General features: G+C 68.0%; 51 protein-coding genes and 3 tRNA genes (1 of these 54 only partly in view). 28 read left to right on the top strand and 26 right to left on the bottom strand.

Going from position 1 to position 57,671, the window contains the following annotated elements; genetic code table 11:
* From ACIBGM_RS14435 to ACIBGM_RS14410, 6 genes are all read right to left on the bottom strand, one after another.
* Window positions 1-202, bottom strand: the 5' end (the start) of a protein-coding gene (locus ACIBGM_RS14435; protein ID WP_360524859.1) for an SWIM zinc finger family protein. 1,088 nt of this gene lie to the left of the window's left edge; the window shows 202 of its 1,290 coding nt (coding positions 1-202); its start codon is at window positions 200-202; its stop codon lies off the left edge, out of view.
* A gap of 353 nt (window positions 203-555) precedes the next feature.
* Window positions 556-1,461 carry an amidohydrolase family protein gene (locus ACIBGM_RS14430; protein ID WP_396385709.1) on the bottom strand — a complete coding sequence of 302 codons (906 nt, stop codon included), beginning with the start codon at window positions 1,459-1,461 and terminating at the stop codon, window positions 556-558.
* Window positions 1,458-2,348 carry an SDR family oxidoreductase gene (locus tag ACIBGM_RS14425; RefSeq protein WP_360524853.1) on the bottom strand — a complete coding sequence of 297 codons (891 nt, stop codon included), beginning with the start codon at window positions 2,346-2,348 and terminating at the stop codon, window positions 1,458-1,460. The genes ACIBGM_RS14430 and ACIBGM_RS14425 overlap by 4 nt, the downstream gene beginning before the upstream one ends.
* Before the next feature lie 37 nt (window positions 2,349-2,385).
* On the bottom strand, window positions 2,386-3,129 hold the full coding sequence (locus ACIBGM_RS14420) for an SDR family oxidoreductase (protein WP_360524850.1): 744 nt from the start codon (window positions 3,127-3,129) through the stop codon (window positions 2,386-2,388).
* A gap of 142 nt (window positions 3,130-3,271) precedes the next feature.
* The gene (locus ACIBGM_RS14415; protein WP_360524847.1) at window positions 3,272-4,204 is read right to left on the bottom strand and encodes a LysR family transcriptional regulator; all 933 of its coding nucleotides are present in this window, start codon (window positions 4,202-4,204) and stop codon (window positions 3,272-3,274) included.
* 12 nt (window positions 4,205-4,216) lie between these two features.
* On the bottom strand, window positions 4,217-6,181 hold the full coding sequence (locus tag ACIBGM_RS14410) for an amino acid transporter (protein WP_360524844.1): 1,965 nt from the start codon (window positions 6,179-6,181) through the stop codon (window positions 4,217-4,219).
* A 129-nt stretch (window positions 6,182-6,310) separates the two neighbouring features.
* On the opposite strand from ACIBGM_RS14410, the gene ACIBGM_RS14405 reads away from it, so the two are divergent.
* On the top strand, window positions 6,311-7,384 hold the full coding sequence (locus ACIBGM_RS14405) for a serine hydrolase domain-containing protein (protein ID WP_396385708.1): 1,074 nt from the start codon (window positions 6,311-6,313) through the stop codon (window positions 7,382-7,384).
* A 30-nt stretch (window positions 7,385-7,414) separates the two neighbouring features.
* Here ACIBGM_RS14405 and ACIBGM_RS14400 read toward each other — a convergent pair whose 3' ends face one another.
* Window positions 7,415-7,591, bottom strand: a complete 177-nt coding sequence (locus tag ACIBGM_RS14400) for a hypothetical protein (RefSeq protein WP_360524838.1) — start codon at window positions 7,589-7,591, stop codon at window positions 7,415-7,417.
* 198 nt (window positions 7,592-7,789) lie between these two features.
* Here ACIBGM_RS14400 and ACIBGM_RS14395 point away from each other — a divergent pair, with 198 nt between their 5' ends.
* Window positions 7,790-8,011 (top strand): hypothetical protein, encoded by a 222-nt coding sequence (locus ACIBGM_RS14395; RefSeq protein ID WP_360524835.1) that lies wholly within the window; start codon window positions 7,790-7,792, stop codon window positions 8,009-8,011.
* Here ACIBGM_RS14395 and ACIBGM_RS14390 read toward each other — a convergent pair whose 3' ends face one another.
* The gene (locus tag ACIBGM_RS14390; protein ID WP_360524832.1) at window positions 8,012-8,383 is read right to left on the bottom strand and encodes a VOC family protein; all 372 of its coding nucleotides are present in this window, start codon (window positions 8,381-8,383) and stop codon (window positions 8,012-8,014) included.
* Window positions 8,384-8,551: 168 nt separating this feature from the next.
* On the opposite strand from ACIBGM_RS14390, the gene ACIBGM_RS14385 reads away from it, so the two are divergent.
* From ACIBGM_RS14385 to ACIBGM_RS14370, 4 genes are all read left to right on the top strand, one after another.
* Window positions 8,552-9,376, top strand: a complete 825-nt coding sequence (locus tag ACIBGM_RS14385) for a SigB/SigF/SigG family RNA polymerase sigma factor (RefSeq protein ID WP_360524829.1) — start codon at window positions 8,552-8,554, stop codon at window positions 9,374-9,376.
* Window positions 9,373-9,867 (top strand): DNA polymerase ligase N-terminal domain-containing protein, encoded by a 495-nt coding sequence (locus ACIBGM_RS14380; protein WP_396385707.1) that lies wholly within the window; start codon window positions 9,373-9,375, stop codon window positions 9,865-9,867. Before ACIBGM_RS14385 ends, ACIBGM_RS14380 begins: the two co-directional genes overlap by 4 nt.
* A gap of 109 nt (window positions 9,868-9,976) precedes the next feature.
* Window positions 9,977-10,348 (top strand): hypothetical protein, encoded by a 372-nt coding sequence (locus ACIBGM_RS14375; RefSeq protein ID WP_396385706.1) that lies wholly within the window; start codon window positions 9,977-9,979, stop codon window positions 10,346-10,348.
* Window positions 10,349-10,377: 29 nt separating this feature from the next.
* A complete protein-coding gene (locus ACIBGM_RS14370) occupies window positions 10,378-12,543 on the top strand; it encodes a glycoside hydrolase domain-containing protein (RefSeq protein WP_396385705.1) in 2,166 nt (721 codons plus the stop codon).
* On the opposite strand, the gene ACIBGM_RS14365 is transcribed toward ACIBGM_RS14370, so the two are convergent.
* From ACIBGM_RS14365 to ACIBGM_RS14345, 5 genes are all read right to left on the bottom strand, one after another.
* Window positions 12,544-13,191, bottom strand: coding sequence for a nitroreductase family protein (locus ACIBGM_RS14365; protein WP_360524820.1), 648 nt, complete (start codon window positions 13,189-13,191; stop codon window positions 12,544-12,546). It lies immediately after the preceding gene.
* Window positions 13,192-13,208: 17 nt separating this feature from the next.
* On the bottom strand, window positions 13,209-14,171 hold the full coding sequence (locus ACIBGM_RS14360) for a penicillin-insensitive murein endopeptidase (protein ID WP_396385704.1): 963 nt from the start codon (window positions 14,169-14,171) through the stop codon (window positions 13,209-13,211).
* An 87-nt stretch (window positions 14,172-14,258) separates the two neighbouring features.
* Window positions 14,259-14,876: an L-threonylcarbamoyladenylate synthase gene (locus ACIBGM_RS14355; protein WP_360524814.1), complete on the bottom strand. Its 618-nt coding sequence runs from the start codon at window positions 14,874-14,876 to the stop codon at window positions 14,259-14,261.
* A gap of 23 nt (window positions 14,877-14,899) precedes the next feature.
* Complete coding sequence (locus ACIBGM_RS14350; protein WP_396385703.1) at window positions 14,900-15,523, bottom strand: class F sortase; 624 nt, start codon at window positions 15,521-15,523, stop codon at window positions 14,900-14,902.
* A 71-nt stretch (window positions 15,524-15,594) separates the two neighbouring features.
* Window positions 15,595-16,401, bottom strand: coding sequence for a DUF4397 domain-containing protein (locus ACIBGM_RS14345; protein WP_360524808.1), 807 nt, complete (start codon window positions 16,399-16,401; stop codon window positions 15,595-15,597).
* A 213-nt stretch (window positions 16,402-16,614) separates the two neighbouring features.
* Here ACIBGM_RS14345 and ACIBGM_RS14340 point away from each other — a divergent pair, with 213 nt between their 5' ends.
* Window positions 16,615-17,424 (top strand): hypothetical protein, encoded by an 810-nt coding sequence (locus tag ACIBGM_RS14340; RefSeq protein WP_360524805.1) that lies wholly within the window; start codon window positions 16,615-16,617, stop codon window positions 17,422-17,424.
* A 20-nt stretch (window positions 17,425-17,444) separates the two neighbouring features.
* Entirely contained in the window at window positions 17,445-18,917 is a 1,473-nt protein-coding gene (locus ACIBGM_RS14335; RefSeq protein WP_360524802.1) for a DHA2 family efflux MFS transporter permease subunit, read from the top strand.
* A gap of 45 nt (window positions 18,918-18,962) precedes the next feature.
* Here ACIBGM_RS14335 and ACIBGM_RS14330 read toward each other — a convergent pair whose 3' ends face one another.
* From ACIBGM_RS14330 to ACIBGM_RS14320, 3 genes are all read right to left on the bottom strand, one after another.
* Window positions 18,963-19,766: a M23 family metallopeptidase gene (locus ACIBGM_RS14330; RefSeq protein ID WP_360524799.1), complete on the bottom strand. Its 804-nt coding sequence runs from the start codon at window positions 19,764-19,766 to the stop codon at window positions 18,963-18,965.
* Window positions 19,767-19,852: 86 nt separating this feature from the next.
* The gene (locus tag ACIBGM_RS14325) at window positions 19,853-20,566 is read right to left on the bottom strand and encodes a DNA alkylation repair protein (protein WP_360524877.1); all 714 of its coding nucleotides are present in this window, start codon (window positions 20,564-20,566) and stop codon (window positions 19,853-19,855) included.
* Between the two features lie 11 nt (window positions 20,567-20,577).
* Window positions 20,578-21,321, bottom strand: coding sequence for an SDR family oxidoreductase (locus tag ACIBGM_RS14320; protein WP_360524796.1), 744 nt, complete (start codon window positions 21,319-21,321; stop codon window positions 20,578-20,580).
* Between the two features lie 392 nt (window positions 21,322-21,713).
* On the opposite strand from ACIBGM_RS14320, the gene ACIBGM_RS14315 reads away from it, so the two are divergent.
* From ACIBGM_RS14315 to ACIBGM_RS14265, 11 genes are all read left to right on the top strand, one after another.
* Entirely contained in the window at window positions 21,714-22,064 is a 351-nt protein-coding gene (locus ACIBGM_RS14315) for an STAS domain-containing protein (RefSeq protein WP_360524793.1), read from the top strand.
* Between the two features lie 51 nt (window positions 22,065-22,115).
* A complete protein-coding gene (locus ACIBGM_RS14310) occupies window positions 22,116-23,849 on the top strand; it encodes an MBL fold metallo-hydrolase (protein ID WP_360524790.1) in 1,734 nt (577 codons plus the stop codon).
* Window positions 23,846-25,516, top strand: coding sequence for a hypothetical protein (locus tag ACIBGM_RS14305; protein ID WP_396385700.1), 1,671 nt, complete (start codon window positions 23,846-23,848; stop codon window positions 25,514-25,516). The genes ACIBGM_RS14310 and ACIBGM_RS14305 overlap by 4 nt, the downstream gene beginning before the upstream one ends.
* 10 nt (window positions 25,517-25,526) lie before the next feature.
* Window positions 25,527-26,600, top strand: coding sequence for a LacI family DNA-binding transcriptional regulator (locus ACIBGM_RS14300; RefSeq protein WP_396385699.1), 1,074 nt, complete (start codon window positions 25,527-25,529; stop codon window positions 26,598-26,600).
* A 141-nt stretch (window positions 26,601-26,741) separates the two neighbouring features.
* The gene (locus tag ACIBGM_RS14295; RefSeq protein ID WP_396385698.1) at window positions 26,742-28,109 is read left to right on the top strand and encodes an extracellular solute-binding protein; all 1,368 of its coding nucleotides are present in this window, start codon (window positions 26,742-26,744) and stop codon (window positions 28,107-28,109) included.
* Between the two features lie 4 nt (window positions 28,110-28,113).
* Window positions 28,114-29,085 (top strand): sugar ABC transporter permease, encoded by a 972-nt coding sequence (locus ACIBGM_RS14290; RefSeq protein WP_360524778.1) that lies wholly within the window; start codon window positions 28,114-28,116, stop codon window positions 29,083-29,085.
* The gene (locus ACIBGM_RS14285; RefSeq protein WP_396385697.1) at window positions 29,085-29,915 is read left to right on the top strand and encodes a carbohydrate ABC transporter permease; all 831 of its coding nucleotides are present in this window, start codon (window positions 29,085-29,087) and stop codon (window positions 29,913-29,915) included. Before ACIBGM_RS14290 ends, ACIBGM_RS14285 begins: the two co-directional genes overlap by 1 nt.
* Window positions 29,916-29,917: 2 nt before the next feature.
* The gene (locus ACIBGM_RS14280) at window positions 29,918-30,949 is read left to right on the top strand and encodes an ROK family protein (RefSeq protein WP_360524772.1); all 1,032 of its coding nucleotides are present in this window, start codon (window positions 29,918-29,920) and stop codon (window positions 30,947-30,949) included.
* A complete protein-coding gene (locus tag ACIBGM_RS14275) occupies window positions 30,946-31,548 on the top strand; it encodes an SIS domain-containing protein (protein ID WP_396385696.1) in 603 nt (200 codons plus the stop codon). The genes ACIBGM_RS14280 and ACIBGM_RS14275 overlap by 4 nt, the downstream gene beginning before the upstream one ends.
* Window positions 31,545-34,004: an alpha-mannosidase gene (locus tag ACIBGM_RS14270; protein WP_396385694.1), complete on the top strand. Its 2,460-nt coding sequence runs from the start codon at window positions 31,545-31,547 to the stop codon at window positions 34,002-34,004. Before ACIBGM_RS14275 ends, ACIBGM_RS14270 begins: the two co-directional genes overlap by 4 nt.
* Window positions 34,005-34,008: 4 nt before the next feature.
* Window positions 34,009-35,874: a hypothetical protein gene (locus tag ACIBGM_RS14265; protein WP_396385693.1), complete on the top strand. Its 1,866-nt coding sequence runs from the start codon at window positions 34,009-34,011 to the stop codon at window positions 35,872-35,874.
* 10 nt (window positions 35,875-35,884) lie between these two features.
* Here ACIBGM_RS14265 and ACIBGM_RS14260 read toward each other — a convergent pair whose 3' ends face one another.
* Window positions 35,885-36,742 (bottom strand): aldolase, encoded by an 858-nt coding sequence (locus tag ACIBGM_RS14260; RefSeq protein ID WP_396385692.1) that lies wholly within the window; start codon window positions 36,740-36,742, stop codon window positions 35,885-35,887.
* Entirely contained in the window at window positions 36,739-38,085 is a 1,347-nt protein-coding gene (locus tag ACIBGM_RS14255; RefSeq protein ID WP_396385691.1) for an L-fuculokinase, read from the bottom strand. Before ACIBGM_RS14255 ends, ACIBGM_RS14260 begins: the two co-directional genes overlap by 4 nt.
* A 60-nt stretch (window positions 38,086-38,145) precedes the next feature.
* Between ACIBGM_RS14255 and ACIBGM_RS14250 the strand changes: the two genes are divergently transcribed.
* A complete protein-coding gene (locus ACIBGM_RS14250; RefSeq protein WP_360524754.1) occupies window positions 38,146-38,877 on the top strand; it encodes a polyprenol monophosphomannose synthase in 732 nt (243 codons plus the stop codon).
* A 3-nt stretch (window positions 38,878-38,880) separates the two neighbouring features.
* On the opposite strand, the gene ACIBGM_RS14245 is transcribed toward ACIBGM_RS14250, so the two are convergent.
* The 3 genes from ACIBGM_RS14245 to ACIBGM_RS14235 all read right to left on the bottom strand — a co-directional run bounded on the left by ACIBGM_RS14245 (window position 38,881) and on the right by ACIBGM_RS14235 (window position 41,299).
* Window positions 38,881-39,855 carry a hypothetical protein gene (locus tag ACIBGM_RS14245; RefSeq protein ID WP_360524751.1) on the bottom strand — a complete coding sequence of 325 codons (975 nt, stop codon included), beginning with the start codon at window positions 39,853-39,855 and terminating at the stop codon, window positions 38,881-38,883.
* Between the two features lie 125 nt (window positions 39,856-39,980).
* Window positions 39,981-40,331, bottom strand: a complete 351-nt coding sequence (locus ACIBGM_RS14240) for a metallopeptidase family protein (RefSeq protein ID WP_360524748.1) — start codon at window positions 40,329-40,331, stop codon at window positions 39,981-39,983.
* Window positions 40,332-40,348: 17 nt separating this feature from the next.
* Window positions 40,349-41,299: a LuxR C-terminal-related transcriptional regulator gene (locus ACIBGM_RS14235; protein WP_396385690.1), complete on the bottom strand. Its 951-nt coding sequence runs from the start codon at window positions 41,297-41,299 to the stop codon at window positions 40,349-40,351.
* A gap of 141 nt (window positions 41,300-41,440) precedes the next feature.
* Here ACIBGM_RS14235 and ACIBGM_RS14230 point away from each other — a divergent pair, with 141 nt between their 5' ends.
* The 7 genes from ACIBGM_RS14230 to ACIBGM_RS14200 all read left to right on the top strand — a co-directional run bounded on the left by ACIBGM_RS14230 (window position 41,441) and on the right by ACIBGM_RS14200 (window position 47,993).
* Complete coding sequence (locus ACIBGM_RS14230; RefSeq protein ID WP_396385689.1) at window positions 41,441-42,616, top strand: hypothetical protein; 1,176 nt, start codon at window positions 41,441-41,443, stop codon at window positions 42,614-42,616.
* 169 nt (window positions 42,617-42,785) lie between these two features.
* Window positions 42,786-42,858 (top strand) — tRNA-Glu (locus ACIBGM_RS14225).
* 59 nt (window positions 42,859-42,917) lie between these two features.
* Window positions 42,918-42,994 (top strand) — tRNA-Asp (locus tag ACIBGM_RS14220).
* A gap of 43 nt (window positions 42,995-43,037) precedes the next feature.
* Window positions 43,038-43,110: transfer RNA gene (locus ACIBGM_RS14215), tRNA-Phe, on the top strand.
* A gap of 119 nt (window positions 43,111-43,229) precedes the next feature.
* Window positions 43,230-43,790, top strand: coding sequence for a hypothetical protein (locus ACIBGM_RS14210; protein WP_360524736.1), 561 nt, complete (start codon window positions 43,230-43,232; stop codon window positions 43,788-43,790).
* Between the two features lie 184 nt (window positions 43,791-43,974).
* Window positions 43,975-44,676 (top strand): hypothetical protein, encoded by a 702-nt coding sequence (locus ACIBGM_RS14205; protein WP_396385688.1) that lies wholly within the window; start codon window positions 43,975-43,977, stop codon window positions 44,674-44,676.
* Between the two features lie 431 nt (window positions 44,677-45,107).
* Entirely contained in the window at window positions 45,108-47,993 is a 2,886-nt protein-coding gene (locus ACIBGM_RS14200; protein WP_396385686.1) for a hypothetical protein, read from the top strand.
* 71 nt (window positions 47,994-48,064) lie between these two features.
* On the opposite strand, the gene ACIBGM_RS14195 is transcribed toward ACIBGM_RS14200, so the two are convergent.
* The gene (locus ACIBGM_RS14195) at window positions 48,065-48,229 is read right to left on the bottom strand and encodes a PDZ domain-containing protein (RefSeq protein ID WP_360524727.1); all 165 of its coding nucleotides are present in this window, start codon (window positions 48,227-48,229) and stop codon (window positions 48,065-48,067) included.
* 36 nt (window positions 48,230-48,265) lie between these two features.
* Here ACIBGM_RS14195 and ACIBGM_RS14190 point away from each other — a divergent pair, with 36 nt between their 5' ends.
* Window positions 48,266-48,604: a hypothetical protein gene (locus ACIBGM_RS14190; protein ID WP_396385685.1), complete on the top strand. Its 339-nt coding sequence runs from the start codon at window positions 48,266-48,268 to the stop codon at window positions 48,602-48,604.
* Window positions 48,605-49,518: 914 nt separating this feature from the next.
* Here ACIBGM_RS14190 and nhaC read toward each other — a convergent pair.
* The 4 genes from nhaC to ACIBGM_RS14170 form a co-directional block, all read right to left on the bottom strand.
* A complete protein-coding gene (gene nhaC, locus ACIBGM_RS14185; protein ID WP_396385684.1) occupies window positions 49,519-51,045 on the bottom strand; it encodes a Na+/H+ antiporter NhaC in 1,527 nt (508 codons plus the stop codon).
* 16 nt (window positions 51,046-51,061) lie between these two features.
* Window positions 51,062-52,519, bottom strand: a complete 1,458-nt coding sequence (locus ACIBGM_RS14180) for a basic amino acid/polyamine antiporter (protein WP_360524719.1) — start codon at window positions 52,517-52,519, stop codon at window positions 51,062-51,064.
* A 33-nt stretch (window positions 52,520-52,552) separates the two neighbouring features.
* Window positions 52,553-53,812 carry an arginine deiminase gene (locus tag ACIBGM_RS14175; RefSeq protein ID WP_396385683.1) on the bottom strand — a complete coding sequence of 420 codons (1,260 nt, stop codon included), beginning with the start codon at window positions 53,810-53,812 and terminating at the stop codon, window positions 52,553-52,555.
* A gap of 542 nt (window positions 53,813-54,354) precedes the next feature.
* The gene (locus ACIBGM_RS14170; RefSeq protein ID WP_396385682.1) at window positions 54,355-57,438 is read right to left on the bottom strand and encodes a choice-of-anchor D domain-containing protein; all 3,084 of its coding nucleotides are present in this window, start codon (window positions 57,436-57,438) and stop codon (window positions 54,355-54,357) included.
* Window positions 57,439-57,671 lie beyond the last annotated feature (233 nt).

The following is a 57,671-nucleotide window of genomic DNA, read 5'->3' as shown; positions in this document are numbered from 1 at the left end:
GGCTCGGGCAGGAGCACTTGTACGCCGGACCACTCAGATCAACCGTGGTCCGGTACGGCTGCTTGCCGCTCCCCTGACACTCTCCCCAGACTGCTCGGTCCGACGCACCGGTCGTCGGCCACCTCGTCGTACGCGCCAGGGCCTGGGCTGCCTTCGCCGATGCAGGATCGGGCGCCAACCCCAGCACCTGATCCACGTCCATGCCGAGAGCATGCCATCCAGCCCCGACAGGCCGATCATCACCCGAACGCTCGACGCGCCTCGACCTCCACCTCCGGGTACCCATTGCCCGCCGGACGCGGGCGCGGGGTGCCCGACAGGCCGTCCCGGATGATCGCGAGCTGGACGAGCAGCCTCTTGCTGACCAGGTCGGACCCAGCCGGTATTTGGTTGCAGGACCCAACGATAGTCCCGCTCCGTCAGCGACCGGTCACCGCCTGCTGATCTTTTCCTGGGACGAACTCTCCTCAGGACAGGGCTTACCGCGTACGATCCGGTGGCTGTTGAGAGATCAACAGCCACCCCGGCGGAGCTGTCAGGGCCCGCCGGGGTCTCTCACGTCGCGACCTTGGCGCCGACCAGGCGTCCTGCGTTGGCGTGAATACGCTCTCGCCAGTCGCCGGATCGAGCGTCGAGCGCCGCGAACTGGCGCCCGACCGCATCGGCAGGAGTGAAGCAGTAGTCGCTGCCGTAGAGGGCGCGATCGCCGGTGGCCGCGGTCGGGGTCCCGGCGACGTCGTACCAGAGGTTTTCCAGCTGCGGCGTGACGCTGGGCTGGCTGTCGGGGTCATAGGTACGACGGAAGTGGTCGATGCGATCGCCGAGCAGGGGCAGTACGCCGCCGTGCGCGACGATGAAGTTGATCGCCGGGTAGCGCGTGAAGATGCCGGTCAAGGCCAGGTCGGTGACGGCGCGGGCGCTGTCGAAGAGGAACTCGATCATCGGGCGTGGGCGATCCAGCGCCACCTGACGCCACTGCGGCGGGGATGTCGGATGCAGCAGCACCACAGCCGATCTGGCGTTCAGCGCGCGCCAGAGTGGGTCCCACGACGGCTCCCCCGGATACAGTCCGCCCGCGTTGCTCATCAGTACGACGCCATCCGCGTGCAGGACGTCGTACGCGTACTCCAGCTCGACCAGCGCGCCCTCGACATCCGGCAGCGGCAGGCTGGCGAAGAACCCGAACCGCCCGGGGTGGTCCCGGCCCAGCTCGGCCGCGCTCTCGTTGACCCGCCGCGCGAGCACCTGCGCCCGGAAGTCGTCGCCGAAGTGCACGCCGGGCGACGAGACGGACAGCAGGGCGGTGTCGATCCCGTTCCGGTCCATCACCTCGAGGTGGCGGCGGACAGACCACTCCGGCCAGCCGGGCATCCCGTCTGGCCGAAGGTGTCCAGCCCGTTCCGCCGCGGCGACGTACTCCGGCAGCAGGAAGTGAGCGTGGAAGTCGATCAACCTCCTCACCCGACCGGGTGGAGCAGGTCCTCGAGGCCGATCCGGCGGAGTAGCTCGGTGCGGACCCGGTCGGCGACCGCGTTGACCACGGCCGCGCCGTCGTCGGACGGGTCGATGTGCACCCGGAACGGGCGCCGGCCCTTCTCGGTGCCGACCACGGTGACGATCGCCTTCGCGACCTCGGCGACGTCGGCCCACTCGGGCTCCAGCTCGGCGAGCTTCTGGCCGACCTGTTCCATCAGGCCGGCGTACTTCGTCTCGTACGCCGTGACCACGTCGGCGTCGGCCGGCGACCCGCTGTGCGCGAAGTGGTTGGTCCCGTGGGTGAACGCGCCCGGCACGACGATCGTGGTCTCGATCCCGAACCGCGACACCTCCAGCGCGTAGCTCTGCGCGAGCGCGTCCATCGCCGCCTTCGCCGCGAAGTACGGCGCCAGGTACGGCGGGGTGCCGCCGCGTGTGCTGGAGCTGCCGACCCACAGCAGCAACCCGTCCTGCTGCTCCCGGAGCTTCGGCAGCGCAGCCCGGTTCAGCCGCTGGGTGCCGAGCACGTTGGTGTCGTACAGCTCGGCCAGCTGCTCCGGCGTGAACGCCTCGGTCGGTCCGGTGACCATGTGCCCGGCGTTGTGGATCAGTACGTCGAGACGCCCCTGCTCGCTGATGACGGTGTTGACGGCCTGCTGGGCGGAGGCGTCGGAGCTGATGTCGAGCTCGACCGGGCGGAGGTCGACGTTGTGCTCGGTCGCGTACTGCTTGGCGTCCGCTGCCGCGGTCACGTTCCGGCCGCCGAGGTCGCGCATCCCGGCGTACACGATGTGTCCGGCGTCGGCGAGAGCGCGGGCGGTGAGGGCGCCGAAGCCGCTGGAGGCGCCGCTGATCAGAACTGTCTTGCTCATGATCGGTGTCCTTTCAGTACGAAGAGGTGGGTGGTGGTCAGGCGGCCGAGCCGCCGTTGGCGTAGATGACCTGGCCGTTGATCCAGCGCGCCGGGCCGGCCAGGAAGGCGATGATCTCGGCGATGTCGGACGGCTCACCGAGGCGCTCGAGCGGCGGCTCGGCGGCGATCCGGTCGATCAGCTCCTGCGGCTTGCCCTCGAAGAACAGCGGGGTCGCGGTCGGGCCGGGGGCGACGGTGTTGACGGTGACGTCGCGACCGCGGAGCTCGCGGGCCAGGATCAGCGTGATCGCCTCGACGCCGCCCTTGGTCGCGGAGTACGCCGAGTAGCCCGGGCGGGCCAGCTTGGTCAGCGAACTGGACACGTTGATCAGCGCGCCGCCCGAGCGCAGCCGCCGTACGGCCTGCTGGTCGACGACGATGGTGCCGCGCAGGTTGGTCCGTACGACGCGGTCGAAGACGTCCAGGTCGAGGTCGGCCAGCGGGGACAGCGGCATGATCCCGGCCGCGTTCACGACCACGTCGACACCGCCGTACTCCTGCTCGGTCCGGTCGAAGAGCGCTGCCACCGCGGTCTCGTCGGCGACGTCGGCCTGGATCGCGATCGCCCGCCCGCCGGCCTGCTCGACGTCCTTGACGGCTTCCTCGGCCGCGGCCTGGTTACCGGCGTACCCGATCACCACCGCGTAGCCGTCCTTGCCCAGCCGGGCCGCGGCCTCGCGCCCGATGCCACTCGATCCGCCGGTCACGATCGCGACTCGCTCGGTGGTGGTGTTGTTCATCGTCCCGCTCCTTCAAGTCTTCGGTTTCTTGCTGACACCAAAGATCTTGCTGCCGTTCGATGCATCACGTCCAACGAATCAACTCGATGGGTGAATCAGTTTCATTGATTCAAAAGCACGGCCTTCGGGCGGGTTGGATGGATCAGTCTTGTTGATCCACGTCCGCGCCCAGTTCGGTGCCGGGTGGGTGTTGGAGGTGGGCGCCGACGAGGCCGAGAAGTGCGCGGAGGGCGGCGGAGGGTTTGCGCTTCTTCAGCGTGGCCAGGTACAGCGTCCAGCGGAACGACTCGTCCGCGACCGAGATCGCGCGGATCGAGTCGATCTCGGCGACGGCGTACCCGGGCAGGATCCCCAGCCCCACGCCGTGCGCGACGAACTGGACCCCGCCCTCGATCCCGAGCGCCTCGACCACGACCTTCCGCTCGATCCCGGCCGCCTCGAACTTCTGGTCGATCAGCGTCCGCGTCCCGGACCCGGGCGGGAAGTCGACGAACGCCTCGTCGGCCAGGTCCGCCAGCGTCACCGACCGCAGCCGCGCCAGCCGATGACCGACCGGAACCGCGAGCACCTGCGGCACCCGCAGCAACTCCCATGTGGTCAGGTCGCGCGGCGCGCTCCCGGCCGCGACCCCGAGGAACCCGCAGTCGATGTCGCCGTTCCGCAGCCCCGCGATCACCCCCGCCGACCCCTCGGCCTCGGCCCGCAACTGCAACTCGACGTTCGGATACCGCCGCCGGAACTCACCGGCCGCCGCCGGCAGGTTGATCAGCCCGAGCCCCGGCAGCAGCCCGACCCGCACCGACCCGCGCATCCCCGCACCGAGCTCGTCGACGACATCACGAGCCCCCTGTACGGCGTCCATCACGGCCAGCGCCTCCGGCAACAGCGCCGTACCCGCCTCCGTCAGCACCACCCGCTGGGCACTGCGCTCGAACAACGTGACCTTCAGATCGCGCTCCAGCGCAGCGATCGCAGCACTGACCGCGCTCTGGACCACATGCAGCCGCCGAGCCGCCAGCGTGAAGCTGCGCTCATGCGCAACCGCCACGAAGTACTCCAACTGCCGCAAGTCCACGAGGGCAGTGTGTCAGCCCACGTGCACCCAGGGCCGTTTCGACCGGACCGGCTCGGCGCGCCGCAGCACCTCACGGGTCACGGGCGGGACGTCGCCCTCACCGGAGATCAGGTAGCGGAACAGGAAGTAGAACGGGTTGCCCTCGGCCCACGCGAAGTAGATGTGCGGCATCACGTCCCACTCGTCGCGGATCCGCAGCGACAGCGCCGCGATCGCGTTCGCCACACTCGGGCTGTCCACCTTGAGGACCGAGTACCCGTGCAGCTCCTCGCCGGTCACGTCCAGCTCGGTCTCGAACTGCGACGCGTCGGTCAGCGTGACCTCGAGGAACACGATCGGCAGGCCCTCCGGCAGGTTCCGCACCTCGCGCTGCTCGGCCTCCTTCTCCTGGTACTCGGTCGCGTCCCGCTCGTTCGGCTCGTTCGCGATGATCCGGAGCTCGCCGTCGACCGCGGCCGCCTCGATGATCCGGCGCGCCTCGTCGTCGAACCGGACCTCGGTCGCCCGCAGCTCCAGCGACCGGGTGGCCCGGGAGATCAGCGAGGTCAGGATGATCGCGACGATGAAGAAGGACGCGATCTGGACGCCGTCCGGGCGCTCGATGATGTTCGCGATCGTGGTGTAGAGGAAGACCAGGCTGATCACGCCGAAGCCGACCGTCTTCGCGCGCTGGCCCTTCCGCCGCGCGGACAGCGTCACCGCCACCGACGCAGACAGGATCAGCACCAGTACGCCGGTCGCGTAAGCGCCACCCTGGGCGTCCACGTCGGCCTTGAACAGCAGCGTGATCACGAAGGCGATCACCGCGAAGACGAGCACCAGCGGCCGGGTCGCCCGGGCCCAGTCCGGGACCATGCCGTAGCGGGGCAGGTAGCGCGGGACGATGTTGAGCAGGCCGGCCATCGCCGACGCTCCGGCGAACCACAGGATCAGGATCGTGCTGACGTCGTACACGGTCCCGAAGACGTTGCCGAGGTTCTCGTGCGCCAGGTACGCCAGCGCCCGCCCGGACGCCTCGCCGCCGTCCTCGAACTCGTGCTCCGGGATCAGCACGATCGTGGTGAAGCTGCTGGTGATCAGGAAGCCGCTCATGATCAGCGCGGCGGTGGTGAGCAGCTTCCGGGTGTTGCGGATCCGCTCGGCCGGATGCGCCGGGTCGTCGTCGGCTGCGCCCTTGACCTGTGGCATCACCGCGACGCCGGTCTCGAACCCCGACAGGCCGAGGGCGAGCTTGGGGAACACGACCAGCGAGATACCGATCATCACCCAGATGTTGGAGTGCTCGGTGACCAGCAGGCCGCGCCAGTTCGTCACCAGCCCCGGCGCGGTGATCACGTTCCACAGCGCGTCGCCGACGACGACCAGGTTGAGCCCCAGGTAGACCGCGACCAGGACCACGGCGATTCCGATCGCCTCACCGAAACCGCGCAGGAACACGCCCGCGAGCAACGCCAGCAGGACCAGGGTGATGGCCACCTCCTTGCCCTCGAACCAGTGCGGGACGTACGGGTTCTCGACCACGTGCGCGGTCGCGTCGGCGGCCGACAGCGTCATCGTGATGATGAAGTCGGTGGCCATGAAGCCGAGCAGCACCAGGATGGTGAACTTGCCCTTCCAGCGGCCGAGCAGCCGGTCCAGCATCGCGATCGAGCCCTCGCCGTGCGGGCTCTCGGCGGCCACCCGGCGGTAGACCGGGAGCGCCCCGAGCAGCGTCAGCAGGACGAGGATCAAGGTGGCGAGCGGCGACAGCAGGCCGACGGCCGCCGCGGCGATCGCGGGCTGGTAGCCGAGGGTGGAGAAGTAGTCGACCCCGGTCAGGCACATCACCTTCCACCAGCGATGGGTCGGGTGCGGAGCCGGCCGGTGCGGCCCGGCGTGCCCGGTGGGCCGGTCGTGCAGCAGCCAGCCCACGAACCGTCCGTGCCGCGGCGGGGGTACGCCGACGGCGTCGTTCTCCTGCGTTTCTGTCGCCGCCACGGCGCGCAGCCTACGTAGCTCCGGGATCTGCAAACCCGGCCTCTAACAGCTCTCTAACAAGGTGTGTCAAAACCGGCCGGGCGGCTCCGACCTGGTGGTGACTGAACTCTCACAGACAGGATGACGAGCGTGACGAATCTTCAGGAGCAGGTGCAGCGGCGGATCGACGAGTTGGCCGGGACCGAGCTCGGGCTGCAGGTCGCGGTCTACAAGGACGGTGAGCTCGTCGTCGACGCGGTCGCCGGCGAGGCGGTCGGACCGGACACCCTCTTCTACAGCGCTTCGACCGGCAAGGGCGCGACGGCGACGGTGGCCAACGTGCTGGCTGACCGCGGTGTCCTCGAGTACGACGCTCCGATCGCGGACGTCTGGCCCGAGTTCGCGGTCCACGGCAAGGAGAAGGCGACGTTGCGGCATCTGCTCACCCATTCGGTCGGCCTGCCGGCTTTGGCGCCGGATACGACGACCGACGACTTGCACGACTGGCCGAAGATCACCTCGTACCTGGCGGCCGCCGAACCGTGGTGGGAGCCGGGGACGAAGACGACGTACCACGCCGAGACGTTCGGCTACCTGGTCGGCGAGGTGGTCCGGCGGACGACAGGCCGGACGATCTCCGACGTACTGCGGGAGATCGCGGAGCCGCTCGGGATCGCCGACGAGGTGTACTTCGGCGTACCGCTGGACCAGCAGCACCGGGTTGCCACGCTGATCGAGCCGGCCGGCGCCGAGGACACGTTCGCGATGCTGGCCGGGATGTTCAGCAAGGTCACGCCGGCCGCGGTGATCCCGCGGGCCGCGCTGTGCAACAGTCCTGAGCACCTCGCCGCCGAGACTCCGTCGGCCGGCATCCTCACTGCGCGTGGCATCGCGAAGCTGTACGCCGCCCTGATCGGCGAGGTGGACGGGGTCCGGCTGATCCGGCCGGAGCGGGTTGCCGAGGTCACCGGGCCGGCCTTCGTCGGTAAGGACGAGCTGCTCGGGAACGACGCGACCTGGGCGCTGGGCTACGCGATCGGGCGGCTCGGTTCGAGTGCGGAGGAGAGCCCGACGTCGTTCGGCCTGCCGGGCATGGGTGGCAGCGCCGCCTGGGCCGACGCGCGTTCAGGCGTCTCGTTCGCACTGACCAGGCGGTTGTTCGACCCCGCGCAGTCCGCGTCGGCGATCGAGATCGGCAACCTCGTTGCGAAAACTCTTTGCTGAAATCCCTTGTGGGTAAGGTCTTTCCGGGTCCTAGGCGCTGCGGATGGAGTGCTGGTCGACCCAGACCAGGTGGCCGTGGTGGCTGACGAGAACCTCGTCGGCACCGGCCGCGCCGGTCCGGCGACCGAGCTCCTGACCCGCGATCCAGCGGCCGCCGATGCGGACCTGGACAGCTACCGGCCGGGTCGGAGATGTGGCTACGGACATGGCACCTCGAACGGCAGTGGAGTGATGCTGAAGATCGGTCATCGTCGCCCTCGCAGGGACACGGCAACCAGCGTCGGGGGGCTGGCTACTCAACCAAAGGCCACCCTACAACCGCGACATGACAGAGCGTTAGCGATAACTCGAATTGACCACCACCTCCTGGGTACCGGAAAGATCTCACCCTTAGGAGGTGGAGTCATGAGCACGAATCCGATCCCTCCGGTGCCGGTCGGCCCGGGCGACTCCCGCAACCCGGACAACCCGGATCCGGAGATGCCGGACCTGGTCGATCCCTCCATCGATGAAGGAACCACCGTCGCCGACCGCCCCGACGACGACTCACCGCTGGAGCAGCCCGCCTCCAACCCGGACGCCCCGGACGAGGATCCCAACGACCAGCTACCCCACTGGGACAGCTGACTAGCGCCACTCCGGCAACTGCTGGAGAGCCCAGGAGTTCCCGTCGGGGTCGTCGAAGAACGCGAAGGTCCCCCACGGGAACTCCTGCAGGTCCGACACCTCGACGCCGCGGCCGGCCAACTCGGCCCGAGCCGCCGAGACGTCGGGTACGACGATCTGCAGCCCACGCACCGAGCCGGGTTCACCCTGCGGCATCCCGCTGCCGATCGCGATCGAGCAGGCCGAGCCCGGCGGGGTCAACTGAACGAATCTCAGTTCCTCGGTGACCTGGTGGTCGTGGTCGGCGTGGAAGCCGACCTTCTCGGTGTAGAACTCCTTCGCCCGGTCCACGTCCGTCACCGGCACCGACACCAACTCAAGCTTCCAGTCCATGGCCAGACCCTAAGGTCGATCCGGGCCGTCCGGAATGGTTTCTCTCCTCGTCGAAATCGATACAGAGGAATAACGCCGGGAGAGCCGGGGTAGGGTTCCGATCAGATAGCACTGACCGCGGTCCAGACATGTGCCGCGCCGTGACTCAACGTCGCGAGGTCAGCAAAAATGGTCACCGTACTCTCCAGCAGCACCGTCGACGAGCCGCGCAGCACCGATCCGAAGCAGCGCCGGGACACGACGACCCGAAACCTCCTCAGCCGGCGGGCCGCCAGCACGGACGAAGCTCTCCGGCAGGCCCTCCTCAGTGAGGCGATCGAGCTCAACCTGAGCATCGCCCACAGCATCGCCACCCGCTTCCGCGGCCGCGGTGTGGAGGCCGAGGACCTGGACCAGGTCGCGTACCTGGGGCTCGTGAAGGCCGCCCGCAGCTACGACCCCGGCACCGACACCCCGTTTCTCGCCTACGCCGTGCCGACCATCAGGGGTGAGGTGAAACGGTACTTCCGCGACTGCTCGTGGACGGTCCGGATCCCGCGCCGCCTGCAAGAACTGCAGGGCTCGATCGCCTCGGTCCGCCCGCAGCTCGTCCAGGACCTGCACCGCGAGCCCACGCTCGCCGAGCTCGCCGCCGAGATCGGTGCCGAGGTCAACGAGATCGAGGCCGCGATGGCCGCAGACGGCTGCTTCTCGGTGCTGTCGCTGGACCGCCCGGTCGACGACGACACGGCCGCCAACCTGGCCGACACCATCGCGGACACCGACGACAGCGCGTTCGAGCGGACCGAGGCGGTCGCCGTCCTCGAGCCGGTGCTCAGCGACCTGGCGCCGCGGGAGCGTAAGATCCTCGAACTACGCTTCATCGAAGGACACACCCAGGCCGATATCGGCGCCGAGATCGGAGTGAGCCAGATGCAGGTCTCCCGGCTGCTCCGCGGCATCCTGAACCGGCTGCGCAACCGGATCGAGCCACCCTCGGCAGCTGCCGCTTGACGTCCAAGCCGATCTTCGTGGTGCAGCTGCATGATGCCCGGCGGCTGCACTACGACGTTCGGCTGGAGGTCGACGGCGTCCTGAAGTCCTGGGCGGTCCCGCGCGGGCCGTCGCTGGACCCGACCGTGAAACGGCTGGCGGTCTTCACCACCGACCACGACCTCGAGTACGCGTCGTACGAGGGCGTGATCGCGGACAGCGCGTACGGCAGCGGTGCCGTGATCGTGTGGGACGCCGGCATCTACAGCAACCTCACCCGCGACGATCGCCACCAGCCGGTGGACCCGGCGGTGGCGATCGAGCGCGGGCACTTCAAGGTGCAGCTGCACGGCGTGAAACTCAACGGGGCCTGGGCTTTCACCAGGACCGGGACGGACTGGCTGCTGGTGAAGGTCCGGGACGCAGCGGCCGATCCGGACGTCGACCTGACCGTCTCCGAACCGCGATCGGTGCTGAGTGGGCTGACCATCGAGGAGATGGCTGCCTCCTGACCGTTTCCGGCCAATAGGCTCACTTGATTCCCTCCAGGCGTCTCCGCACACTCGGGCGTACTTTTCCGCACACTCGGGCGTACTTTCCGAGTCCCGCCTGGAGCACCCGATGCGCATCCCAGCCGCCCTGCTCTCCGCCGTACTGCTCGCCGCTGCGCTTCCCCTTCCGGCGGCCGCCGCGCCACCGCCGGTCTGGACCCACAACGCCAGCGACCGCCTGTTCCCCGGCACCACCAGACCCGCCGGCGCACCCACGTCGATCGACCTGTACGCGGCCCGCAACGAGACCGAGGCCGCGCAGCTCGCCGTCCGCCCGACCGCCGCGGTACGGCGTACTACGATGCGCTCGTCGAGAACACTCCGCGATCACTCGCCGCGAACGTCACCCAGCCGTACCACTACAGCGTCCACGTACCGGCCGACGCTACCCCCGGCCTCTACACCGGTACGGCGACTGTCCAGAGCAGCGCCGGCAACGTAGTCGTACCCGTCCGGCTGACCGTCTACCCGGTGACCATCCCGCCGACGGACCAGTCCACCTTCAAGCTGAACAACTGGACCACCTCGGCCGGCTGGGACTACGACGGCACGATCAAGGCGATCCCGGTCCAGTACGGCGTCCAGATGTACGACGCCAACTGGTGGAAGGTGATCGAGGCGATGGCCCGCAACCACGCCAAGCACCGGAACAACGTCGTGTACGCCGACTTCCAGGCGCTGCTGATCCCGCGGACCCGGATCGATGCGGCAGGCAACTACACCTTCGACTGGACCGACTTCGACCGGTTCATCGGGATCTACCGGGATGCCGGCGCACTGCAGTGGATCTACACGCCGACGCTCCTGATCAGCAGCGACCCCGCCGTCGGCCGTCCATCGCAGTTGGAGATGCTCAAGCGCGCGTCCGACGGATCGACGCAGATGGTCCCGGTGCCGTCCCAGTCGGCGGAGGCGAACGCGTACCTGGACAAGCTGTTCCCGGCGCTCAAGCAGCACCTGGACGCGAAGGAGTGGACCGACCTCTTCTACATGAGCGCGAACGACGAGACCCGGCACACGGCCGACACCACCGCGGCGAACTGGTTCTACGCCAAGTACCGGCAGTACTTCCCGAACCCGCAGCTGAACGAGGCCGAGCTCGCGATCCACAACCCGCCGCCGAACCTGACCGCGAACACGCCGATCCTCGACCTGTACGAGAAGAACGTCGGCTACTACCAGAGCAAGCGGCTGGGCGGCAACGAGCTGTGGCTCTACAACTGCATCGGCCCGCAAGGCCACTACCTGAACCGTTTCCTGGTGTCGCACCTCGCGAAGACCCGGCTCACTCCGCTGCTGGCGTGGAAGACCGACTCGATCGGCTACCTGCACTGGGGCTGGAACTACTGGTTCGAGCACGTCGGCGGACCGTACGCCCAGTACGACACCTTCGACGGACCGCAGAACGGCGACAACTTCATCGTCCGGCCCAACCGAGCGGCGTACGACGTCTACGACAGCACCCGGAGCGAGGCGCAACTCGACGGCGCCGAGGACTACGAGCTCTTCACCAAGCTCGCCGCGACCAAACCGCTGCTCGCGAAGGCGCTGGCCAACTCGCTGCTCGTCAACTCCTACACAGGTGATCGATCCGGCACGGCCGTGGACGTCGTACACCGTCAGGTCCTCGACCCGCTCGTCGCCGGTGGCCCCGACCAGGCCTATCCGTACGCCGACGACTTCGCAGCCGGATCCCAGTCCTGGCAGACGAACAGCGGAACCTGGTCGGCCTCGGGTGGCGTGCTGACACAGACCGACGTCAGCCGCTGGGACCACGTCGCCGGCCTCGAGGGACGCGCGTACGGCGATGTCGCGGCGAGCGTGGACGTGCAGATCCGCGGGATCAACCCGACCGGCGGCAACGAGAACTGGGCCGGGATCGTGGTCCGCAACCTCAACCCGACGGACTTCGAGAGCGGCTATTTGGTGGCCCAACGCAACAACGGCGAGGTGTTCGTCTACCGCAGCGGTACGACGCTCGCGCGGGCGCAGGCGCCTGGATACGCGGCCGGCCAGTTCAACCGGCTGCGCGTGGTCGCGCGCGGGAGCACCCTGCAGGTGTACGCCGGGTCCGGGCATGCGCCGGTGCTGATCGTGACCGACTCCGCCTTCCGGGCCGGCGGGATCGGGCTGGCGAGCGGCGGCGTGAACGTTGCCTTCGACAACGTCCGACTGAATCCCGAGGTGAACCCGGCGGAAGGCGCCGCAGTGAGCGTCAGTTCGTCGTACGACGGGGATGGGTGGAATCCGCGCGCGGTCGTCGATGGTCGGCGAACCTCTGGCGCTGCGTCGATGGGGTGGACCAGTGCGGCAGCCGCGAGTGCGACGGACGCCCAGACCTTGCAGGTGGATCTCGGGTCGGTGCGGTCTCTTGGGCGGGTGGATCTGTACCCGCGATCGGATGGGGCCAACACCGGGAACGGGTTCCCGGTCGACTTCACCGTCGAGACGTCGGCCGACGGTGTCACCTGGACGCCGGTCGCGACGGTGGCCGATCACGCCCAGCCGGGGTCCGCGCCGGTATGGTTCACCTTCCCGCCGACGACCGCGCGGTACGTCCAGGTCCGTGGGACGGAGCTGCGGCCGGACGGCGAAGGCGGGTACCGGATGCAGTTGGCCGAGCTGGAGGTGCGGTGACTACCAGGCGTTGAGGTGCAGGACGTCGTCCAGCGGCTGGCGCGGGGCGGGCTTGAAGTCGGTCCCGACCGTGTAGGCGGTCGGGATCAGCACCGACTGCCGGATCTCCTCGGGCAGGCCGAGGACGTCGGCGACCTCCTGCTCGTAGTTGAGGTGCAGCGTGGTCCACGCCGTACCGAGGCCGCGGGCGCGTGCGGCGAGCATGTAGCTCCACGCCGACGGCAGGATCGAGCCCCACAACCCGGCCTGGTTGCCCGCCGGCAGCGCGCGGGCTTCGAGGCATGGGATGACGAGGACCGGGACCTGCCCCATCCGCTCACCCAGGTAGGCGACGCTGTTGCCGATCCGGCGCTGTACCGGTCCGCGCACCGGGTCGTCCGCGAAGAGTTTCCCGGCGGCACCGGTGCCGGCCAGGTACTTCTCGACGGCGAGCCGGTAGTACTCCCCGATGGCGGCCCGCTTGTCCGCATCCGTGACCACCACCCAGTGCCATGTCTGCCGATTGCTCCCCGACGGCCCCTGCAACGCGATCTCCACACACTCCCGCACCACGTCCAGCGGCACCGGCCGCTCCAGATCCAGCCGCTTGCGCACCGTTCGAGTGGTGGTGAGCAGTTCGTCGGGGTTGAGCTCCAAGGTGTAGGTCACGCCCACAGTCTGCTCGATCAGCAGGTGTAGAGGCTGTTGGGGTGGACCTTCTCGCAGAAGCGGACGTGGAGGTGGTTGTCGTGGGCCGGCCACTCGGTGGTGAGTCCTTCGTTGATCAGGACCGGGTCGTTGAAGAAGATGATCCGGACGTGCCCCGGTGCGGCGGCACGGATCGCCTGGACCAGTTGGCGAGTGGCAGCCCGGTCGTACGTCGATGACTCCCAGGTGATCCGGCCTGCGGTGCACTGGGCGCTGTCCGTGCGGATCGGCCAGATGTCGATGTCCAGGCCAACCTCATGGCTGCCGTGGCCGGGGATGTCACCACCGTGCTCGAACCCGGCATCGCCGTACGGGACCTTTCCTTGTGCGGTGCCGCGGAACGATCGCGCGGCCTGCTCGAGCTGGGCGACTGCGGCCGACGTGGCCCAGTTGGCCGCCGTACCGTTGCCGTCGGGGTCCTGGTCGCACAGGTTGGCGGCGAAGTCCGGGTAGTCGTAGTGCCAGGCGAGGTTGCGCCAGGTGATCGGACCGACGATCCCGTCCGCGCCGATGCCGGCGTGGGACTGGAACGCGACCACTGCGTCGCGGACCGCCGTACCGAACACTCCGTCGACCGGCAGGCTGAGCCGCCGCTTGGCGTTGAGCTCGACCTGAAGCGCCTTCACCGCCGCGTTGTTGTCGCCCGACCGGATCGTCGGCACCAACGCTCCCCAGGTCTGCGGTCCGACGATGCCATCGGCGCCGACGCCCTTCGACGTCTGGAACGCCTTGGCGGCGGCCGTCGTCGTCGCGCCGAACACTCCGTCGGCGGAGACGGACTGCCCGTGGTGCTGCAGCAGGTACTGGATCGCCAGTACGTCGGCGCCGCGATTGCGACTGCTCTGCGTCGGGAAGAAAGCGTTCGCGTACGCCTGCGCCGGCGCAGGCACTCCGATCAGCAGTACGGCGGCCAGCACCGCGAACACGAGTCGTCGTCTCATGGCTCCTCCGGGGCGGGTGAGGTGCGCTGGTTACTGACTAACTTCTACGCAGCCACGATCGGGCATGATCTTCCCAACCGCAAGACCTCACTGGAAGGGTGCCGGGTCCCCCGCGCCGACCCGGACCACCTCGGCGAAGTCGTCGGAGAAGTCGACGACGGTGGTGGGCTCGGTGCCGGTCTCGCCTTCGATGACCGCGTCGACCTGGTTGTCGAGCTCTTCCTTGATCTCCCAGGCCTGCGTCATCGGCACCTCGTGGTCCGGAAGCAGCAGGGTGCTCGACAGCAGTGGCTCGCCCAGCTCCTCGACCAGCGCCTGGGCCACGACGTGGTCCGGGATCCGCACGCCGACCGTCTTCTTCTTCGGGTGCAGCAGCCGGCGCGGCACTTCCTTCGTGGCCGGCAGGATGAACGTGTAGCTGCCCGGCGTGGCCGCCTTGATCGACCGGAACACCGCGTTGCTGATGTGCACGAACTGCCCGAGCTGGGCGAAGTCCTGGCAGACCAGCGTGAAGTGGTGCCGGTCGTCCAGGTGCCGGATGGCGCGGATCCGCTCGATCCCGTCCCGGTTCCCGAGCTGGCAGCCGAGCGCGAAGCACGAGTCGGTCGGATATGCGATCAGCCCGCCGTCGCGCACCAGGTCCACCACCTGGCCGATCGCGCGCCGCTGCGGATTCTCCGGGTGCACGTTGAAATACCTCGCCATAACGGCCGAGCCTAGCGGTCGGGTCAGCGGGCCGGACCGACCGCGGTGGCGGTGACGACGAGGTTGTCCTCGTAGCCACCGCGGGAGGCGTCGTACGCGCCCGTGCAGGTGATCAGGACCAGCCGGTGGCCGACCTTCTGGTCGAAGGCGCCGCTCTTCGTCGCGAGCGCGTTCTTCGGCACCGAGACGATCGAGCTGACCCGGTACGTCGCGGTGTGGCCGGCGCCATGCAGTACGACGAGCTCGCCCGGCTTGATGCGGAGCAGCCGGGCGAAGTGCCCGACTCCCTCGGTCTTGGTGTCGACGTGGCCGGCCAGCACCACCGACCCGAACGGGTCACCGGCCTGAGCACCGCCGTCCCACCAACCGACGCGCCGGCCTTCCTCCGGGACCTTCAGCTCACCCCTCACCGTGCTCGCCGGGATCACCGGAGCCGTCGCCCCACCCGGCAGCACCACCTGGTCCGGAACGAACCAGATCCGCTGGCTCGGGGCCGGCGTACCGATCCGGGCCGGCGGTGCGGACGCCGGATCGGTCTGCGACGGCGTGACCCTGGGTTCGATCTCCGGAACGAACCCAGGGGCGCCACGTACAGCCGGAGCGGACGACGGCGTTGGGGTACCGCCGCCCGCCCCGGGGTCCGGCACGGCGTTGTCCGCCTGCGCAGCGCACCCCTCCAGGCCCGCGCAGCACAACACCAGTGCGAGCAGGAGCTTCCTCAGCGACGGACCGCCTTCCGGACCGTCACCACCGCAGCCAGCAGACCGGCCAGGATGACCACGAGCCAGAGGTCCGCGGAGCTGTGCGCCTGGTTCAGCTCCGCCGCCTGACCGCCGGTCCCGGTGTCCACCAGCCCGGGTGTCCCCGAACCCGAACCCGGCAACTTGATCGTCCCGAGCGCGACGTTCATCGTCTTCGCGTTCGGATTACCGACCGCGAAGACCCGGGTCAGATAACCGGCCCGAGCCGGCAAATCCAACGGACCGAGAACAACCGGTGAACTCGCGCCGGCCGGCACGATGTCGACCTTGTAGGTGGCCGCCGGGACGACCGCCTCCAGCGATTCCCCATTCGCCACGTTCGCGAACGCCACCTGACCGTTCACCCGGATGTCGGCCGGCCCGACGGCCGCGTCGTGCGCGACCCGCAGCGCGGCCTTGTCGCGCGGGATCGCGTTCAGTTTGTTCACGTACGACGTCAGCACCGGCGCGCCGGTGGGCGAGACCGGCAGGTGGATCACGGCGTCGACGCTGGCCCCGGATCCGACCGAGACCTCCCGCGAGATCACCGTCTTGCCGTCCTGCCGGGCGGTCAGCATCCGCTTGCCTGCGGCAACACCGAACGGCCCGACCACCTTCGTGGTCGCGACATCGGTCGCCACCGTGCGGCCGTCGATGCTGATGTCGAGCGATCGCCCGGGCAGGCCCTGGACGACGTACAGATTGGCGCCCGCGGCCCCCTCGGCCGGCGCCACGAGGACGGCCGGCGCCGCCGCGACAGTCACCACCAGCGCCAGCGGAATCACCCGGCTAATTACCGGACCAGGAATTCTCGAAATTGCTTCGAATACGGCCCGGAATGGTCCGGACACGCTCCGTCTCACCATTTTGTGCCCCCTCGAAGTCCCCAGGAAATATTCGGCAGTAATTGCCGCACCCCACTAATTCCGGCGTATCGTATGCGCAAGTCCGATCCGACCGCCAGAGGAAACGGCCGAATCCGTTGGGGGCGATGAGACGTGTCTGAACGCGGTTCGCCGGACCGGGCGTCGAGGACGGGCGCGGAGTTCCTCCCGGACGTGCCATCGGGGGTGGAGGACCTCGGGCGACGGGCGACGGGGACGGGGACAAGGTGGCTGGCCGCGGCCGCGCTGACTCTGGGGCTCAGCGCGACCGTGGCCTGCTCACCGGACACGGCCGGCCCGGTGGCCCCCAGCCCCGGCCTTCCCTCTGGACCGGTCAGCACCACTCGGCCCGGCGAGACGCCGGCCAGCAGCCCGGGTCCCGGCGCGACCACGCCGGGCATCCGGATGGTCGCCGTACCGCTGGCGGACGGGTCGTTCGACATCACCGAGGACGTGATGTTGCCCAAGCCGACGAGCATCCTGCAGGTCCAGCTGCCCGCGTCCGGTGAACAGCTGCCCGGGATGATGACCAAGACCTCGCCGATCGCGACCAACCTGCGGGTGCTGGCCAACGGCGCGGCCATCCCGCTGGCCAGCTCCAGCGTCACCACCACGACCGACGTGCCGCTGACCACGGCCGCGACGAACCTGCGCCTGATCTACCGGCTGTCCGGCTCGACGGTACGGCGTACGGAGTCGAAGCCGGAGCGGGCCGCGTCGGCCATCCGGCCGCTCACCGCGATCACCGAGGGCGGCCTGCCGACCAACCTGATCGTCAACGGCGGCGAGCTGCTCAACGTCGTCTGCCCACTGCTCACCGAGACCCGCTGCGCAGTCGGCAACCCACCCGAACTCTCGGTGCTCCCAGGCATCCCGGCCGACAAGGCCCTCGTCGTTCTCCAACTGGATCTCCCGCAGCCGTAGTAAGCACCTAGTGTGAGTCCATGACGGACGAGCGGATCGTTTTCGGCACCAGCCGGGCGAGGTGGGTCCTCGCGGCCACGGCACTCGGGTCGGGGATGGCGTTCCTCGACGGCACGGTGGTCAACGTCGCGCTGCCGGCGATGGGCGAGGAGTTCGACGCCGAGGTCGCCGGACTGCAGTGGATCGTCAACGGGTACATGCTGCCGCTGGCGGCGCTGATCCTGCTCAGTGGTTCGCTCGGCGACCGGCTCGGCCGGCGGCGGATGTTCGTCGTCGGAGTGATCTGGTTCGCGATCGCCTCGGTGGTGTGCACGGTCGCGCCGACCCTCGAGGTGATGATCGCCGGCCGGGTCCTGCAGGGCATGGGCGGCGCGTTGCTGACCCCCGGCAGCCTGGCGATCCTGCAGACCACGTTCGCGCCGTCCGACCGCGGCAAGGCGGTCGGCGCCTGGTCCGGCCTCACCTCGGTCGCCGCGGCCATCGGCCCGTTCGTCGGCGGCGGCCTGGTCGACAGCGGGTCCTGGCGGTACATCTTCCTGCTGAACGTCCCGCTCGCCCTGCTGACCTTGCTCGTCACCCTGCGGCACGTCCCTGAGACGCGCGACGAGACCGCGGCCGGCAAGCTCGACCTGAAGGGCGCCGCGGTCGCGACCATCGGCCTCGCCGGGCTCACCTTCGGCCTGATCAGCGCCGGCGAACGCGGCTGGAGCGACCCGCTCGTGCTGACCTCGCTGATCGTCGGCGTCCTCTCGTTCGCGGTCTTCGTGGAGGTCGAGCGCCGGGAGTCGCACCCGATGATTCCGCCCGGCATCTTCGCCAACCGGGCCTTCACCGGCGCCAACCTGGTCACCGTCGTCGTGTACGGCGGCATGGGCACGGCGACGTTCCTCCTCGTCGTCTACCTCCAGACCGCACTCGGGTACTCCGCGATCTGGGCCGGCGCCTCACTGCTGCCGATGACGCTGCTGATGCTGGCGCTGTCCGGGTACGCCGGCGGACTCGCGGACCGGATCGGTGCGCGGATCCCGATGACCGTCGGACCGCTGCTGATGGCGGCGGGCCTGCTACTGATGCTGCGGATCGACATGGACTCGACTTACGTCTCCGCGGTGCTGCCGGCGGTCGTCGTACTCGGCCTCGGGCTGGTCGCGACCGTCGCGCCACTGACCGCGACCGTGTTGTCGTCGGTGGACGACCACCACGCCGGGATCGCGTCCGGGGTGAACAACGCGATCGCCCGGTCGGCGCAGCTGATGGCGGTCGCGGCGATCCCGATCGCGGCCGGGCTCACCGGCGACTCATGGCTCGATCCGGTTGCCTTCAGCAATGGGTTCGCCAACGCACTGTGGATCTCCGGGGCGTTGTGCGCTGCCGGTGGGGTGATTTCCTGGTTCACGATCGGCGGCCGCGCCGAGAGGCCGGTCGAGGTCCTTCACCACCCGCACTGCGCGCTGACCGCACCGCCGTACGCCGACAGCCGCGAGGCCTCCTGAGCCCAGCCCGGCACGGCGACATGTCGACAAATGGCGAACCGGCCTTCAGCAGTTCGGAAGGTCGCGGCCGTTGTTGTCCTTCGCCTCGTCGTTGCCCCAGCGGGACAGGTAGTACGCCGACACCCACTGATTCGCCGGGCCGACGTCGAGGTCGGTCTTCATCCACCAGTGGTTGTAGGCGGTGCCGACCCGGACCTCCGGCCCCCAGACCTTGCAGAACACGTAGTTCGTGCCCTTGTAGAGGGTGCCGGTCTGGGTGCCGCCGGGCGTGCTGTGACCGGGTGCGTTGGCGAACGTGTCGACCCAGAACTTCCCGTCGCCCGCGCCGCAGTTGGCGCTGGTCTCGAAGTGCTGGTTGTACGACCAGGTGAGCGGTACGGCGTGCCCGTTGAACCACGACTGCTGGACGGTGCCGTTCAGCTTCTGCTCGTAGTGCAGGTGCGGCCCGGTGCTGTCACCGGTGTTGCCGACGATGCCGATCTGCCGGCCCTGTGCTACCACGTTGCCGACGGCAACGTCACGGCGGTCCATGTGCAGGTACCGGGTCTGCCAGCCACCACCGTGGTCGATGACGACCATGTGGCCGCCGCTGGACGACAGCAGCGACGCACTGACCGTCCCACCGGCCGACGCGAGCACCGGAGTGCCGCGGGTGGCTCCGCTCGGCGAGACCATGTCCAGCATCCACTGGCTGGCGTGGCCGCCGTGCGTCGCGGTGGTCCACCGCAGCCCGCACGGGATCGGCATCTGAAATCCGGGCGCTGCCGTGGCAGTGGTCGGCACAGCGACCAGCCCGGCGGCGACGAGTGTTGCGAGCAGCAACAGCTTGATGATGCGCTTCGGGTTCATGGGGGCGGCCCCTTCCGCGATCGACTTGAGCGTCAGGGTAACGCTCCGTCGCGGGATCCCGAGGCCTTTCGACCTGCGCGAAAACGTCAGCGCAGCGCCAGATACTCCTTGCGTACGGCGGGTTCCAGCCGCTCGATCGCGTACCGCAGCATGGTCCGCGGCATCAACGCCGCGTGCTCGTCGAGGAACGCCCGGAGCTCGTCCTCCGAGACTCGCTTGCCGGCCTCACGCAGCATCCACCCGGACGCCTTGTGGATCAGGTCCTCGCGGTCGTCGAGCACCAGCGCGGACAGCGCGTACGTGTCCGCGCTCTCGCCGTTCCTGATGAACAGGTGGGTCGCAACGAGCGCGATCCGCCGCTCCCACAGCGAGGGCGACCGGACCAGCGTGTAGAGCACGTCGCGCGGCTTGTCGAGCAGGTACCCGCCGACGATCTCCGACGTGCTGCAGTCGACCAAGTCCCAGTTGTTGATGTACGCCGTACTGCGCAGGTAGAGGTCGTAGATCGCGGTGACCTCGGCCGGGTCCGCCGTACGCGGCTTGAGGCTGCGGGACGCGCGGTCGGCGAGCAGGCAGAGCACGGCCAGCCGGTGCTCGTGGATCGGGCTCTTCAGCGCCTCCTCGAGCTCGGCGAGCGGAAGGCCGGCGCGCAGGTAGGGCTTGAGCAGGCCGCGGATGGTGGACAGCTTCACGCCGATCATCTGGTCGCCGTGACCGTAGCCACCGGGTCCCAGCTTGAAGTAGCCGGCCAGGATCTTCGCCGCGGCCGGGTCGGCCGCGGCGTCGACGTCGGCGAGCAGGTCGGCGGTGCTCAGATCAGCAACCCTCCGGTGGCGCGCAGGTTCTGCCCCGTCAGCCAGCGGCTGTCCGGACCGGCCAGGAAGGCGACGACGTCCGCGATGTCGGCCGGCTCGCCGACGCGGCCGAGCGCGGTGATGCCGACCAGCGCGGCCTTGGCCTCCGGCGGGTTGGAGTCGCGGAACATGTCGGTGTCGGTCGCACCCGGCGAGACGATGTTGACGGTGATTCCACGGGCGCCGTACTCTCGGGCGGCGACCTTGACGAACTGCTCGAGCGCGGCCTTGCTCGCCGCGTACAGCGAGATCCCGGGACCGGGCACGACCGTATTCAGCGTCGAGAGCGCGATGATCCGGCCGCCGTCGGGGAGCACCCGCGCCGCCTGCTGGATCGCGAAGTACGGACCCTTCACGTTGGTGGCGAAGAGGTGGTCGTAGTCGTCCTCGGTGACGCTGTCGATCGGCTTCACCGTCACCTCGGCCGCGTTGCCGACGAAGATGTCCAGGGCCCCGGTCGGCTCGGCGGCTCGCGCGAACAGGTCGGGGATGCCGGCCAGGTCGGCCTGGTCGGACTGCACCGCGATCGCCTGGCCGTCGGCCGCCTTGACCTCGTCGACGACCTCGGCGGCCGCGGCGTCGCTCGACAGGTAGGTGAAGGTGACCACGGCGCCGTCGGCGGCCAGCCGCCGGACGATCGCTGCCCCGATCCCTCGCGAACCGCCGGTGACGAGAGCGGCCTTGCCGTCGAGCGCACCCATCGCAGCCTCACCCCTGGTGTCAGATTGCTTCCATAACGTGTCTATCACGCATACCCTGGTGACCCCAGTGAACCCGTCCCGGAAGGGCATCGGGACCTTCGGCGGCCGTGAGGTGATGCGTTCGATCGAGTGACGATTGCCTTTGTAGGAGGCGTCTGCACAGGCAGGTGAACGAGGCGTCTGCACATGGCAAATGCACTGGCTGGTAGCGCTTACACCCGTGGTTAGATCACGCTCCGAGGTCATCCGGGTCAGACCCGTTGTGACGCTTGCGCGTTGGGGCATACGGTGAGGGCAGGGCAGTTCCACCTCGCCAGGACCGACCGGCGTCCGCGGGACTGTCCGGGGGAGAGACCGGCGTGACCAGCCACCCAGAGCCGCGGGACGGCGAGATGATCAAAACGACTTTCGACGCTGTGACCGAGGAGCTGGAACCAGGCGTGCTGCTGGTCCGGCTGTCCGGTGAGATCGACATCGCGACCACTGACTTCGCTGCCGAGTCGATCCGCGCCGCAGTGGCCCCACCGGCCAAACTGGTGCTGATCGACGTCTCTGCCGTCACCTTCTGCAGCTCGGCCGGACTGGGCAACCTCGTGGAGGCCCGCAACCTGGCCGGCCTGCACAACATCACCCTGGCTCTGGTCGGCGTCGGCCGCCCGGTCGATCGGCCGCTGGCGATCACCGGTCTCGGCGGCCAGTTCCGGATCTACTCCACCGCCACCGAGGCGCTCGCCGAGCTCTGAGCCCCCGGGCGGGGGTGGAATCGATTCCAGCCTGCCTCTAGGGTGCTGGGTGTGTTGCACGCCATCGAGGACACCTGTGTGGTCTACCTGTTCGTTGACCCGGCGACGCGGTCGGCAGTGGCGATCGACGCCGGCAGCGGACGCTGGCTGGACCAGTTGCCGTCGTACGGCGTGGACCGGGTGACCGACGTACTCGTCACGCACCACCACCGCGACCAGGTCGAAGGTCTGCCACGGCTCGTGGCAGCCGGCGCCCGGATCTGGGCGCCCGCCGGCGAAGTCGACCTGATCGCCGGTGTGGATCATCACTGGCAGCAACGACGTGTGGTGAACAACTACGATCTGCACACGGACCGGTTCTCGTTGCTGGAGCCGGTGCCGGTCGCCGGCGTCATGAAGGACTACAGCGTCTCCCGCATCGGGCATCTGGACGTGCGGACGCTGCCGACACCTGGTCACACGCCAGGCAGCGTCAGCTACCTGATCGATGGCTATGCCTTCACCGGCGACCTGCTGCACAGCCCGGGCAAGGTGTGGTCGGCTGCCGCGCTGCAGTGGTCGTACGTCGGTCTTGAGGGCGCCGCGCTGACCATGGCCTCCCTGGTGCAGTTGCTGGACCACCAACCGCGCGCACTGATGCCCAGTCACGGCTCGCCGATGACAGACCCGGCTCTCGCCGTCCGGCAGACCTGCGACGCGCTGGGCGAGCTGATCAAGGTGCGACTCGGCCAGCCGACCGGTCTGCTCGACAAGCTCGAGCGGCCGTACGTAGAGCTCAGCCCGCACCTGCTGATGAACCGCACGAGCGAGTCACACAGCTACGTCCTGCTCAGCGACTCCGGTAGGGCGCTGCTGATCGACTACGGCTACGACCTGACCACGGGCATCCCGATCGGTGGCCCGCGGCACCATGTCCGACCCTGGCTGCCCAGCCTGCGCGCACTGCAACGCGACTACGGCATCGAGCGGGTCGAGGTTGCCATCCCCACCCACTACCACGACGACCACGTTGCCGCGTTCAACCTGATGCGCGAGGTGCACGGGACGGAGGTGTGGGCGTCGAGTCCGGTGGCCCACGTGCTGGAGAACCCGACGCACTATGACCTGCCCTGTCTATGGTTCGAGCCGATCCCCTGCGCGCGGCACGTGGCGGACGGGACGAGTGTGCGGTGGCGCGAGTACGAACTGGACCTGCATGCTCTGCCGGGGCACACGCTGTACGCGTCGGCCATTGGCTTCGAGGTGGACGGGCAGCGGGTGCTGTCCACAGGAGATCAGCAGACGGGTAGCTGGGTTCCTGGTGAGTCGGCGGAGATCCCGAACTTCCAGTACGCGAATGCCTTCGCTGCGGACGACTATGTGGCCTCGGCTGCGCTCTACCAGCGGCTGCAGCCGTCTCTGATGATCTCCGGGCACTGGGACCCGCGACCGGTGACGCAGGACTACCTGGACGAGTTGGTGCGGCTTGGCGATGCCGTTGCGCGGGTACACCGGGAGTTGTTCTTGCCGGACGACCCGGTGTTCACGGGTGCTGTGCGCATCACGCCGTACCGGATCGATGCGGTGGACGGGCAGCCGTTCACTGTGCGGGTGAGCTGTGCGGGTGCGTCGCTGGTGGTGCCTTCCGGATGGGAGTGCTCACAGGTGGCGTCGCAGGAGTTCCTCGTGGTGCCACATGTCGGGGAGCCGGTGCGGCAGGCGCGGATCGCGGCCGGGATCACCCGGGACGGGCGGTACGTGGGTCAGTTGGCAGAGGCACTAGTAGACGTGAGGACGGGTCGTTGAAGTACACGGTCGATGTACAGGAAGCCAAGGCGTACGCCAGCGTGGTCGTCGATGGACGGCCGGTGCTGAAGCTGCGGCTGTTCGCCTCGCTGGACACAGTGGAGGGGTTCGACGAGAGCTACGGCGACATCGCGGTGGATGTCGTCGAGGGTGCTGAAGGACTGGTCGTCACTGCGACTGCTCACAGCACGGTGTGGGACACGCGAGTCACGACCACGCGGTTCCTGGCCGACCGGATCGAGACGTCGACAGTGGTGACCGGCCGGGGGCGGCTTACCGACATGCACCTGCTCGGTGGGCGTCGTACGCCGCGGGGTTTCCTGCCCAGCGGGTCGCAGCTGCAGCAGGCGTACTCCCCCAATCCGGACCACCCGACCCGTGTCATCCGGGATGCGCTGGAGCCGGCGACGATCAGTGTGTGCGGTGAGGGCGGTGAGCCGGGCATCGAGCGGTGGCTGTTCACGCCCGCGCCCTGGTGCTTCGCGGCGGCCGTGGACGACCAGTGGCTGGGCCTCAGTGTGGTGGCACCGGTCGCCGAGCAGACCTTCACCAGCTACCACTACCTGCCTGTGACCGGTGGCTTCAGTCTGCGGCTGGACTACGAGGGCCAGACCGTGGTCGAAGGGCAGTTCCGCACGCCGCCGCTCGTCGTACACCTGGGTGGTGAGTCCCCGTCGGATGTCCTGGTGCAGCATCGGGCATTGCTCGACTCGTACGGCGTTGTGCCTTCCCGGACGGCAGTGGACGCGGAGTGGTGGCGCGGGACGATCTTCTGCGGGTGGGGAGCGCAGTGTGCGCTGGGGGTTCGCACCGACCAGGCTCCACAGCCGCTAGCGACCCAGACGAACTACGACGCGTTCCTGGAGACCCTTGCTGGGCAGGGGATCGTGCCGGAGACGATCGTGATCGACGACAAGTGGCAGGCGTCGTACGCGACCTGCCAGCCCGATCCGGTGAAGTGGCAGGACCTGAAGGGCTGGATTGCCGCGCGGCATGCGGCCGGGCAGCGGGTGTTGCTGTGGTGGAAGGCGTGGGACGAGGAGGGCGCTCCGCTGGACGCCTGCGTGACCGATGCCGGTGGCAACCCGGTCGGCCTCGATCCGGACTCTCCTGCCTGCGCGTCACTGATCACCGAGGCCGTGACCTACATGCTGTCCGCAGACGGGCTGGATGCGGACGGGTTCAAGGTCGACTTCACCGCGCGGACGCCGTCCGGCTCGTCACTGCGGCACAGCGGACGCCGGTGGGGTGCCGCGCTGCTGCACGAGCAGCTCCGGCTCGTTTACGACACGGCCAAGCGGGTCAAGCCGGACGCACTGGTCGTCACGCACACGCCGAACCCGGCCTTCCTCGACGTGACCGACGTGATCCGGCTGAACGACGTACTGCACGACCACACCGCCGAGCCCGGGTATGTCGCTCGTCACATGGCCTATCGGGCCGAGGTGGTGCAGGCGGTATGTCCTGAGCTGGGCATCGACACCGACGGCTGGATGATGCCGAGTCACGGTGAATGGCGCACGTACGTGGCGATGCAGGGCGGTCTGGGCGTGCCGGCGCTGTACTACGTGGACGGTACTGACACGGACCGCTACGACTTCGCTCCGGACGACTTCGACGCCATCAAGGACAGCTGGAACCGCTACAGGGCGGCCCGGAGCCTTTAGACTGCGGCCCATGAGTCCCCGGGGGCAGCAGGCAGCACGGGCCGTGCAACAGCAGCCGGTCCAGCCTGCGCAGCCGTCTGTACGGCGTCCGACGGTGCAGGACGTGGCCCGCGAGGCCGGTGTCTCACCGTCGACGGTGTCACGCGCGCTGCACACCCGCGGCTACGCGTCCCCCGCCGTACGGGCTCGCGTGCGGGCAGCGGCCGAGCGGATCGGGTACGTGCTCGACCACAACGCCCGCAACCTGCGGAGCCGTACGTCGACCTCGATCGGCGTGCTCATCTCCGACCTGCGCAACCCCTTCTACGCCGACCTGGCTGCCGGTATCGAGGAGGAGCTGCGGGCGGCGGAGTACCAGATGGTGCTTGTCAACGACAACGGCGACCCGGCAGAGGAGATGCGGGCCGCCGAGACACTGCTGGCGATGCGGGTCCCCGGTGTGATCGTCACGCCAGTCACTGCCAAGTGCCCGCGGGTGCTGCAGGAGAACGGCGTCCACGTGGTGTGTGCGGACCGTGAACTCGGCCGGGGCAACGGCGACGTGGTGATGAGCGACAACAAGGCCGGGGCGCGCGAGCTGACCGACCACCTGCTGGCTCTCGGGCACACCCGGATCGGGCTGCTGATCGACGAGACCAAGTGGTCGACCGGCGCCGGGCGGCTGGCCGGCTTCCGGGCCGCGCACCTGGACAACTTCGTCGACCTGGACGAGGACCTGATCGCGTACACCAGCTTCGACGCGGAGGCGGCCCGGGAGACGACCCGCAAGCTGCTGAACGACCACGACGTCACCGCGATCATCTCCGCGAACAACGTGCTGGCGCAGGGTGCGCTGGCCGAGATCAAGGACCGGCGGCTGAAGATCCCTCGCCAGCTCAGCGTCGCGGCGTACGACGACGTGCCGTGGATGTCGCTGGTCCAGCCGGCGCTGACCACGGTCGACCAGCACACCGTCGAGCTCGGGCGCAGCTGCGCGCGGTTGCTGCTGGCCCGGATCCGCGGCGAGCTCCCCACGAAGCGGCGGATCGTGCGGGTGCCACCGCGGCTGATCGTGCGCGGCTCCACCGGTCCCGCGCCGCGCTGATTCCCGGTCTGTTGTCCACAACCTCCCATCTGACGTCTTGACGTCGGCAGAATCTCACACCTAACGTGCTCTGCAACCAAATGTGGCATCGATACCACATTTCGGCCACTCGCCCCCTGTCGAGGATTAGGAGCACACGCAATGAAGCACCTGCGCCTTCCCGTGGCGCTGGCCGCCGGGACCCTGGTTCTGACCGCCTGCGCCGGCGTCGGGAACAAGGAGGACTCCGGTGGCAGCACCACCGGCTCCACCGACTCGACCCCGTCGGGAACCCTGAACGTGATGGGTTTCAGCGGTGAGGACGAGGTGGCCCAGTCCCGGGTGAACGCGTTCAAGGCGGCGTACCCGACCGTCACCGTGAAGAACAACAAGGGCGACTTCGACGCCCAGCAGTTCCTCACCGCGGTGTCCAGCGGCAACCCGCCGGACGTCGTCTACATGGCCCGCAACCTGATCGGGACGTACGCGGCGAAGGGCGCGATCCAGCCGCTGGACGACTGCATCAAGAACAGTGGAATCGATACCACCCAGTACCGCGAAGCGGCGATGAACGAGGTGAAGCTGAAGGACAAGACCTACGGCATCCCGGAGTTCTACACGGTCTCGACCAACCTGATCAGCGGCAAGGCGCTGAAGTCCGCCGGCGTGCAGACCAGCGACATCCAGACCGCCGACTGGGACAAGCTCGAGCAGACGGTCAAGAAGCTGTACGTCGCCAAGAGCGGCCGTCCGGCCCGGATCGGCTACGACCCGAAGATGCCGGACTTCTTCCCGCTCTGGGCGATGGCCAACGGCGCCGAGCTGGTCAAGCCCGGCGGCGAGCCGAACCTGAACGACCCGAAGGCGGTCGAGGCGCTGCAGTACACGATCAAGTTGATCACCGACCAGGGCGGCTGGTCGAACTTCAAGACCTTCCGCGACACCTTCGATCTGTTCGGCGAGAAGAACCAGTTCACCAAGGACCGACTGGCCGCGTTCCCGATCGAGAACTGGTACGTCAACGTCCTGCTCGACTCGCGCAAGCAGGGTCTCGAACTGCAGTCGACGATGTTCACCAACCGGCAGGGCGAGCCGATCAGCACCATCGGCGGCTCGGCCTGGGTGGTGCCGAAGGGCGCCAAGAACATGAACGCCGCCTGCCAGTGGGCGAAGACGATGACGTCGCTGGAGACCTGGCACAAGGCTGCCGAGGCGCGGATGCAGACCGTGACCAAGGACAAGAGCTTCTTCACCGGCCTGTTCACCGGGAACAAGAAGGCCGACGAGGAGATCAAGGCGAAATACCTCGCGCCCACCGGTGACGCCGGCTTCGACCAGGCGATCAACAACTACTACGACGTGCTGGACAAGGCGAAGTCGATGAACCCGTCACCGGCCGGCGCGGAGATCGACGCCGCCTGGAAGAACGCGGTCGGCAAGGCGCTCGGTGGGTCCGCCACCCCGCAGGCCGCCCTCGACCAGGCCCAGTCCGAGGCCAAGGCCGCCTTCGACAAGGTCAACCAGGGCTGATTCGATGACCACCACCGTCGAGCGTCCGGTGGCGGGCGGGCAGGCCGAGCCCGACCGCCGCCGGCCCAAGCCGCGGCGCAGCCCGCTGGCGAAGCGGGAGGACCGGGCCGGCTGGCTGTTCGTCTCGCCGTGGGTGATCGGGTTCCTGATCTTCACCGCGGGGCCGATGATCGCCAGCCTGGTGCTGTCGTTCACCGACTACCAGATGATCCAGGCGCCGCGGGCGGTCGGCCTGGAGAACTACCGCGAGCTGTTCGACGACCCGCGGGTGCTCAAGTCGCTCAGCAACACGTTCGTCTACGCGGCGATGTTCGTCCCGCTCGGCACCGTCGTGGCGTTGGCGCTGGCGATGATGCTGCAGCGGGTCGGCCGGGCCGGGGGCTTCTTCCGGACCGCGTTCTACCTGCCGGAGATGACGCCGGCGGTGGCCGCCGCGGCGATGTTCCTGCTCCTGCTGAACGGTCAGCAGGGCCTGGTCAACAAGGTGCTCGGCTGGGTCGGCATCAACGGGCCGAACTGGACCACCGATCCGAGCTGGCTGAAACCGTCGCTGGCGATCGTGAGTCTGTGGACACTCGGTGGCACGGTGGTGGTCTACCTTGCGGCGCTGAACGGCGTACCGAAGCAGCTGTACGAGGCGGCCGAGCTGGACGGTGCGGGGCCGGTGACCCGGCTGTTCCGGATCACGATCCCGATGATCTCCGGGGCGCTGTTCTTCACCGTGATCACGAACACGATCGCGGCGATGCAGATGTTCGACCAGGCCTACACGATGTTCTACGGCCCGCAGCAGAAGGCAGCGGCGTCGGAGGAGTCGCTGGTCTACATGGTCTACCTGTTCCAGAACGCCTTCCAGTTCTTCAAGATGGGCTTCGCCTCGGCGATGGCGTGGCTGTTGTTCGTGATCATCCTGCTGATCACGTTCATCCAGGTCCGGATCGGCAACCGGTACGTGTACTACCACGGGGAGCGCTGATGACGATTCCCTATCGGCGGTTGCCGTTCCTGTTCTTCCTGACGCTGGCGACGTTCGCGTTCTGCTACCCGTTGGTGTGGCTGGTGTCGGCGTCGCTGAAGCCACGGTCGCAGGTGTTCGACAACCGGCTGATCCCGGAGATCTTCCAGCCGTCGAACTACGTGCGCGTGTGGGAGGCCGCGCCGGTGCTGCGCTGGCTGACGAACTCGCTGACCGTCGGCTTCATGGCCGCCGCGGCCGTGACGTTGTCGAGCGCGCTGGTCGCGTTCGGGTTCGCGTACTTCCGGTTCCGCGGCCGGAACCTGCTGTTCGGGGTGCTGCTCTCGACGATGATGCTGCCCGGCGCGGTGACGATGATCCCGGTGTACCTGATCTGGAACCGGCTGGGCATGATCGACACCCAGATCCCGCTCTGGGCGCAGAACCTGTTCGGCTCGGCGTTCTACGTGTTCCTGCTGCGGCAGTTCTTCCTCGGCATCCCACGCGAGTTGTTCGAGGCAGCCCGGGTGGACGGCTGCGCGTACTTCGGGCTGTTCCGGCGGATCGCGTTCCCGCTCTGCAAGCCGGCCCTGGTGATCGTGTTCGTCTTCGAGTTCAAGGCGAGCTGGTCGGACCTGATGAAACCGCTGATCTACCTGCAGACCCCGGAGTACTTCACGATGCCGCGCGGCCTGAAACAGATCATCGACGCCTTCGCCCTCTCGGGTCACTACGAGTGGGAGATCGCGGTGGCTGCCAGCGTGATCGCGGTGGTGCCGATGATCGTCCTGTTCGCCTTCGGCCAGCGGTACATCCTCGACGGCGTGGCCACGACCGCGCAGAAAGGCTGAGCGTGCATCCCGCTGATCTGCCGCCCGTGCTCGCGTTGGACGTCGGTGGCACCAAGCTCGCTGCCGGCGTCGTCTCCGCTGACGGCACGGCGCGGTCCTTCTGCCAGGTCGAGACCGCCGTGGACGAGGGCCCGGCAGCCGTGGTCAAGCGCCTGCTGGACCTGGGCGAGCAGGCCCTGACCGAGGCCGGTTCGGTGCCGGTGGCGGCCGTCGCGGGGTCGGGCATCGCGCCAACCGTCGCCGGGACGGGCACCGCGGCGGCTGTCGCCGGGCAGGTGGCCGCGGTGGGTGTCGGGTGCGGTGGACCGCTCGATCCGCGGACCGGGGTGATCCTCGGCCCGCCGGGTCTGCCCGGCTGGGACCACGTCCCGCTCGGCAGCTTGGTGGCCGACCGGTTCGGCCTGCCGGCGTACGTGGAGAACGACGCGACCGCGGCGGCGCTCGGCGAGTACCGCTGGGGTGGCTGGGATGTGCGGAATCTGGTCTACCTGACCGTCTCCACCGGCTTCGGCGGCGGTGTCGTTGCTGACGGCAAGCTGTTTCACGGCGCGGCCGACCAGGGCGGCGAGCTCGGGCACGTGGTCGTCGACTGGCAGGGGCGTCAGTGCGGCTGCGGCGCCCGCGGCTGTGCGGAGGCGTACGTCTCCGGGACGTCGATCGCGCGTCGGGCTGCCGAAGCTGTGATGGCGGGGTCGAGTCTTGCGGTGCTGCCGGCGATCACAGCCAGGGATGTCGCTGAGCACGCGGCGGCTGGTGATCCGGTCGCGCGGGCTGTGTGGGACGAGACGACCGCGATCCTCGGCCGGATGGTCGCCGTGCTGATCAATGTCTGTGAGCCGGAGCTCGTCGTGCTCGGAGGTGGTGTCACCAGGGCGGGCGATCAGTTGCTGGCGCCCGTGCGGGACGCTGCGTTGCGACAGGCGATGCCACCGGCCGCCGCGGCGTGCGACGTGGTACTCAGCAGGCACGGTGATGCGGTCGGGGTGCTGGGTGCCGCGGCGATCGCCTTCGACCGTTTGGAGGTGACCCGATGACCGAGCTCTGGGTGGACGGCCTGCTGGACGGGCAGCTGGAGCGGCATGCGGAAGTGACCGCCTTGATGCGGGACCAACTCCCCCAGGTGCAGGCGGTCGCCGACGAACTGATCCGCCGGCTCGCGGCCGGCGGTGTGCTGTACACGTACGGGAACGGCGGGTCGGCCGCCGACGCGCAGCACCTGGCCGGCGAGCTGATCGGCCGCTACCTCCGCGAACGCCGCCCGCTCCCCGCGGTCGCGCTCATCGGGGACGCTGCGGTGGTGAGCTGCATTGCGAACGACTACTCCTACGACGACGTGTTCGCGCGGCAGGTGACCGCGCTGGTTCGTCCACAGGACATGGTGGTGGGGTTCAGCACATCCGGTTCGTCGCCTACGGTGGTGAAGGGTCTCGCGGCGGCGCGGGCGAAGGGCGCGTGCTCGGTCGCCTTCACGTCGACGCGCGGCAAGGATCTCGCGGCGGCGGCGGACCTGGCGGTCGTCGTACCGGCCGAGGAGACCGCCCGGATCCAGGAGATGCACGTCCTCGCCCTGCACCTGGTCAGCGAACTGGTCGACCGCTGGGCGCTCAGCACCGACATCGTGGAGACGTCATGACACGTGGTCCCCTGCACATGATCGGCAATGCTCACATCGACGCGGTGTGGCTCTGGCAGTGGCAGGAGGGGTATCAGGAGGTGCGGGCCACGTTCCGGTCCGCGCTCGACCGGATGGACGAGTACCCGGACTACGTCTTCACGGCGGACTCGGTCGCGTACTTCAGCTGGATCGCCGAGCACGATCCGGGCCTGTTCGAGCGGATCCGCAAGCGGGTCGCCGAGGGCAGGTTCGAGATCGTCGGCGGCTGGTGGGTCGAGCCGGACTGCAACATCCCCGGCGGCGAGGCCTTCGTCCGGCACGCGCTGTACTCGCAACGGTGGCTGGCCGAGCACCTGGGTGTGATCGCGACCGTCGGCTGCAACGTGGACCCGTTCGGCCACAACGCGACGCTGCCACAGCTGCTCAGCAAGGCCCGGCTCGACTCGTACGCGTTCCTGCGGCCGCAGAAGCACGAGCGGGAGCTGCCGGGACAGAAGTTCTGGTGGGAGTCGGCGGACGGTTCCCGCGTGCTCGCGTACCGGATCCCGCATGAGTACTGCTCTCCGGGCGGCGAGATCTCCGGCCACGTCACCAAGGCGCTGCAACAGTTGCCGGCGACCACCGAGCCGCTGATGGTGTTCTACGGCGTCGGCAACCACGGCGGCGGCCCGACGATCGAGAACATCGAGTCGATCAAGCAGCTCGCCCGGCGCGACCTGTTCCCGGAGATGTTCCCGTCGACGATGCGCCGGTTCTTCGACGAGGCCCGCACGTTCGACGGCATCCCGGTGCATCCGACCGAGCTGCAGCCACACGCGATCGGCTGCTACGCCGCACATTCCGGCGTGAAGCGTCAGAACCGGCTGGCCGAGCAAGCACTGCTCGCGGCCGAGAAGTGGACGACGATCGCAGCGGTGATCAGCGGGACGCTGGATGCTACGGCCGAGCTCGGTCACGCCTGGAAGCAGGTGCTGTTCAACCAGTTCCACGACATCGCGGCCGGCACGGCGATCGAGCCGGCGTACGACGATGCCCGCGACCAGCTCGGTGAGGCGAAGGCGATCGCGGCCCGGCTCGCGAACCGCTCGATCCAGTCGATCGCGCGGCAGATCGACATCCCGGCCGAGTCGGCGATGGTGCCGGTGGCCGTGTTCAACCCGCACGCCTGGCCGGTGACCGCGACCGTGGAGCTTGAGCTCGGGTACCCGGCGCCGCTGCGGGGTGCGATCGCGTTGTCCGAAGGGCTCGACGGCCGGCTGATCGACGTTCAGGAGGTCCGGTCGGCGGCGACGGCGAACGGGCGGCGGCGGATCGCCTTCAAGGCAACGGTTCCACCGCTTGGGTACCAGCTGTACACGATGCGTCCGGGCGACGGGTCGTCGTACCACCTTGGTCAGCCAGCTGGTGACCTGGTGCTGGACAACGGGGTCGTGCGGGCCGAGGTGGACCCGAAGACGGGCTGGCTGCGGTCGCTGGGGTTGGCAGACGGGCCTTCGCTGGCGGCTTCCGGGGTCGCGCATGCGCAGGTGATCGACGACGACACGGACACCTGGAGCCATGGAGTCCGGTCGTTGTGGAACACGGCAGGGTCGTTCGAGGTCAGTCGGGTCCGGCGGCTCGCGGATGGGCCCGTTCGGCAGGTCGTCCGGGTGGAGTCGAGGTACGGCGAGTCCCGGCTGGTGGAGGAGTTCGTGCTCGACGCGGAGTCCGACGCGGTCGAAGTACGGGTGACGATCGACTGGCGGGAGAAGCTGAAGGCGCTGAAGTTGTGCTTCCCGTTCGCGGTGAAGAAGTCCGAGGCGACGCACGAGATTCCGTACGGGCACCTGGTGCGGGAGCAGAATCGCGAGGAGGTGCCGTCGCACGCGTGGGTGGACATCTCGGGCGCCGGCGGCGGCGTCGCGGTGCTGAACGACGGGAAGTACTCGTTCGCCGTCGACGGCTCCAAGGCCGGGAAGCCGGTGCTGGCGATGACAGTCGTGCGGTCGCCGGTCTACGCCTGGCACGATCCGCGGCAGTTGGACGACGACGGCGTGTACGAGTACCTGGATCAGGGAATCCAGCGGTTCACGTACCGGCTGCAGCCGCACGGCGGTGACTGGCGCGCCGCAGGTGTGGTGCGACGCGCGGCCGAGCTCAACCAACCGGTCACACCGCTGATCGAGTGCTTCCATGACGGCCCGCTGCCGGTCTCGCAGTCCTACCTGACCGTGCACGGCTCGGACGACGTGATCTTCTCGGTCCTGAAGCGAGCCGAAGACAACAACGGCGCCGTGGTCCTGCGCGGCTACGAGATCAGCGGCCGTCCGGCAGAGGTGCGAGTTGAGTTGCCGTTCCTGGGCCGCTCGGTCGACGCATCCTTCGGACCGCACGAGGTGAAGACCTTGCAACTCCCGTCGTCGGCCGAGGCCACTCCGGTCGAGGTCGACCTGCTCGAGTGGAACCCGTCGAAGCCACCGCCGTTCGGAGCCTGATCCGGTGAAGGTCACTGTCGAGGACGCTGGTGGAACGGCTCTCCCGGACGACGCGTGGCAGGTCGACGTCCAGGTCGATCCCCTGACCGATGGCGAGCATGGGGTGCGGCTGCGGGTTCGGTACGACGGCTCGCAGCCGGTAGATGCCCGCATCCGCGTCGAGGTGCCGGTGCCGGCCGTGGAGCATCCCCGCTGGCTGATTCCCGGAGTGTTCTACGGGGACAACCGAGACCCGGCCTGCATCCGCCGATACCCGCGCTACTCCCCAGGCGAGTTGGACGCCTCCGACCTCGTTGCAGACCACTGGTCCTTCCGCGCCGACCGCGCCGCCACACCGGCTGTCTTCGGCTGGGGTCCGAACGGCGGAGTCGCTCTCGAGGTCGACGCCAACACTGCACTGGGTCTCAGCGGCCTCGGCCTCGGAGCAGGCCCGGATCGGCCAGCGTCGATCTGGGTCTCACTGCCCTATCGCGAAGAACCCTTCAGCTACGTCGGCGAGCCACACGGCGTCCCCTCGCTCGCCGAGTCGTTCCGCTGGGAGCCCGGCGATGCGCACGAACTGCGTATCGGCCTCTGGGACCTGCCGGCCGATCACGCCGGCTTCGCACCGGTCTTGCGTCGACTCCGAGCTCGCGAGCGGGCGACCAACCCGCCGGTCGAGCCGTGGGTCGACCTCGCCGACGCTGCCGAGCTCACGTCGTACGGGCTCTGGCGGTGGCACTATCGCGAGGACCCCGCGGTGCTCGTCGAGACCGCGCTCTTCGACCGGGAGTTGATCGGCGGCGAAGGCGGCAACGACCGGTTGGCGATGCACGTCGCGTGGGTGAGCGGCATTCCGTACGCGCACGCGCTGCTGCGACACGGCCGTCGCGTCGGCAATCCGTCGTACGTCGAGGCCGGTACGGCGGTGATCGACCACATCACGAGCAACCTCACACCGGCCGGGACGTTCTGGGGTTGCTGGTACGCCGAGGGCGGCTGGAAACAGTCGTGGACACCGGTGCCCGGCGGGCTGCATGCGCGGACGCTGGCCGAGGCGACGTTATTCACCGTGCGAGCGTTGGCGGCCGAGCGTGTGGAGCATCCGACCTGGCGGGATGCGGCGTTGCAGAACCTCGGCTTCGCCCTGTCGGCGCAAGATGCCGAGGGCAACTTTGGCAGCCTGTACCACCTGGAATCGGGTGAGGTGATGTCGCGACGAGGTGCGGCCGGCCTGACCTGGGTCGCCGCGATGGCGGAGGCCTACGAAGTCTTCGGCGACGAGCGACACCTGGCCGCGGCGCGGTCGGGTGGCGCGTATTACGCGGCGGATGTCCGCAACGGCACGCTCTGCGGCGCCCCGGAGGATGTCGACCTGGCGCCGACCTCCGAGGACGGCTACGCCGCGCTGATCGCGTACGCCGCTCTCTACAGGATCGACCGGGATCCCGGCTGGCTCGAGCTGGCGCGTACGGCGGCCGACTGGATGCTCACGTTCCGGTACAGCTACGACGTGAGCTTCTCGCCGCAGACCATTCTCGGCGCCTACAACTTCCGCAGCCGCGGCGCAGACACCGCCAGCCCGTCGAACCAGCACCTGCACAACTACGGCCTGATCTGCACGGCCGAACTGGCAGCCCTCGCGACCTGGACCGGCGACGACTCCTACGCCCTCGCAGCCGTCGAGCACCTCAGATTCGCCCGCCAGTTCGTCGCCCGCCGCGACGGCGACTTCAACGCCCGCCGCGGCATGGTCACCGAACGCTACTACCAAACCCAATGCTTCGGCCCACCCGGCGCCATCCTCACCCTCTCCCACTCCTGGTGCATAGGCCTACTACTCCTCGCCTGCGAAGACGCTCTGACCCACCTCACGACGATCGACTGGTAAGACTGCTTGGTCAGTTGCTGACGGCGTTCTTCCATGGGCGAGCGTGGGTATGGACGATGTTGGCGATCAGGGCGAGGCGGTCTCTGCAGGTTGTCGCTAGGGCGGAGGCGGGGTCGGCCGTCTCGAGGGCTGGGGTCCAGAGGGCTCGGCCGGCGAGGGTGCCTGAGGCGCCGCCGCGGCAGGCGAGCTCGACTGCGCGGGGGAAGTCGTCGCGGGCGACGCCGTTCGACAGGACGACCCACGGCACGTCCAGCGTGTTGGTCAGCTGTTCGCAGGTCTTGATGATCTGGTTCGGATCGCCGAGACCGCGGCTCGGGACCTGCGCCTTGTACAGATCAGGACGAACCGGCCCGAACGCCTCGGCCGCCTCCACGATCGCCGCGTCCAGCTCGAAGTCGTCCTCACCCGGCGCGGGCTGCGCCACCGGCTCCAGCACCGACAACAGTCCGGCGTCCGCGCATCGCCGTACGAACTCCGCGGCCATCTCCACCCGCCGCGCAGCCTGATCGTCGCGCTTCCAGATCACCAGCAGCTTGAGCGCGACCGCCCCCTCAGCACGCGCTGCGGAGGCATCCACCGACTCGTCCAGCTGGGTGTCCGTGACCGGCCCGCCACGCTCCTGCGTCAGCGCATCGGCCGCCAGGATCCACCCGGGCTCGCGGGGAGCGTCGTACCCCTTGTCGATCAGGAAGCCGGACGCCAGTGGCGCAAGGTGTTCCGCGACGGCGGCCTTGAAGGACGTGATCGCCGCGGCATCATCGGGCCGCCCGTGCTCGGCGAGCATCGTGCGCAGGCTCTCGCGCTGGTCCATCGCGACCATCGCGAAGGTGCCGTCGGGATAGGCAAGGGCATCAAGTGTCGGGCTCACGACACCACTTTATGGAATCGATGCCAGAACGCGCCATCCCACACCTCAGCCAACTGTGGACAAACCTCGATCACCCTTGCCCGCAACGGCTCCACCGGCGTACCGGTCACCACCTCGGCCGCCATCCGCGCGGCCCCTTCGGCCGCCGTCGCTTCGCCGTCGAGTACGGCGAACTCCCGCCCACCCGACGCGAGCGCCTTCCGCCGCATCCACCCGCCAAGCCTGACCGGACCCCCAAACGCCACCGTGCTCCGCCATGGAATCCCGAGCAACCGCGTCTGCTCCTCAGCCATCCACCGCGCGTGAAAACTCAGCGCATCCACCAACGCCCGCATCTCCTCGGCCGGATCATCGACCGGCCGCAGCACGTCGTACGTCGATGCCGGATCCGGCGCAGGCGCCTGACGCCCCTGTGGATAAGGCGCAATGACCCGCTCACTCGGCGACTCCACCTCATCCAGTACGGCGTTCAGCCACGGGTAACCGCGGTCGAGCGCAGCAAGCCTCTGCTCGACCAGACCGCCCGCCGCGCCGTTGCCGGAGATCGCACACCCATGCTGTCCGTCGACGTACCACCCGGTGCTGATGCCCTGCTGCCGCAGTACGTCGTCCAGCACCGGCGCAGGACTCGGTGTGATGATCGCCTCCGCCGTACCAAGCGAGTCAGCCACCTGACCGGGCTCACGCACTCCTGCGGCCCACGCACCGACCAGGTGGTCGTGACCGCACAGCACCACCGGCACGCCGGCCGGTGTGATCGCTGCGACCGTCATGGGCTCGACCAGAGGCGGCAGGTGGTCCAGACCGCCGTACGCGAGCAGGTCGGGGTCCCACTGCCTGGTGCGGAGGTCCAGTACGCCGAGGCGCTGAGCATGCGTGAGGTGCATCGCATAGGTGCCCGTCAGTGCGGCCAGGACCAGGTCAGGAGCACCCGCCCACAGCCTGGTGCGGGCCAGAGTGTCGCCCAGCCAGCGCCAGGTCACCACGGGCAGCTTGGCGCTCAGCCGGAGACCGGTCCGGGCGTACAGCTCCTCAGGACCGACCTCAGCCCGCAGCTGTTCGGCCTGCTCGACGCCTGGCTGGTCACGCCAGGTGATGAGCTTGGTGAGCGGCTGCAGGTCCCGGTCGAGCGGCACACCGGTCTCCGCCATCCCGGAGATGCCGATCCCCTCGACCCGCTCCCTGTCGGACAGCTCCCCGACCAGTCGCCGTACGGCGTCCTGCAACTCCCCAGCGTCATCCGGCGTACGCACCGACCGGACCACCACGGCGGGCCCGGCGCGGCCCGGAACTCGGCACACCTTCAGGTTCGTCGTACCGACATCGACGCCTATCCAGGTCACCTGTAAGACCCTAGACCGGGTGATGCGATAGCGTCCGGTGGTCCCCGAAGAAGGAATGTCATGGGTGAGCTGAGCAAGATCGTGGTCGTCGTGCCGACCTACAACGAGCGGGAGAACCTGCCCGTGCTGGCCGGGCTGCTGTCCGACCTGAATCTGCCGGGCCTGCAGATGCTCGTGGTCGACGACAACTCCCCCGACGGCACCGGCGACGTGGCCGACGAGCTGGCGAAGGCGTCGCCCGAGCAGGTCGGCGTACTGCACCGGACCGAGAAGAACGGCCTCGGCCGCGCCTACATCGCCGGCATCAGCCGCGCGCTGGACGAGGGCGCCGACATCGTGATCCAGATGGACGCGGACCTGTCGCACCCGGCCTCGGTGATCCCGACCATGGTCGAGATGCTGCGGACGACGGACGCCGGCGTGGTGATCGGGTCCCGGTACGTCGAGGGCGGCTCCGCGGCCGCGGAGTGGGCCTGGCACCGCCGGGCGCTGTCCGCCTGGGCCAACTTCTACGTGAACGCGATCCTGCGGCTGCACGTCAAGGACGCCACCGCCGGGTTCAAGGCGTGGAAGGCCGACACGCTGCGCTGGATCGACGTCACCACGATCCAGAGCAACGGGTACTCGTTCCAGGTCGAGATGAACTACCGCACGGTCCGCCGCGGCCTGCGGATCGCGGAGACGCCGATCCGCTTCGAGGAGCGCACGGCCGGAGCCTCCAAGATGAGCCTCAAGGTGCAGCTCGAGTCCGCCCTGATGCCCTGGAAGCTCCTGTTCCGCCGTTCGGCCTGAGCCTCAGATCGACTTGGCGACGGAGGCCAGCATGCGCGTGCCGTCGCGGAAGACCGCTGTCTGATCGTCCTTGCGGGCGGCGACGCACAACGTGACGGTGACGTTGTGGATCGACTCGACGCCGGTCATCGTCGTGCATTTGGCGACGAGCGAGAGAACTCCGCCACCGGACGTGGTGTACCGGCCTGAGTAGGTCAACTGGGCCTGGTTGTCGATGTTCGAGTTCGCCGGGCTGAGCGTCTTGACGGACGATTTCCGGACGCCGGTGAGGCGATCGGCCTTGATGAGGTCCGCCGCCACGGCCGAGACCGCGACCCGGGCGGGATAGCCGACGGGATTGACCATCACGAACACGGCACCGGCGCGACTCCGGGAGCCGAGCGTGACCGAGTACTGCGTCGAGCGGTCCTTCCGCCAGCCGGTCGCGGGTTTGACGTAGACGTCGTCGTACACCTTGATGCCCTGGTCGACGTCCTTCAACGTACGCCGCCGCTCGGTGGGCGTCGGAGACGGAGTCGGAGTAGGCGTCGGGACCGTGGTCGGGGTGTCGGTGGGGGTCGCGGACGGCTGGGTCGACGGGTCGGGGGAGGACAGACCGTCGGAGTACGTGGCGGTGGGCAAGGGCGAATCCGCTGAGGTGTTTCCGTCGGAGCGGGTCAGTACGAACACTCCGACGCCACCGATCAGCGAGACGACGACGGCGATCGCGGCGGCGATGAGCCATCCCGTCTTGTTCTTGCGTGGCGGCGGGAGGTGGTAGCCGGGCTCTTGGCCGTCGTGCGGCGGCTGCATGGGTGGCTGGCCGTAGTACTGCGGCTGAGTGGGGGGCCGGTCGTAGTACGGCGGCTGCCCGCTGTGCTGCGGGGGCTGGCCGTAGTACTGCGGCTGGCTCACTGGTTGGGCCGGCGGCACGGGGTACGCGCGCGTCGGTTCGTTGTCGGGGTTCCAGGCAGGCGGCTGGGACGTCGGGTCACTCACGACAGGGGGCCTCAATCGGTTGGCGATGACGAAGAGGCCGGTCCCCGATACCGGCCGAGTGAGGTTACCTCAAGCGCGTGATCCGCGTCGCATTCTTACGGGTGATTTGCACCAAGTGGCAACGGCTACCCGTAGCCGAGCTCGTGGAGGCGGGCGTCGTCGATGCCGAAGTGGTGCGCGATCTCGTGCACCACGGTGATGTTCACCTCGTCGACGACGTCCTCGACGGTGTCGCAGATCGCCAGCGTCGGGTTGCGGTAGATCGTGATCCGGTCCGGCAGTACGCCGCCGTAGTAGTGCCCGCGCTCGGTCAGCGGGATGCCCTCGTAGATCCCGAGCAGCTCCGGATCGCTCGCCGGCGGCTCGTCCTCGACGAAGATCGCGACGTTGTCGATCAGCGCCGCCAGCTCCGGCGGCACCTCGTCCAGCGCCTCGGACACCAGCACCTCGAAGTCCGCCCGGTTCATCTCGATCACGCTGCCAGCGTAGTGAGTCAGAGCCAGCCCTGCCTTGACGCTTGGACGCCGAGCTGGAACCTGGTTTGGGCGCCCAGTGCTTCCTGCAGGCGGCCGATGCGGCGGGCGATGGTGCGCTCGCTGACGCCGAACTCCCGGGCGATCGACTCGTCCGTCAGGCCGGCGCTCAGGTAGGTCAGCAGCCGCTTCTCCTCCAGGCTCGGCCCGGCGTTCACGTCGTTCAGCTCGGTACCACTCGTGATCGGCACCGCGATCCGCCACAGTGCCTCGAAGATCCGCGCCATCCCTGCCAGCAGGGGCGAGTCATGTACGACGACAGCCGCAAACGCCGGCCCACGCCGTACCTCGGCCCGTGCGCCCACCAGTGCCCAGCGGTCGTCGACGATCGTGATGTTGAGCGGCACGTGCGGGAAGACTCGCGCCGTCTCACCGGCGTCGATGCACGCCTGCACCATGTGCAGCGCGTTGGCGTCCTGGAGGACGTGGGCTCCGTAGATCACGTCGTACTGGACACCGCGTTCCAGGGCCTCGAACATCCCGTCCACGATGCGTATCTGCCGGGCCGCGATGTTGCCCATGGTCATGGCGCGGACATGCTGCTGCGCGTCGGTCTGGACGGAGTTCAGGACCGCCTGTGAAGCGGCGTACGTCGGCAGGACCTCCAGATAGTCCTGCTTACCGGCTGCGGCCTTCCAGAGCTCGCCGAGCACCTCCGCGCTGTCGCGGGCCAGCTGCGCCTGCTGCGTGTGACGCTCCGCCAGGGCCTCCATCGCGAGCCGTGGCGGGCGAACGGCCATGGCGTCGCCGTTGCGCTCTACGAGGCCGAGTTCGGCCAGCTCCTCGAGGCTGCTGTCCACCTGCTCGTGCTGCGCTGCCAGGTCGACCGGTGCCGTGTCAGGGCGCTGCAGCAGGTCGAGCAGCAGCGCCTGCGCCGGGGCCGAGAGGCCCAGCGCCTGAAGCGGTTCCATGCCCTTGTGTACCACCGGCGGCAGGGGTGGCGACAGGTTGCTGACATGCCGGTTTCTGACAGCGCAAGGCCTCGTAGTGGGCGCTACTCGATGCCAATACTGCTGCCGTCCCCACCAGTTCCCCCGAGGAGAGAGATTCGGATGAGAATGCGCCTGGCGATCGCTGCCATCGCCCTGGTACTCGGCCTCGCCGCACCGCCCGCGGCCGCGGCCACTGCGTCCCCGGCCGCTCCGACGCAGAGCGCCGTACCGCAAAGTCTGTCGCCCGAGCTTCAGCAGATTGTCGACAATCTACCGGCAATGCGCGCACACGCGGCGGCGGTCCAGGCTGAGCTGGGGCTGCCGGACAACCCGGCGCTGGACGCGCTCATCGAGGCCATCGACCCAACGCAGTACGAGTGCTCGGCGGCCGTGCCACCAGTGGTCGCGGCGATCATGCCGGATGTCGCGGGTTGGACCTTCGAGCAGATACTGGCCGTCCTGCACGTGCTGATCTACCAGATGGCGCTGGTCGACGCGGCGTACCTGCCGCAGCCCGCGCCGTACACATACGGCGCCAACGGTGAGTTCACGAATGTGGTGAACCGCACGAACCGCGACCTGCGGACGTTCTGGGACATCCCGTCCGGCGACATCGAGCTCGTGCCCGCCCACGGCCGGTCGATGCTCGACGCCGAGGTGAACTACCGCGTCTTCACCGCTGTCTACAACCTCGACCCGGTCGCCTCGCGGGTGTCGGCCGACCTGGTCGCGCGGGAGCTCAACAGCGCGGCCCTCGGGTACGGCGACCTGCCCCTGTTCACCTTCAACGCGTACGCAGCGCCCGGCGGCGACGTCATCCCCGGGTACGGCGTCTCGCCGAAGCGGATCGCTTTCGGTGACGGCGTACTGGAGGGCTTCGCCCGCGTCGGACTGGGTGACGTGGCGCCGCAGGCCATCCTGGCGCATGAGTTCGGTCACCACATCCAGTACGCCCGCGACCTGATGCGCAGCGACCTGCCGGCCCCTGAGGCCTCCCGGTGGGCCGAACTGATGGCCGACGCGTACAGCGCGTACTTCCTCACCCACGCCCGCGGTGCGGCGTTGCAGTGGAAGCGGGTCGAGCTCTTCAGCCAGCTGTTCTACCAGCTGGGCGACTGCGGCTTCGCCGAGGGCGGCCACCACGGAACGCCCAACCAGCGGATGCGGTCCGCGCTCTGGGCATACGGCGTCGCGGACTCAGCCCGGGAACAGGGACACATCCTGCCGGCGCTGAGCTTCTACCAGCTGTTCGTGGCCCAGTACCCGCAGCTGATCGCCCCTGACGCAACCAGCTAGCCCTCCCCCTCAGGGCGCCGTACGCCGTCTCTCTCACCCGGCGTACGGCGCCCGCCCCTGCGGGTCTCCGGACCCTGGTCGATGCCTGCTGAGTAACTCGTTTTGGAGCCAGCGCCCAACTCCTCTATGCTTACGGCTGTCCCTGGAGCTTCGGCTCCCGCGGGTCCGAGTCCCCATCGTCTAGTGGCCTAGGACGCTGCCCTTTCAAGGCGGTAACGCGGGTTCGAATCCCGTTGGGGATACGGCCGAAAGGCCGGTGTCAGAAGCACCTCGAAGATGCTGTAGGATCATCGAGAAATCTGGCCCAGTGGCGCAGTTGGTTAGCGTGCCGCCCTGTCACGGCGGAGGTCGCGGGTTCGAGTCCCGTCTGGGTCGCCAGGAGAGGCGGCGGTGTCAAAACACCGCCGCCAATTTTCTCCCCGGTCAGGTAGCTCAGCTGGTAGAGCGTCCGCCTGAAAAGCGGAAGGTCGGCGGTTCGAGACCGCCCCTGACCACCCTTCTTTAGCGTGACTCGGGCCAATCTGGCCCGACTGCCAGTCCCCGTGAGTCCCCCTCAGCAACCATCCGCAGTTGCACGGATGTTGCACGCCGTTTGACTCGTAGGAGCCATCGAATGCCGGACCTCGTCAGCTCAACCGTGATTGTGTCCGCGCTGACATCCGCGGCTGTTGCACTGGGCGTCGACTGGACCGTGAAACCTCGACTGGAGGCTCGGAAGGAGCGCCTCCTCGCGGCTCATCGAGCTCGTTCGACTGTGCTTCGGTGCTTGACGATAATCCTCGTCGCTGCCGCAAAGCTGGGCACCGAGACTCCGGGAACGTTGACGGCGGACGCGCGCAAGATGTGGTTGGCGGAGCTGGACGCAGCGAAGGAAACGATCGCCGCAACATCGCGCGACCTTGAGCAGGCGGTTCTCGACGCCGGCATCCCGTTCGAGCGGATCCTCGTCCCTCTCACTCGTTTCGCCAATCAATCACGAGGGCTCGTCCTGGGCGACCGGAGGAATCATGAGAAGGCCGAGCTGATCCTCGCGTCCGGCGCTCCGCTCCTAGAAGCGTGGCGGGCTGCGATGCGTCCACTCTTCGGTATCCGAGCCGTCCGTGGGGGTTCCAAGCTCGTCGAGGCTGTGGCCGCACTAGATCGGGCCGTAGCGGCTGGCCAATCCGATCCGTAGTCGAGTTCAAGCTGTCTATCCTCGATCACGGTATGCTTGATTGCAGCCGCCGATGCGGACGGACTGTCCAGGGCTGTCCAGCACGATCCATGGCCGCTGTTAGCAAGCCCGTTAGCAGGGCGGACGAGCGACTCATCACGAGTCCGTTGCCCTGCCTCTGCGGGAAGATGTTTGCATGCCTGCGATGCCAACCACGCTGCGGTCCGTAGCCGGGGCCGGTCTGCATGCTCTACTGCGCCTGCCTCGGTTGCCTGAGCTACCACCGCTCGATCTGGCGACCCACCGTGAGTATGAGGAATTCACAAGGAGCTACGTCGATCCGCCCGGCTCACGGGAGGGACTGCAGCCGCCACGGCAGACGATGACCTACCTGCGGTGGCTCGCGAGCCACCGGCAAGTGCTGTTCCATGGCAGTCAGCGCGACAGTATCAGCGAGCTGAGACCGGACCGCGAGTCCGACGACAGCACGGCGTTTGGTAGCCAGCGCGCGGTTTTCGCGACGGACGATCCAGTGTGGGCGATGTGGTTCGCCCTCCTGACCCGTGGGCAAGGCTTCCGCTCCACGCGCAACGGCGTCTGGTCGATACCTGGCGACACGCAGCACCAGCAGTACTTCTTTTCCGTCGACAGCGACCAGCCGGACGCGGAGCTGCTCACCCACGGCTGGTTATACATGCTTTCCCGAGACGGATTCACGGCTGAGCCCGCCGTCGCAGGACTGCTGCAATCGGGTCAATGGGTCAACCCCAACCCGGTCAGACCGGTTGCCCGGATTGCCGTTGCTCCGGCTGACTTCCCGTTCACGAGCATCATCGGACGCCACAGCGGCAGTGAATCCATGTTTCGCACCCTTTGGAACGCACGTACCGCATCCTGCCGCCCTTGAGTCCACCGCGACGCGATGCCCCTGCGTCTTCCCGTCTGCCACACTCCAACCAGCCGGCCAAAATCGACCTGGCATCCCGGTGCACCAGGACTCACCGTAGTACCCAACTGAAGGGTCTCCAGATCCTGATGCGGATGCTGTCCGGATCCGTTGCCTCGAGCAACGATCTCGACGTTGTGCGTCATCAGGTACCCGAAGCCCACGTTCGCCGGGTCGTAGTGGTCCCAGAAAACGAGAACGACTGCCGCGAGTCGAGCCAGGTCGACATCGTCGCGAACCGACGCCCGCCCCGGTGGATCTGAAACTTCATGACGTCTAGTAATACCGTGTTCACGGTAAGCGATACCCCATTGCCACATGCTGCAACTGGTCTAGCCGCTGTCGTTGGGCCCTGCTATAACTCGCTGGTCCCCCGAGCGACAGGAGTCTTGATGCGCCGCCCGCGTGTCGTCGTTGCCGGTCTCGTCAGCGCGGCTGTAATCGCCGCCGGAGCCGTGACTGTCCCACTGACCATCTTCCGTTCCACCGCTGCCGAGGCGGCCGTCACCGCCGAACAGGGCGAGCTGCTGGCCCCGCTGTGGGACGACCAGCAGCATCCGTTCGTCACCTATGGCACCTCGAGTGAGTACTTCGCGTACCACCAAGACCCGTGGAGCGGCGACAGCAACAACAACTGGCACATAGCCAGCCTGGCCGACGGGCACATCGTGATTCCCGATGTCTCCTCGGAGTACTCCGGACCGGCGATGGCCGGAAAGTATTTCGTCAAGACGACTTCACCCAGCGTGGGCAAGTTCAACTACGAGTACATCGATCCCGCGACGTCGGAGTCCAAGGGCACCGTGCTCATCCCGGATTGGGCAGCCTGTTTGCATGAGGTAGGCGTCGTCTTCCGGACGGTGGACAACGACGTGCAACACCTCTGGATCCAGCAGCCGGACGGTGCGAAGCGCGAACTAGCCACCGCGCCGATCGGGACGCTCGTGTGCATGGACCAGGACGAGCGCCACCTGCTCGTGAAGACAGTGGACGACCTGCGGCTGATCGACGTACAGACCGGCACCAGCAAGACGGTCGCGACAGTGTCGCCGGAGTGGGCGGCGCTGACGCCCGGCCGGGTGTTCTGGCGTACCGGAGCGACCGCGACCGGCCAGCAGGTGGCGTGGGCCGACCGGGCCGGTCCGGCAACCGGGACCGTCGAGGTGGCCTTCACGCAGGATCTGCAGACCCTGGCAGACGACCTCCTGGTGCTCCACAAGACCGCCGACTACCAGTTCGACGTACGGCGGATCGCCGCAGCGGACGGAGCCGTGAGCGCACCGCTGCTGACCGACGCCCGCGGTGGCACCGCACTCGACGACGGCTCGTTCCTGGTCGGACGGCCAACGTCGCTCGACCTCCTGTCCGGCGACGGCGGTCGCCGGGAGGTCATGCCACTTCCCAGGTCACGAGAGCTGGGGTGGGGTGTGGGCATGTCCGGAGACCGGGTCGTCGCGTCCTGGATGGACTCGAGCGACATGGCGTTCTCCGACGTCCCGATGTCCGAGATCACGACTACCGCCGGCGCCGAATGGACCCAGCCGAGGACGTCGATTCCAGGCCTGCAGCGCCCGGACGAGCCGTTCCAGCTTTCCGGCGACGTGCTGGTCACGACGCAGCGCACCTCCGGCATTATCCAACCGCAGTACGTCGTCGCGTGGCCCGGCGGACACCGCGAAATTCCCCGGACTTCTCTGAACACCGTCCGGCTCGGGCGCGGCGGCCGGCTGCTGACCGCCTTCCTCAACGGAGTCGGAGACGTTCTCCAGGACGCACGGACCGGCGAACCGGTCGACGCCGTCGTCAAAGACCGGTCCAAAACGGCCATCGACGGCACGTGGGTATGGACCGGGCCGGACAGCACCGGGATTCTCTCCGGCAAGGACACCAGCACCGGTCGGACCAAGACCGTGCAGGCCACCGTCCCGCAGAGCTGCGCGCCGGGCGCCGGTCTGCAAGTTGCTGGTCGCTGGGCGACGTACTGCGGTGTCGTGGTCGACCTGCTCGGAGTGGTGCCGGACCGGACCCTGACGGTCGGCGCGGGCTGGAGCCGAGTACTCGGCGACGGCTTCGTCGCGGCGCTCGTGATTTCGGTCGGTAATCCTCCGGAGTTGGTGGTCACCGATCTGAACGACCCAGACTTACCGCACCGCAGCTACGGGTTCGTTGCCGCCCAAGCCTGGCGGGAGACTCGGCGGATCATCGCCGAGGCCGGTGCCGGCGATCCGAGGTTCGCCTACATCGACAACGCCGAACAGGTCCGTGTCGCCAAGGTCGACTGGCTCGAGCCGGCGCCACCGACCACCAGGACCGACAAGACTGCGCCGACGCTGACCTCGGCTACGGCCGGCCCCCGGACGTCACCGACCCAGTCGATCAGCTTCAGTTACGCATTCGCCGACCCGACCTCCGAGACCGAGCCCGCCAGCGGCGTTGCGTCGTACGACGTCCGCACGCAGCAGCGCACTGGGACGAGCGGCGCGTACGGCGATTGGAAGCAGCAGGCGACGACAGACACCCGGGTGACGATGACGGCCAAGCCTGGAGTGGACACCTGCTTCCAGGTGCGCGCCACAGACAAGCTCGGGAACGTCAGCCCGTGGAGCGCGTCGTACTGCACCCAGGTCGACGCGACGACGCCGACGCTGTTCAGCATCTCGGCCGGTGACCGGGTCCGGTACACGTCCGCGGTGACCTTCCGCTACTCGTATCGGGACAACACCGAGCTGAGCACGTACGACGTGGTCTACCGGACCGCGCCGGCCGGTCGCTCGCTGGGGCAGTGGGTGTTCCCGGCCGGCTGGCAGACGATGCGGGCGACATCGGTCTCGATGACCGTGGCCGGCGGCTCCGACACCTGCTTCATGGTGCGTGCGCGCGACGCGGCCGGGAACCTGTCCGCGTGGTCGCCCTCGGTCTGTACGTCGCTACCACTCGACGACCGCTCGCTCAGTATTGTCGGCTCGGTGACCCGGGCCAACACCGCGATGGGCATCTACGGCACCGCTTCGCGGCTCAACAAGCCGGGCGCGGGTTTGTACCGGACCGGCCAGGTTGGCAACCGGATCGCCGTGGTCGCGCTGAGCGGACCGGCTCAGGGCGCTGTCGACGTCTGGCACGCGGGCCGCAAGCTCGGCCGGATCTCGCTCGCCGCGACCAGCTGGAGCAGGCGGACCTACTATCTGCCGGTCACGCCGTACGTCTCCGGCACGGTCTCGATCGTCTCGGCGAGTACGGCGTACGCCTGGATCGACGGCTTCACCGCGCTGCGGTACTAGAACCCTCACGACACAAAGAGGACTGCGCCGCCCGGTGCGCGGCGCAGTCCTCGCCAGGGTGAGACGCCCGGTCAGCCGGTGGGTTTGCTGTTGTCGGAGCCCGGGGTCGCGGTGACGGACTGGGAGTTGCCGTTGCGGGTGAGGGTGAGCTTCACCTGATCGCCAGGGCGGTGCAAACGGACTGCGGCGACCAGCGCGTCCCCTGACGCGATCGCCTTGCCGTCCACAGCGGTCACCACATCACCTGACTACAGCCCGCGTAGCGTGCTCGCATGCCATGGCCCCCTCATCTCCAACCCATCCGCAACCCCCGGACCGATGCGGCATCGCTCGCTGGCGGTCGGGCGCTCTACGTTGCCCAGGCCTACGAGGACAAGTGCGAAGCGCTGCTTCGGTTCGGGCACCTGGCGGCGGGCAGCCAGGCGGACCCTGTAGCCAAGCTCGACGACTTGATCCGAGCGCTGCCGAGGGATCGGATGCTCAAGGAACGTTCGAGAAACCTTGCACAGGTTCTGCCCTCAGCGGCCGAGCACGCACAGGTGCTCCAGAAGGCACGGGAGGCACGGAACTTCATCGCCCATGAGGGCGGCCGGTTCTCTATTGATGACTGACGAGCATCAGACCTTTCGCGACCGCCTCACGGATCTGCGAGCTCAAGTCCAACTCCTTGCGAGTGGGGGCAATCTGGTGTCCGCCTGGCTATTCAATGTGGAAGAACCCTACGAGCCCCTACCTCGGGGGCTAATCGACTCGAACAGTTCGATGATTGACGCGGGGTTCTTCGCGCCAGTGTGGGAGCTCGTCACAAGCACTTCCCACGAGTACCGGCACGCGGGCCCTCGCTCCACGGTGCACCGGCTTGGGAGCTTCCGCCTCACTTAGTGACTGATTACCCGGGTGTTGCGGCTGACCCAGCGACCGCCCGCGGCCCATCCACCACCGCCACACAAGTCGCCCCCGCTGTGTTCCAGCCTCCAACGGCGTCAACTGAGGGCTGGAACAAACAGAGGAAGCAATACAGGACCGTCGGAGTGTAGCTATCGCTGTAGCAATTTCAGGCTCTCACTACCAGCACGCCAGGCCTCAGGACGACCGAAGCCACGATCGCGATCGCGATGACCACTGGGTGCCGCGCGACCTGAAAAGCGGAAGGTCGGCGGTTCGAGACCGCCCCTGACCACCCCTCTGATCTGCAGTTAGTGATGGCCTCGTGCCGAGGCTCCTCCGGGTGTAGCAACAACTGCAGCAGTAGCGTGCGGCAAACGGCCTGGGTGGGTACACCATGAGCGGCGCGAGGACATTCTTGGGCCTCTTGGTCGCCAAGAAGAACCGGGTCCTGGGCTCGCTCTTCTTTGTTTGCGGTATTGGTGCCACGATCCGGGCCGGTGCCCGGGTAGCTGCTCGAGGGCGTCGCGGGCCACGGCGATGTGGTCGGCGGCTGTGTTGGCGGATGAGCCTGACGCTGCGGCGCGGCAGCTTTCGCCCTTACATGGCCGACTATGGCGGCCTGTTGGTCGGTTCAGCGTCACGAGGCTTGTTCGTCGGGGGCGGGTGGATCCTCGGCGGGAGAGGGTGGGACGTGCTCGATCTTGAAGCCGGTGAATCCGTAGAGCACCGATAGCACCGGGCTGGCCCAGCAGAAGATGGCGTAAGGCGCGTAAAGCAGGGTCGAAACGCCGAGGACGGCGCCCATGAAGGCGCCGCAGGAGTTCCATGGGACCAGCGGCGAGGTGACCGTTCCGCTGTCGGCTGCGAGCCGCGACAGGTTTGTCGGGGCCAGTCCGCGCTTGGCGAACTCGGCCCGGAAGATGCGCGACGGCAGCACCAGCGCGATGTATTGGTCGCCGGCCACGATGTTGAGCCCGAAGGCGCAGGCGAACACGGTCAGGAACAGCCTGCCGGTGCCCTTGGCGGCGCTGATCATCGGGTTGACCAGGCGGTTGATCAGCCCGAATTCCTCCAGCAGCGCGCCCAGTGTGACGGCCCCGAAGATCAGCCAGAGCGTGAGCAGCATGCTGTCCATGCCGCCGCGGGCCAGCAGCCGGTCGATGTCGCCGATGCCGGTGTCGATGCTGAATCCGTTGGCCATCGCCAACCAGACAGCCTTGATCGGGCCGAGCACCGCGCGGTAGGCGCTTTCGGGGTCCACGTGGTGTACGAAGTCCCGGTACACGTCCGGCTGTAGGAACGCGCCCAGCACCCCGGCGAACAGTGTGGAGAAGGTCAGCGCGAGCGACGCCGGCACCTTGCGGATCGACAGGATCGCGAGCAGCACCAACGGCAGCAGGTTCCAGATGGTGATGTTGTAGACCTGGTTGAGCGAGGCCAGCTCGACGGCCTCCGACAGCGGCGCGTGCACGTCGGGACCGCGCACGAAGCCGATCACGAAGAACGCGGCCAGAGCGATCGCGAACGCCGGTATCGATGTCCAGATCTGGCGCTTGATGTGCTGGTAGACGTCGACCTTGACCATCTGCGCGGTGAGAATCGTGGTCTCCGACAACGGAGACGCCTTGTCGCCCAGGTAGGCGCCGGAGATGACCGCACCCGCCGTGATCGCCGGGGACACCCCGAGCATGGCAGCGATCCCGACGAGTCCGACCCCGATGGTGCCGGCCGTCGTCCACGAGCTCCCGATGCTCAGCGCGATGACGCCACAGATGATCGCCGAGGCCGCGTAGTACCAGCTGGGCGACAGGATCTGGATGCCGTAGTACACCAGCGTCGGGATGGTGCCGGACAGGTTCCACACGCCGATCAGCGCGCCCACGGCCAGCAGGATGAACGTCGCACTGGTCACCGAGGCCATGGCTCCCTGCGCAGCCGTCTGGACGCGCGACCACGGGTTGCCGTTCTTTACTGCTATCAGGGCCGCCACCATCGCGGACAGCACCAACCCGACCTGGATCGGACCGTCCAGCGCGTCCAGGCCGAACAGCGCCAGCGCCGAGGCGATGAACACGGCCAGGACGACCAGCGGGATGATCGCGTCGGCCAGCGACGGCTCCCGGGCCGGTGCACGGCCCGCGTCGGTGTCGATCTGGTCACTCATCGCAGGCGCCGTCCCGTCAGATGCTGATTCGTCCGGTCCACAGTCCGACAACGCCCACGCCGGCGCCGATGATGATGAGCACCAACAGAACAATCTCTGTGGGTGTGAAGATGCGCCGGCCGAGCTCGGCCCGAGCCTTGACGTACAGCAGAGTTGCCGGAGCCAGGATGATCGCGCACAAAAGCAGGAACTTCAGCCCGGCGGCATCGAACAGGAACAACGTGTACGCAGTCGCGATCCCCGCGAAGATGGTCTCCTTGCGGCGGGTGCCGGCGCCGACCTCTTCATAGGTCTCACCGGTGAGCCCGAGCTTGAGGGCATAGGCGGCCGCGAGGAAGTACGGGATCAAGGCAAGGCTGGTGGTCAGATCGAGCATGAAGTTCAACGCGTCAGTGAGGACCAGGGTCAGGGCCAGCAGGCTTTGGACAGCGAGCGAGGTGACCACCAGAGCGGTGATCGGGGTGCCGTTGTCGCTCTCCCGGCCCAGGAACTCCGGGAAGTCCTCGTTGCGGGCGGGCATGTACATGACCTCGGCCGCCATCAGGGTCCAGGCGAGGTAGGCGCCCAGCACCGAGACGATCACGCCGACGCTGATGAACACCTCGCCCCAGTCGCCGACCACTGACTCGAACACGCCGATCATCGACGGCTGGCGAGTCTGGGCGAGCTCGGGCTGCGGCAGCACCGAGTAGCTGGACAGGGTCACCAGGGAGAAGATCGAGAGCACACACAGGAAGCCCAGCACCGTGGCCTTGCCGACGTCCTCGCGCTTCTTGGCGTAGCGGGAGTACACACTGGCGCCTTCGATGCCGAGGAACACGAAGGTGGTCACCAGCATCGTGTTTCTGATCTGCTCGTTGAGGTTCCCCAGGTCGCCGTAGCCGTAGGCGGTCCAGTTGTCGGCGAACACACCGGCGTCGAGGTTGACGAACAGCACGACGATGAAGACCAGGATCGGGATGACCTTCAAGACCGTCACGATCCGGTTGATGACTGCGGCGTCACGGACCCCGCGGGCGATCAGGTAGTGGAAGAACCACACGCCGACCGAACCGAGGGCGGCGGCGAGCACGGTGTCGCCGTCGCCGAAGGCGTCGAAGAAGGTGCCGAGGGTGGCTGTGATGAAGACCCAGTAGAAGGTGTTGCCGGCGATCGCGCTGGCCCAGAAACCGATCGCGGAATTGAAGCCGGCGTAGTCACCGAACCCGGCCTTGGCGTAGATGAACACACCGGAGTCGAGGTCGGGTCTGCGGATCGCAAGGGTTTGGAACACGAAGGCCAGCATCAGCATCCCGGCGCCGGCTACCGCCCAGGCGATCAGCGATCCGAGAATCCCGGTCGCAACGCCGAACCGGGCGGGAAGCGAGAAGACTCCTGCCCCGACCATCGAGCCGACGACCATGCCGGTCAACGTCGGCAGCGACATCTGGGCGGCGGTGTCGACCTTGGTGGTTTCCTCCACAGCACCGCCCATCAGACTGCCTCTCGTGAGTAACGGCTACCCCGGTCAGAACGAGATCGGCTCGCGGATAATGGGGCAGGTCATGCAGTGCCCGCCGCCACGACCCCGGCCCAGTTCGGCACCGACGATCGTGATGACCTCGACCCCGGCCTTGCGCAGCAAGGAGTTCGTCAGGGTGTTCCGGTCGTAGGTGAACACCACACCCGGCTCGACCGCCACCGCGTTGTTGCCGCTGTCCCACTGCTGCCGCTCGGACTGGTACGCGTCGCCGCCGGTCTCGATCACCCGCAGGCCGGACAATCCGAGAGCGGCCGCGACCACGTCGACGAAGGGTCGGCTCTCGTCCGTGACGTGCAAGGCGCCGGCGTTGCCGGCGCGCAATGTGAACGGGTGCACCGCATCCATGATCGTCGGATACAGCGTGACGATGTCGCGGTCGGCGAAGGTGAACACGGTGTCCAGGTGCATCGCGGCCCGCAGTTTGGGCATGCCGGCGACGACGACCTGTTCAGCCGTGCCGCTCGCGAAGAGCGCGGCCGCCACCTGCGTGATGGCCTGGCGCGACGTCCGTTCGCTCATGCCCATCAGGACGACGCCGTCGCCCACCGGCATGATGTCGCCGCCCTCGAAGGTGGCCTGGCCCCAGTCCTTCTCCGGGTCACCCCACCACACGGTGGAGCCGACGAAGTCGGGGTGGAACTGGTAGATCGCCTTGTAGATCAACGTCTCGTCGTGCCGGGCCGGCCAATACAGCGGGTTCATCGTCAGGCCGCCGTACAGCCAGCAGGTGGTGTCCCGGGTGTACAACGTGTTCGGTAGCGGCGGCATGAGGTACTCGCGCGCACCGGTCGACTCGCGCGCCAAGGCGACATAGTCGGAGCGACGGAAGTCCTCCGGCAGGTCAGACGTCGCGAGGCCGCCAATGAGGTACTCGGCCAACTCGGAGTCAGACAACGACTCCAGGTATGCCCGGGTACCGTCGACCAGGCCCAAACCAACGTGGTTCGGCTCGATCTTGCGCTCCAGCAGCCACGTCTTCGCGTCCGGGATAGCCATGGTCTGGGCGAGCAGCTCATGCAGCTCGACGACCTCGACCCCGCGGTTGCCCATCTTATTGACGAAGTCGGCATGGTCGCGCTGAGCGTTCTCCACCCACAACACGTCGTCGAACAACAGGTCATCGCCGTTGGTCGGGGTCAGCCGACGGTGCGCCAGCCCAGGCCGGCAAACCAACACCTTGCGCAACCGCCCTACCTCGGAGTGCACGCCGTACGAAGAAGACTTCGGGGCGTTCTCGGCCGTCATGATCGTCAGAGTCCCTAGTACATCGACAGAGGCAGCTCGGCAGGCCTGATCACCAAAGAGCTTCGCGACACCCTCGGCCCAGCGCCTCACCCCGAACGGATGAGATCGGCTCTCGCCGCCGCCTACGGGCTACCGCCCGGGGTGCGCGCTGATCGCGCGCAATTGACTACCAACGCTGACCGTCTTTGCGAGGTGATCGTGGTCACGGGCAACCGCGTAGAGCGAGTGACGTTGGTCCCGTTGTCATGTGGAAGGCGGTGAGCCCGCCGATCGCGACGGTGTGGGATGAGGTCGGCGGCTACGGTTCGGGTTCTGTCTCGAATGGCTCTTTGTCGCTGCCCATTGCTTCGCGGAGGCGGTGGCGTGCGGCGTTTAGGCGGTCCGTGTAGTCGGGCATGAAGATCTCGGTCAAGGCTCTGTCCAGGATGCCTGAGATCGTGTGTAGCGGGGACCAGACGGCTTGGTAGGTCACGATGGCACTCAGCTGATCTGAGTTCATGGGACCGTCGGGAGAGTGGGGCTCTCCCGACGGTCAGGGTTCGTTAGGTCTGGCGGATGGAGAGGCCGTCGATTTGGACTAGTTTGCCGGTGGATCTGGTGGAGATCCGGAGGGTTCCGGTGATCGCCGTGGTTTGTACCGGAAGACCGATCACAACTTGCCGCTGCGTCGTGGCGGCGTACAGGTTGATCGTCGTCAGGTACCGGGTGCCGAGATAGACCGCCACCACTCCGCACGTGGAGCACTTGGTGGCCAGCAGGTAGGCGCGCTTCATCTTGACGGTTCTGGTCAGCGATGCGCCATACTTCGTGGTCGAGGTTGCCGTGCTGTAGTAGAGGCCGGCCCCGGTGCCGCGGACCCAGCCGGTCCCGGCGCTGAGCGAGCGGTCGTCCATCGGCCTGGAGAAGCACCTCTCGGCGGTCCAGGCCGATGTGTTGCCGACGCGGTCGCGGGCGCGGACGGAGACGCAGTACTCATATCCGCCCGTCAGTGGGAGGACGTAGCTGCGCAATGCGGTCCCGGTCTTCGGGTACACATAGTTGCCGAAGGCACCGGATGAGGATGCCGCCCGGTAACGCACGTCGTACGTCGCGACCCCCGACGAGTCGTTGGCCAAGTAGGTCACCGTGGCGCTCGACGCGACGGTAGCCGCGAACGTCGGGGTGACGAGGCGGACCGCAGGCGCGATTGCGTCCACCGTGAACGCACGCGCCGCCATGACCTTACGGCCGTTGAACGTCTGCCCATGCGGCTCCTGGGCGATCACGCGCAGAGTGTGCGGTCCGGTGGTCAACCCCGTCGGGCGGTACGGCGAGGCGCAGGTCACCGGAGTGCCTTCGTCGATCTGACAGGTGATGGCCGACCCGCTCTCCAAACCGCTGGTGTCGAACGCGATCGCCGGCGACGGACCCGTGACCGCGGGCGTCGGCTTGATGAAGGTGGCGAGCCCTTGCCATTGAACGTCGTGAATCGTCTGGCCGGAAGCCGACTGCAGCAACACCCGCGACGACCCCGGGACGCCGGCCGACACCGCAAGGGAATGGATGCGGTCGACACCGGACTCACGGCTGAGTACGCCGAGAACGTTCGCGTCCGGCCGCCAGGAGATCCGCTGGATCGACGACGAGGGAAGCTCCGGACTGAGTCGGACAGTGCCCCCGTTCAGCGGCACGATGCCGACACGGTTCGACTGACCGGCAGGAACGAACGCGAGCCATCTGCCGTCCGGGGATGCCGCCGTGTGCGTGGCGCCGTTCGCGCCGGACAGGACGGCGATCCGGGTGCCGTCCGCACGGGCCGACAGCCGAGCCAGTGGCGCTCCGCTGATGCGCGAGTCACGGACGATCAGTGACTGTGCATCCGGATGCCAGACCGGGAAGTCCAGGGAGCACCCGACGCGGGTCGAGACGCCACCCGTGGCGGGAACGATGTCTACACAAGAAGCCGTGCCGTCCTTGGTCGTGTAGGCGATCCGCGTTCCGTCCGGTGACCAGGACGGCGTGTGGATGGCCGCGGCCGTCACGACTCGGGTGACCGGCTGGCTGCCCGGCCCGTCGGCTCGGCGGGCCCAGAGCACGCTGCTGCCGCCCTCGTCGGTTGTGTACGCCACGCTCCGGCCGTCCGGTGAGACAGCCAGCTCGGCGCGGTTGGACGAGGGAGCGCCTGGGCCGAACGGAACGATCTGGGTCCCCCAGATACCGAACGTGCCGAGCGTCGAGTCCGCGCCGGTCGGCCCGCTGAAGAGCGTGATCTGTTCCCTGGCCGGCGCCGGCTCGATCGGGAAGCTCCGCTGTCCCTCTCCGAGCTCGTTGACGGCGGACACCGAGTAGAAGACGCCTGGTGCTCGGTCGGGATCGATCCACTGGTGCTGGTCGGCGGGCAGCCGGTACTCGGTCGCCGTATTGTCGACAATCCGACGTACGACGAAGCCCTGCACCGGCCTGGCGCCGTCCTGGCTCGGACCGGTCCACGAGAGATCGACGCCGGTCAGCGTCGCCACCGCCTCGACCGAATCCGGAGCCGCCGGCGGGGACTCGCCGGCGGCGACGGCCTTGATGTGCCGCGACCCCCGACGAGTGGAGTCGAAGATGCGGAACGACGCGTCGAGGGAGTACGTCGTGGTCGCCTTGAACGTCAGCGTCATCGTGCAACTGGATCCGGGGGCCAGTGGCGCGCTGCAGTCGTTCCGGACTCCCCATCGGTCCGAGAAGCCCCCGGTCAGCTCGGTCCTGGTGATGGTCAGATCAGCCGTCCCGGCGTTCGTGATGGTGATCGGGCGTTCGGCAGTGGTCCCGACCAGCACCCGGCCGAAGTCGACGCTGTGGGAGCTCACCGAGATCGCGGAGTAGGGCTGAGTGCTGTTGATGCGGATCTCACCGATGACCTCTTCCCTGTCGACACCGCACGGCCTCACCGAGAACCATCCGGTCATGAGGGCGATCTTCAGATCCGCGGTGTACGCCACCTGGGTGATCGAGAGCTGCGCGTTGTCGGGCACGCCACAATCAACGTCGCCCTGGCGCAGCCGGAGGCTGGGATAGAAGGTGCGGGGTTCCAGCAGCGCCGGCAGGGTGAGCTGGATGTCGCCCGCGGACAGAGTCCGGGTCGCCCCCTCGGGCTGGCCTACAGTGACTGTGGTCGCGACCTCGCTGGTCAGCTCGGAGATCCCGTTGTACCCCGGGTTCACATCCATGGTGAGCGCGCTGACGGAGCCGGTCACGGGATCCTGCAGCGGCCGGGTCGCCGTGGCGATGCCACTCCCCTGGCTCGTGCCGACCTCGTTCTTCGCCAGGACGTAGTACTGGTGGCTCTCACCGGGCTGCAGCGAGGTGTCGATCCAGTGGTGAGTCGACGGATCGACGGGGCCGGAGACGTCCTCCCAGTGCCCGTTCTCCCGCTGCCGCATGACCACGTAGGACTCAGGCGGGCTGTCAGGGTTTTCGGTCGGCGGTTCCCACTTCACTCCGGCCGCGCCGACGACCGGGAACGACGTGACCCACTGCGGCACTCCGGGGACGCTGGTGGCGGCTTGCGCCCCGTTGAACTTCGGCAAGAACGTGGCGAGAGTCGCCACGACGATCAGCACAGCAACGAGTACAGCCTTGCGCTTCAAGAGCCCCCCAGGCATCAGAAGCGGCCCCATCGCGGGCGGATCCTCGACGGCGGCCAACAGCGCAGAAGGCTATCGCACCATCGCGCGGACTTCACCGGGTAAATGACTGACTCGGTAGGGGATGCTGTGTCCGGATGCCGGTCTGGTGTCTCGATCGTGGAGGCAGTGGACTTCGGCTGCTGGCGTCGGACGGCGAGCGTGGGTCCTGGCTGGGGCCGCGATTCGTGGCTCTTGGCGACGCGCCTGGC

This window comes from Kribbella sp. NPDC050470, assembly GCF_044458365.1.
Classification (GTDB): domain Bacteria; phylum Actinomycetota; class Actinomycetes; order Propionibacteriales; family Kribbellaceae; genus Kribbella.
Note: the sequence above shows the minus strand (reverse complement) of the source record. Positions and strands in the feature narration are given on the sequence as shown.

Coding starts and splice junctions, on each gene's coding strand:
- ACIBGM_RS14335 (WP_360524802.1), top strand. CDS start 17,445: ATGACGGACGAGCGGATCGTTTTCGGCACCAGCCGGGCGAGGTGGGTC.
- ACIBGM_RS14175 (WP_396385683.1), bottom strand. CDS start 53,812: ATGACGGCCGAGAACGCCCCGAAGTCTTCTTCGTACGGCGTGCACTCC.
- ACIBGM_RS14385 (WP_360524829.1), top strand. CDS start 8,552: ATGGTCACCGTACTCTCCAGCAGCACCGTCGACGAGCCGCGCAGCACC.
- ACIBGM_RS14420 (WP_360524850.1), bottom strand. CDS start 3,129: ATGAACAACACCACCACCGAGCGAGTCGCGATCGTGACCGGCGGATCG.
- ACIBGM_RS14425 (WP_360524853.1), bottom strand. CDS start 2,348: ATGAGCAAGACAGTTCTGATCAGCGGCGCCTCCAGCGGCTTCGGCGCC.
- ACIBGM_RS14285 (WP_396385697.1), top strand. CDS start 29,085: ATGACGATTCCCTATCGGCGGTTGCCGTTCCTGTTCTTCCTGACGCTG.
- ACIBGM_RS14235 (WP_396385690.1), bottom strand. CDS start 41,299: ATGGAACCGCTTCAGGCGCTGGGCCTCTCGGCCCCGGCGCAGGCGCTG.
- ACIBGM_RS14250 (WP_360524754.1), top strand. CDS start 38,146: ATGGGTGAGCTGAGCAAGATCGTGGTCGTCGTGCCGACCTACAACGAG.
- ACIBGM_RS14190 (WP_396385685.1), top strand. CDS start 48,266: ATGCCATGGCCCCCTCATCTCCAACCCATCCGCAACCCCCGGACCGAT.
- ACIBGM_RS14210 (WP_360524736.1), top strand. CDS start 43,230: ATGCCGGACCTCGTCAGCTCAACCGTGATTGTGTCCGCGCTGACATCC.
- ACIBGM_RS14360 (WP_396385704.1), bottom strand. CDS start 14,171: ATGAGACGACGACTCGTGTTCGCGGTGCTGGCCGCCGTACTGCTGATC.
- ACIBGM_RS14200 (WP_396385686.1), top strand. CDS start 45,108: ATGCGCCGCCCGCGTGTCGTCGTTGCCGGTCTCGTCAGCGCGGCTGTA.
- nhaC (WP_396385684.1), bottom strand. CDS start 51,045: ATGAGTGACCAGATCGACACCGACGCGGGCCGTGCACCGGCCCGGGAG.
- ACIBGM_RS14230 (WP_396385689.1), top strand. CDS start 41,441: ATGAGAATGCGCCTGGCGATCGCTGCCATCGCCCTGGTACTCGGCCTC.
- ACIBGM_RS14315 (WP_360524793.1), top strand. CDS start 21,714: ATGATCAAAACGACTTTCGACGCTGTGACCGAGGAGCTGGAACCAGGC.
- ACIBGM_RS14320 (WP_360524796.1), bottom strand. CDS start 21,321: ATGGGTGCGCTCGACGGCAAGGCCGCTCTCGTCACCGGCGGTTCGCGA.
- ACIBGM_RS14270 (WP_396385694.1), top strand. CDS start 31,545: ATGACACGTGGTCCCCTGCACATGATCGGCAATGCTCACATCGACGCG.
- ACIBGM_RS14390 (WP_360524832.1), bottom strand. CDS start 8,383: ATGGACTGGAAGCTTGAGTTGGTGTCGGTGCCGGTGACGGACGTGGAC.
- ACIBGM_RS14290 (WP_360524778.1), top strand. CDS start 28,114: ATGACCACCACCGTCGAGCGTCCGGTGGCGGGCGGGCAGGCCGAGCCC.
- ACIBGM_RS14300 (WP_396385699.1), top strand. CDS start 25,527: ATGAGTCCCCGGGGGCAGCAGGCAGCACGGGCCGTGCAACAGCAGCCG.
- ACIBGM_RS14355 (WP_360524814.1), bottom strand. CDS start 14,876: ATGGCGAGGTATTTCAACGTGCACCCGGAGAATCCGCAGCGGCGCGCG.
- ACIBGM_RS14295 (WP_396385698.1), top strand. CDS start 26,742: ATGAAGCACCTGCGCCTTCCCGTGGCGCTGGCCGCCGGGACCCTGGTT.
- ACIBGM_RS14375 (WP_396385706.1), top strand. CDS start 9,977: ATGCGCATCCCAGCCGCCCTGCTCTCCGCCGTACTGCTCGCCGCTGCG.
- ACIBGM_RS14180 (WP_360524719.1), bottom strand. CDS start 52,519: ATGGGCGGTGCTGTGGAGGAAACCACCAAGGTCGACACCGCCGCCCAG.
- ACIBGM_RS14400 (WP_360524838.1), bottom strand. CDS start 7,591: ATGTCCGTAGCCACATCTCCGACCCGGCCGGTAGCTGTCCAGGTCCGC.
- ACIBGM_RS14330 (WP_360524799.1), bottom strand. CDS start 19,766: ATGAACCCGAAGCGCATCATCAAGCTGTTGCTGCTCGCAACACTCGTC.
- ACIBGM_RS14170 (WP_396385682.1), bottom strand. CDS start 57,438: ATGCCTGGGGGGCTCTTGAAGCGCAAGGCTGTACTCGTTGCTGTGCTG.
- ACIBGM_RS14205 (WP_396385688.1), top strand. CDS start 43,975: ATGCCAACCACGCTGCGGTCCGTAGCCGGGGCCGGTCTGCATGCTCTA.
- ACIBGM_RS14275 (WP_396385696.1), top strand. CDS start 30,946: ATGACCGAGCTCTGGGTGGACGGCCTGCTGGACGGGCAGCTGGAGCGG.
- ACIBGM_RS14395 (WP_360524835.1), top strand. CDS start 7,790: ATGAGCACGAATCCGATCCCTCCGGTGCCGGTCGGCCCGGGCGACTCC.